Source organism: Sporosarcina sp. OR05 (genome assembly GCF_041414805.1).
Taxonomy (GTDB): Bacteria; Bacillota; Bacilli; order Bacillales_A; family Planococcaceae; genus Sporosarcina; species Sporosarcina saromensis.
This window is the reverse complement of sequence record NZ_JANKJL010000009.1, coordinates 1-57,671: the sequence shown is the minus strand read 5'-3', so window position 1 is coordinate 57,671 and position 57,671 is coordinate 1. Positions and strand designations below refer to the sequence as shown.

Below are 57,671 nucleotides of genomic sequence, written 5' to 3'. Positions count from 1 at the left end.
AAAGAAATTGAAAAGCTGGAATTCATTGCACCTGATACGCAATTAGTAACACTTGAAGAAGGTGCAAATGTAAAAGAGATTAGCAAGAAGTTAGCGGCAAGCCGGCGTGTTGAGCAAGTGGAAGTGAATGCAGAACGGAATCTTCTTGGGCCTGTCAATGACCGTTATTATGCTGAAGAATGGTGGTTAGAACGTGTGCATGCTCCAGCATTATGGAAACTTTCGGCTCATCAGCAACGGAAGCTCGTTGTGGCGGTTATTGATTCGGGAATTGACCGCAATCATGTGGAGTTATCAAATCGAATTGCCCCGGGTGGCTACAATTTCCTGGATGGAACGACAGACGTCACTGACCAACACGGTCATGGTACGAATGTTGCGGGTGTGATTGCCGCTGAAGCAAATAATGGCATAGGCATTGCCGGCATCACAGGCGATTATGACGTTGCAATCCTCCCACTAAAAACAGTTGGTAAAGATGGAAAAGGAACTGTGGCGATGAATGTTCAAGCAATAGACTATGCAATAAGTCGAAAAGTGGACGTCATTAATATTAGTCAAGGGGGTACAACTCCGTCTGTCTTTGAACAAGAAGCGATACAGCGTGCAATCGATGCTGGCATCATCATTGTCGCCTCGTCTGGTAATGAAGCTGAAAAAGGAAATCCGCTCACGTACCCTGCTGCCTATGATAGTGTACTTTCAGTCGGTTCAATTGCTCAGAACAATCATCGTTCCGCTTTTTCTAACTACAACCGTTTTGTCGATGTCGTTGCGCCTGGTGAGCAAATTTTGACGACAGCACCCGCAAATCGCTTAGTGTACGCAAGTGGAACGTCATTTTCCGCACCCATTGTTGCAGGAACAATTGCAATGATGAAAGCAAGTTTGCCAGATTTAACGGTTCAGGAACTAACTGAGCTTGTAAAAAAGACCGCGACAGATTTAGGTGCCCCAGGAGTAGATGATGAATATGGGGCGGGTTTATTAAATCACGAACGATTGGCGATTGAACTAAACAGCTTACGTACAAGTAGATCCGCTGAACTTGGACAAGTAACAGGCGTTGAATTGAAACGTCAGGCGGACAGTCTTTTAGTGACATGGGCAAGTGTTTCAAATGCACATTCCTATACTGTTGAGCTTGCAATAGGGAAAGGGCCATTTACTGTTGTACCGAGTTCAGGGTATTCAGCAGAAATTCGCCCAATCACTCCTGGTGAGACGTATCATGTACGTGTAAGAGCGCGCAGTGCAATTGGAGAAGAACGAGTATCCGATAGTCTTTCGTATACAGAACCTGTTGCTGGAGTGGAACAACCGTTGAGCCCTCCTACGTCAACCGTTCAACCGGTGGACCCAATGCACCAATCGATTGAAAACCAGTTGAATGATAAGACGTTGAAAGACATCCGCTTGGAAACGTCATCGCTTAGCTTGCCGAAATTGCTTATGGATAAGATTGTTGCAAGTAATAAAACGTTGACGCTTTCTGCAGAAAGGGCATCTTTGTCAATTGACGGGCAATTGATGGCAGAGTTGTTGAATAAAAATCCAGAGCAACTGAACATCGCGATTGAGCGGTTAAAGATGCCTGCAACAGTTCCGGCAATCTCCACGCGCCAGCGCGTATTGTCCGACTATTATTCGGTTACATTTACGATTCAGCGGAACGATCGTAAAGAAACAATTTCGACTGTTGAATCGCCTGTGAACTTGTCGTTTACGATTGGCGCAGTGATGAATGCGAAGAAAGTGGCGGCTTTTAAGTTAGAGGCGAATAGATGGCATTATGTAGGTGGTCATGTGAAAGAAAACCAATTTACAGTAAAAACCCGTCAACTTTCAAACCTTGCAGTACTAGAGAACGCAAAGACGTTTACCGATGTTTCCGGCTGGTCAAAGGAATACATTGAAGTGCTCGCATCAAAAAACATCATACAAGGAATATCCAACACAACATTTGGCCCAACTGAAGAAATTACGCGTGCGCAATTTGCCGCTCTGCTTTCTAGAGCTTTGAATCTACCAAAAAAGCCGTATACAGGACAGTTCAGTGATGTGCAAAAAGGAAACTGGGCAGCACTCGATATCGAAGCGGCAAATCGTGCCGGCATTGTATTTGGCAATAGCAATGGATTTTTTAACCCGACCGACAACATTAATCGTGAGCAGATGGCCGCAATGATTATCCGGGCAGTCGAATCAGCCAATCCAGAAGTGCTTGCCGGGTTGAATAAGGCAGTACCATTTAAGGATGAAGCAGCCATCAGCACATTTGCCAAGCCATACGTCGGTGCAGCAGCAAGTTTAGGCATCATCAACGGTAAACCGGTTAATGGAGGGTATGACTTTTCACCAAAAGAAAACGCCACCCGTGCCCACGCTGCGAAGATGTTGTACCAGTTTTTGGAGGTTTGTGAAGGACTGGAGTAGGTGTTGTTACTTTAAAGGAAGGGCTGTCTAGGAAGTCGATGAAAACTGATTTTTCTTTGACAGTCCTTATTTCATGAAACAAATGAGGGAAATGGTCTCTTTCCATCGTTCTTTTCCTTCTAGGCGGGCGCGTTCCGGAGGGCGGGCGGTAAACCATATCCCTTCGCTTCGCTGGTTGTTTCAACTGTCCCGCTGATCCTCCCGGAGACGCTGCTTTTCACTGCAATTCACTTTTTGCAGTTCGGCGTAAAAAAGTTGTTCAATTCTTCAATTCGCCTAAGTAGCGGATAATTCACTTCCACTTTCAAAGTCAGGGCTCTCCATATTACAGGCTGCTGAGGAACAAACAATTGTTCCGCTGCAGCCTGTTTCATTATAGGTACTATTTGAAAAACCTCTTCTCTAAAATAAGTTTATTTACTTAACCGAGCAATTAGTTCAGCTAATAAATTCGTTCGTTCTACTAAAGAAGGCACTTCTAAGTACTCCTCAACACTATGAGCGTTTCCACCAATCGGTCCCAACCCATCAATTGTTGGAACGCCTGCTGCAGATGTAAAGGAAGCGTCGGAGCCGCCGCCGGTAGCAATGTCTGTAATTTCTATACCAAGGTCATTGCCCACTTCTCGTATGATGTTTAATAGGGCGATTGTCTGTTCATTTTTAACCATTGGTGGCCGGTTAATGCCACCTTCTAAAGTGATCGTTGTACCTGCTATATCAGGAGTGGAACAAATTTCCTTAATACGCCTATCTAGCCATTCCGCCTGCTCCAATTTACTAATTCGTACATCTACGTGACCAACTGCAGAAGGTGCAATTGTATTGACGGATTCACCGCCTTCGATGAGTCCGACACTTACACTAATCCCTTCTTCATGATTCGTTAAGGCATGAAGTTTAATGATTTTATGCGCCAACTCTGCAATTGCAGAAATACCGTTTTGCGGTTCAATACCAGAGTGGGCTCCTTTGCCTTGTACGTATAATGAATACCTGCCACCCCCTCGACGTACAGTTACGAGGGAGCCATCTTTTCGAGCTGGTTCCATAATGAGTGCATAGTCTTTTCCAATCGCATGTTTTTCAATTAATGCCCGAGATGTTGGTGAGCCAATTTCCTCATCACTGTTTAATACAATTTGAACATTTTCATAGCCATTCCGCTGACTGTTTAGTAATGCTTTTAACGCGTAAATGAGGGCAACGTGGCTACCTTTCATATCGATGACTCCAGGGCCATAGGCAATGCCATTTTGTTGAGTGAACGGTCGTTCTTTTGCAGTTCCTAGTTTAAAGACGGTGTCCATATGTGCAACGACAATTATTTTAGGATCTATTGCCGTCTTATGTTTAATTATGAGATGATTCCCATGATCGGTCTCATGTATCGTTTCAATGAGAAACCCTAGTTCTTCATAGATCGCTTTTAACTCCTTACCAATTGCATCAATCCCTGCTTTATTTGTTGAGCCGGAGTCGATATTTACGAGTTTTTCTAAGAGTGTTAACATATTTTCTTCATTAGACTGTAGAAACGCCTTCACTATTTTTCATCCTCTCAGTATCCAAGTGATGTAGTTGTTGAGTAATAGGAAAATGACAAGACACATAGTGCCCATTCTCAAGTTCGGCTAACAGTGGTTCGTCAGTTTTACAAACTTCTTGTGCATACGGACAGCGAGTTCGAAATCTGCATCCGGAAGGGATATCGACGTTGCTTGGAATATCACCTTCTAAAATGACGCGTTCTCTTTTGTCGCGAATAAACGGATCTGGAAGTGGAACAGCGGAAACTAAACTAACTGTATACGGATGCATCGGTTGTGCAAATAATTGTTGCTTCGTCGTAATTTCAACAATTTTACCGAGATACATAACCGCTATTCGATCACTAATATATTTCACAGCTGGTAGACCGTGAGCAATGAAAATAAACGTCAATTGAAATTCTTTTTGAAGTCCCATTAATAAATTCAATATTTGAGCCTGAATGGATACATCTAAAGCGGATACGGGTTCATCACAAATTATTAGTTTCGGACGCAATGCAATGGCCCGGGCGATTCCAATTCTTTGTCGTTGACCTCCACTAAACTCGTGAGGAAACCTTTTACCGTAAGACCGATCTAAACCGACTGCATCCATTAATTTGAACACTTCTTCTCGGATTTCAGCTTTACTTTTGTTTGTATGTGTCAACAATGGTTCGCCAATAATGTCCACAACACGCATACGAGGATTTAACGATGAAAAAGGATCTTGAAAAATCATTTGAATATCTGCGCGAGCTCGTCGTATTTCTTCCTTTGAAAGAGCGTCCATATTTTGCCCGTTAAAAATAACGGTTCCTTCTGTTTTCTCTAACAGCTGTACGAGTAAATTACCTGTCGTTGACTTTCCACAACCTGATTCCCCAACAATTCCGAGCGTTTCACCTTCATAAACTGTAAAATCAATTCCATCAACTGCTTTCAGCAATTTTTTCTTACGGAATCCCTCGGAAATCTCAAAGTGTTTCTTTAAGCCTTTCACCTCCAATAAAACATGTTGTGTTGCAGAGGAAGTAGCTATGTTGTTTGTCATTTAGATAACATCCTCCTTCTCTTCATAAAGCCAACATCTCACTTTGTGTGCTTGTTCTACGTCCTGTAAAGTAGGTTCTTTCATTACGCATATATCCATTGCATGAGGACAACGCGGATGAAATTTACAGCCAGCTGGCATTGTTGAAGGTGTGGGGACGGTTCCTTTTATGGACTCCAACACTTCTTCGGATTCGTGGAATTTTGGTGTGCTTGCGAGTAAACCTTGCGTATATGGATGTAAAGGTTTGCTGAAAAGACTGTAGACGTCTGTATGTTCCACTACTTGTCCTGCATACATAACAACAACATTATCAGCCATTTCAGCAACGACACCTAAATCGTGTGTAATGAGAAGAATAGCAGTCTGATGCTCTTTCGCAAGCTTCTTCATCAACTCCAGAATTTGTGCCTGTATTGTTACATCTAGGGCGGTTGTTGGTTCGTCTGCAATGAGTAGTTTTGGGTTGCAGGATAGAGCCATTGCAATCATTACTCTCTGGCGCATCCCCCCGCTTAACACGTGGGGATATGAACTATACACTTTTTCTGGGCGTGGAATTCCTACGTGTGCAAGCATCTCTATACTTTTGACTTTCGCAGTAGGTTTATCCACTTGTTGGTGGAGTTTGATTGATTCTGATAATTGATTGCCAACCGTAAAGAGTGGGTTTAACGACGTAAGTGGTTCTTGAAAAATCATTGCAAGTTCGTTACCTCTTAATTTTCGATAAGCCTTTTTCCCAAGTGATGTTAGATCGTTACCTGCGAATAAGATATTCCCTTCTTCTACTTTTCCAGGTGAGTCAATTAGCCCCATTATCGAGAGAGATGTAACACTCTTACCAGAACCTGATTCACCAACAATCGCTAATGTTTCACCTTCCTTCACGTCAAAAGACACACCATTTACAGATGGAACTACACCGTGTTCAGTTCTGAAATACGTATGTAGATTATTCACATGTAAGATTGTTTCAGTTGTCATTTTTTCCCCTCCCTTAACTTCGACTTTGTGAGCGCGGATCGAGTACGTCACGTAACCAATCACCTAAAAAGATTATCCCTAGTACAGTTACAGTAATGGCTACGCCAGGAAAAGTCGCTAACCACCAACTTGTAGCAAGGTAATCACGCCCATCACTTAATATCCCTCCCCATGAGACTGTTGGAGGCTGGACGCCTAGCCCAAGAAAACTAAGTGACGCTTCTAAAATGATGGTTGTAGCAACACTTAATGTAGAAATTACGATGAAAGAAGAGATAACGTTAGGCAGTACGTGTCGACGGATAATTTTACTGTTTTTTACACCTAAAGAACGAGCCGCTCTGACAAATTCACGTTCTTTAATAGATAATGTCTCACCCCGCACGATTCGTGCATACCCAACCCAATTTGTAACGCCTAATACGATAATAAGGGTGGGAACGCTTGGTCCAAAAACGGCTAAGAAAACGAGTGCAAAAAGGATGTTCGGAATGGATAAAAATGAGTCGACAATACGCATTAAAATCGTATCTAACCAGCCACCGTAATAGCCTGCTGTCAAACCAACTATTACGCCAATGATTCCTGCTAAAATAACAGAAGCGATGCCAACTAACAACGAAACGCGGGAACCATATAAAATTCTACTTAGAATGTCTCTTCCAAGATTATCGGTTCCTAAAAAATATGCAGATTCTCCACCTTCCATCCAAGATGGCGGTTTAAGCATCATAGCAGGATTTATTTCCGCGGGGTCATGTGGAGCTAATACATTTGCAAATATAGCGATAAAAAAGACGAAAACAACGATTAGAAATCCAAGTGTACCTGTCTTGCTTTTCAGTAGCATCTTCGTCCATCGGTTAATAGCATTGGACTTCGATTGATTAATCGTATTAGCACTACCAGTAAGCGTAGGAGAATGAGAATTCGTAGACATGCAGTTGTTCCCTCCCTTTAGTTGTATTTAATTCGTGGATCTAGAATGCGATAAATGATATCGGCGAGTAAATTCATGGAAATGACGAGTATGGCAATTACGAATACACTTGCTTGAACGATCGCCATGTCACGTGTGTTAACTGCTTGTATTAGCAGCTGTCCTAAGCCAGGCCATGAAAATACAGTCTCGGTTATTAATGCACCTCCGACTAAAGTGGAAGTTTGAAGGGCTGTAATTGTTACAACCGGTATTAATGAATTTCGAAAAGCATGTTTATACACGACGAAAAAATCTCGTAAACCTTTACTTTTTGCTGTACGTACATAATCTTGACTTAAGATTTCAACCATATTTGATCGGATTAGCCGCGTCATTTCAGCTGCTATACCAGTTCCGAGCGTGAGAGCTGGTAATACCAGGTGGGCAAGGGTGCCTCTTCCTGAAACTGGGAACCATCCGAGTGTAACAGAGAATAACAAAATCAACATAATACCTAACCAAAAGTTAGGCATTGCTTTTCCAATAACAGCTCCGCCTGTTGCAAGTAAATCCATAGAAGTATTCTTTCGAGTAGCTGACCAAACACCAAGTGGAATAGCAATAATAATCGCGATAAACATTGAGGCTGCAGCTAGCTCTAAAGTTGCCGGTAATCTCTCTAAAACGAGTGGAAGTGCGTCAGTATTGTAGCGAAAGGAAGTTCCAAAATTACCTTGGACCAAATCGGCCATGTATTTTCCGTATTGAACAATGAAAGGTTTGTCCAACCCAAGCGCTATTGTTAGTTGTTCAATGTCCTCTTGACTCGCATCTTCTGGTAACATGAGAGCAACAGGATTTCCCGCAATAAAGACAAGCGAAAAAACAATAAATGAGATGATTATTAATACCGGAATGAATTCTAGTATTCTTTTAAGTAGGAACTTTGCCATAGAGACCTCCCTCGTTGAAGTAATCGAATTGTAAACGGTAGCATGAAAGGCCAGGGTTGACTCCCTGGCCCCTCACAGTTACATTATTTTCGTTTAATTTTTGGTACATAAATCATTTCGTCTTGAGATGGGTTAAAGTCAATTCGGTCACTTACACCTGTATTAATGGTTTCTTGGTAAAGTTGGACGTGTGGAACATCCTCAGCAGCAATCTCTTCTATTTTTTGAATTTGTTTTTCACGCTCATCGGGATTCATGTTAGAAGCTGATGCTTGTAATAAAGCTTCAATTTCATCGTTCTTATAATCTGTTTCACCAGTGAACCTTTCAGCTCTATACCAATCTACTGAATAAGCTCCGTCAAACATGGAGTTACCTAAGCCAAGCAAGTAAGCATCCTTGTTCTTTTTTGCTGTCCGCATTTCTACAAAGTTACTCCATTCCATAAATTCGATATTCACTTTAATGCCTACTTGTGAAAGCATCCCTGCAATCATCTCTGTAACTTCGGCATCTTGTAAGTAACGACCTTTAGGGGAGTGTAACGTCATCTCAAATCCATCAGGATAACCAGCTTCTGCAAGCAATTGCTTTGATTTTTCTAAATCGTAATTGTACGTGTCATAAAGGCTAGGATTATGACCGAAGTTACCAGGACCTACTCTTGTACGTGTAGGGATTCCGCCACCTTTAAGGGCATGTTCGGCGATAGAGCCATCATCAATTGCAAAGTCAATTGCTTGTCGCACTCTCACATCAGAAGTTGGGTATCCTTCTGTAGAACGTAAGATGAGCATGATCGTTCTATTGGATGTTTCTTTCTTCATGGAAGTCCCTTCATTCTTATCAACGCGATCCCAATCACTTGGAGGCACGTTTACTGCTATATCCACACCGCCAGTTAGAAGCTCTGATACACGAGTAGAATTTTCAGGTATTACACGGAATACCACTTCATCCCATTCATCTACTTTGCCTTCAAAGTACTCATCAAATGGAACGAGGACGATTCTGTCATCTCGGACCCACTCTTTAAATTGATAAGGTCCAGTACCTACAGGATTTGAAAGAAAATGTTCCCAACCGTTCTCTTCAATATAATTTTTCGGCAACATGCCAGATCCCAATCTTGATAATCTGTGAAATAGAGATGGTTCTGGAGCGTGCGTGATCACCTTAAATGTCTTTTCATCAACAATTTCTACCTCTTTAATTTGTTTATAGTTTGCGTATTCTTTTAATGTCTCGTCAGTTGCGACACGTTCAAGTGTAAACTTCACATCTTCTGAAGTTAAAGGATCTCCATTATGAAATTTCACGCCATCTTTAAGTGTCATTTGGACAGTTAGTTCATCTAATTGTTCAAACGTATCGACAAGTTCAGGTTGTATTTCATTGTTTGCATCTCGTTTAAAGAGATAGTTGAACATATTATCGTGAACTGCTTCTGTTGATGTATTGTTATGATTATGAATATCAAAGCTCACGATGTCCGATCCCATAGCGATTGTTAACGTGCGATTTTCTGCATCATCAGTGTTACCTGTTCCTTCAGATGATCCAGCCTTTTCCTCGTTACAAGCTGCCAATGCAAAAACAGCAAAAAGTGTAACTAGAAACAAACCAAATTTCTTCCTCATGCTTTTTCCCCCAATTCAACATGTAGTTTGGTGCATATTTATACCATTAATGTTAATTGAATTAACGGAAATACGCAATAACTTTTTGTTTTCACTCCTTTTAGACGGTTCTTACTCCTATTTGTGCATTATTTCCCTAAACTTAAAAGCCGCTCCTCTTAAAAAAGGACGCGGCTTTTTGATAACCTGTTGGGAAGTTAGATTAGTTGTGGAGAAGTGAGCAGGGGGTCTGTCCCTGTTCAATTAATTGATTTAGTAGAATTAGTGTGAGAAAGATTATCGAGATATGTTACGTGAGTGTGTTAATCTCGACGGCTTTGATGACTAACGGAGTACCTGCGGAAATGGTGCCAGTGACATTGTTGAAGGTAATCTCTGTTGCAGAGATCGTATAAGACGCCCCTTCTTGTAAGACACCATTGATATAGAAGTTGTAATAGCCATTTGTAACGACTGGGAATGCAGTAGCTGCCGTACCTGTGTCATCTTGGAAACTAGTTGCCGGGATGGTTGTCCCGTCTGCAACCGTTAAATCACTCGCTAACACGTTGAAGAATCGATCAGCAGAAGCTGCGACGTTGACGTGGATATTCATTAATGATAGTGCCATTTCGTTCACCTCCTTTCTTTTCTTTTACAGTACATGCAAGCGTGCTTGAACTTGTCAGGGCTGTCCAATCAATTGTAGGTTCATTTGATTAGCGATTACGTTGTTGTAAAGCCAACAGTTTCAATGATAATTGGCGTACCCTGGGCAATCGTTGTGTTATCAGGCATTATGGTCAAGGAGTTAGTATCTAATGTATACATATTTCCTTGCTGCATGACGCCATTCACGTACAAATTTACATAGCCGTTAGGGGAGAATAAAGTGAAAGAATTTACTTGGTTTCCTGCATCATCTGTAAAATTATTAGCGGACAATGTAGCGCCATTCGTCAAGTCGATCGTGGATTCGGCCACATAGAAATAGCGATTGACGATTGGTGTTACCGTAGAAGCGGGTGGACTTCCTCCGTTTTCTTCTTCGAGTGGAGGAAATGGTGGAAGTACATACGTATATCTTCTTTGTTGTCGATCGCAAGCTATGATGGTTTTGGATTGATCATCGCACCTGTACATCATGTATCACCTCCAATGTAGTAGCATATGCAATAAAAGTGCGAGTTCATTGGTCTTTCAGCTACGGTTTTATCCCCCCTAGAAAAAGGAAGTTACGATTTGTTAGAAACTTCTGTTGCACAATTCATTTACATGTAATAAAATACTTACATATGATACGTTTTGGTGATGGTGATCATTTATTACTTGTGCTAGAAGCATTGTCGAACCCGCATCGGCTGAAAATTATTGCCGTTTTGTCGGAGGGAAGGCAATATGTCAGTGAGCTGGCGAGGGCGTTGGAAATGAGTCGTCCGTTGTTGTACTTGCATCTTCAAAAGTTGGAGGAGGCGAACTTGGTTACAAGCAATTTGGAAATTCTGGAGAGTGGCAAGTCTGCAAAGTTTTACATGTTACATCCATTTCAGTTTGAAATGAGTGAGCGGCTCATTCGCGAGCTCGCACCGACATTGACGATGAAGAAAAAGAAGTAGAGGGGAAGTTGAAGATGCTAACAGAATTGTTTGTTTTTACAAGCTTATTTAGTTTTGTCTTACCGATACTCGCGATTATCATTGCGGTCGTTTTTATTGTGAAAACCGTGAAGAGATTTGAGAAGCGTGCGGATGAAAGACTTGCGATAGAACGCGAAAACAGCAATATGCTACAAGAGCGGTTGAAGGAGATGGATAACCGTTTGATTGATATTGAAAGATTGTTGAAGGAAGTAGAGTGAGGGAATGATAGAAAAAGACCCGATGCAACCAAGATGGATATTGGTTGCATCGGGTTGTTTACTCAATCGATTCAATTTCGGAAGTGACTTCAAATGGATTGTCTCCATCTTGAGCACTGTAGGATCGTTTAATTTCCCCAAAACCGATCGCGAAATAGCTCCTAGAGACGGCACCATCTTCAAACGTTTCTTCGAGTACGATGACTTGTTCAAACTGTTGCATCGGTGTTTCCACCGTTTCGTCAACTGAGACGACTGTCCATGAACCGATCTCATCTCCAACTTCCAAAGGGGAAATAAGATAGGGTCGAATGGATTTTAATTCTTTTATCTCCTCAATTGATACGGTTTCATTTTCAGTTTGTAACGGTTCTTCGCGCAATAAAACGATACGGTCATCATCAATCCGGTACGACTTAGCCAGCTCAACTCCTCCGTTATTTTCATACACATTGACATGTCGTTCATCGAGCCATTCCATGCGGGTTGTATAAGTGGCAAACTCATTCCCCTCACCATGAAAGTGTGCAGTTGCTCCATCTTCCAAGAAAAATGCCGCCATATCCGCTCCTTCAAGAATCGCTTCATGTGTAAATGAACCTTCTCTATCCACATCCTTAGTACCATCTTGCTCATCAGGAGGAGAATCGATCGGCGATTCCTCTTGTTTTTCATTACATCCAACAAGTACAATTAGCATGCTTAATAGGACAATCCATTTTTTCAATGCTTCCACCCACTTTCTTAGTCTTTTTATCAGTATGACCTATTGATGTATGCGTGATTGGTATAGAATATACTATTTTCTCAACGCACATGCAGCTCCATCTCATCATTTCCTAATTGGTGAAGTGCATGTAGCGCGACAGTGGCAAGAATGGCATTGAGCTTCCCGCGAATAGACTAAATCCGCATACATTATCAGAACGACGCATAATATCCTCGATCACGGCATATGTCATGAAAATGCAGCAAAAGTATTCATGAAGCGGCATATGAGCTGAAAATGCGGAAAAAGTAAATTACCTTTGGTAGAAAAATAGTTTCCACTTGTAATCCACTTGCCCATTGAAACTGTTTTGAAACTAATTTGGTATTACCATCGTAAATTAAGGGTAACTAGTTTTGTAGAACAGAATTGTATGAATTTTAATCGTATAAGTTTGCTATGTCAACGGAAGTTTCGTTTGCAGTCAAAAGAGGGAGTGGGTAGAATGGCTGGAGTTACAGGTTTAGGTGGGGTTTTTATTCAATTGAGCAGTGATGTGAAAAAACGTTTACAGTGGTATCATGATGTCCTCGGTGTGGACGTCAGTGCATACGGGGTTAATTTCCTGAAGCCAAATGAGTTCACGTTGTTAACATTTACAGATGCAGAGGAACAGTCTGTTATATTGAATTTTACGGTTGATCATTTGGAAGCGTTTGTTCATGATTTGAGGAAGAAAGACGTAAAGTTTTTAACGGAGATTGAAGAATTTGATTACGGAAAATTTGTTCGAATTGAAGATGTGGATGGGTATCCAGTGGAATTATGGGAACCGTATCATGAAAATTATGCGGAAATGGTGGAAACGGAAATACGAGCGTACGTCGCGGGACAACTACGGAAAAATGTTCGCGAAGATTGAATGGAATACTAGTTTAGTTTGTAAACGAATCAATTGTAAAAGGAATGCGCCGTTTTGGCTGGATATGCTGCGTTTGGAAGAGGAATGCTGCGTTTGGCCAAGATATGCTGTGTTTGGAAGAGGAATGCGGCGTTTTTGCTGGATATGCTGAGTTTGGCCGAGATATGCCGCGTTTGGAAAAGGAATGCTGCGTTTGGCCAAGATATGCTGTGTTTGGAAGAGGAATGCGGCATTTTTGCTGGAAATGCTGGGATTGGCCGAGATATGCCGTGTTTGGAAGAGAAATGCGGCATTCGGCCTGTGCTGTAGCTTATTTTTGTTGCAACAGAAATTGTTGACTGTTGCTAAAGAAGAGTCCGCGTGTGATTTCCATTTCGGGTTGTCCAGAAAGTACAGCTTCACTGTTCATCTTAAAAGTGACTGTAACAGTGGTCTTCATTCCCGGATTCAATCGCTCCTGATCAAAGTCGACGGTATCACTTGCATAGGTTTTATCTTGATTATGGATTTTGAATGAAGTGCTTGATACAGACAACGGTGTATTGCGTGTGTTCTCAATTGTAAAATGAAACGTTTGATCTTTTTCGGTATGCGATGAATCGAGCAATTGGATGGCCACATCATCAAATTGTAACACCTCAGATGTGAAGCCGTTTTGTTTATTGACGGGTAGTTTTGAAATGATGGACGAGCTTGGTTTCAGTGTTAAGAAAACGGCAATTGCAAGTGTAACAATTGCCCCAATGCCAAGTAATTTGATTCGCCAAGAAAGTTTTGTCATAAAGAGTACCTCCGAATGGTAGTTGCATGAACTCTAGTTCGTACAAGTCTGTAGGTGTGTAAGATGCCGACGTTCAATTACGAAAATTCATTTTTTATTTCGAGTGAGATTTGCGTGAGTCACCCATACGGCTTACCGCTCATGCTGGTGTCACTAGTCTAGCCAACTTGTCATTCGTACAACCTCATCATTCGTGATAAATCGTTAAGGAGGCGTCTATGAAGAAAATAGTAGGACTTATGGTAACCATTTTATTTCTTACAGGATGTGTTGACGAAGAAGCACAGGAGTTCATTGAGCAAGCTGAAACAATTGAAGCTGTCGAGGAATTAGTTGTTGGTGCGATGGAGCAGATAGGATTGAACGTTTCCATACAACAAATTGATTATGAACATCATGGGAAACAGATCGATACAAGTGTCATCGTTGTTGATTATCAAACGTTGCATGAACCGACGTATGTGGGAAGGGCGTTTGTAGACGTCGATATAGAAGCTAGCCCTCGTAAACTCGATGGGATCAACCGACTTGGGTTAGATGATCGTTACGGCAACTTTCCGATTGGCCGAGTCCTCATTGAACAATTAAAGCAAGCAGCTAACCAATCGCTCATTCCGAATGTAGAAAAAGTGAGCACATTGTATCCTGGGGTGACATGGGAAGAAGGGGAAGAAAAGATCGGTTTTAAGGGTGTTGATTATCAAAAAGACAAGCTCGATGAATTGTTAAAGTTGTACGGAGACGAGCAATTTGCCAATCCATCTGAAGAACAAGCGAAGCAATGGCTTGTGGAATTCGAACAACCGATGGATGATGAAGAGGAGCTAGTTACTTGGTTGTACTTGCAATACGATGGTGAAATGACAAACAGTAAATTTAAAGAAATCGTGCAGCACATTGCCAGCATTGACGCACTTCCGAAAGGGAATTATACGGTACGCATCATTGCTGATCGATACGATGAATCAGAAGAACCTCAATACAACGGACGTTCGGACGGCGAAGCTAGCAACGTCTTCATCGCATCTTTTTAAGGGGACAGGCACCGGAACAATTCTGAATTGTCCTGGTGCCTGTCCCCATTCAAAATTCTTTGTTCCAGAGGGGGGCGAACCATTTGACGCCTCGACGGTTCATTGGTAGGAGCTTCATGTCAGCGATAAGGTGGCTTGCATAGCCGGCAATTCCGGCAGCCAACATTCCGTCAATCGGCCACTGTTCATGCAAATGATGCAAAACGAATGCGAAAAACGCGAGACCAACGAGTGAGTGGGTATACGACCGATGTGGTAAAAACGAAGCGATGATCATGTAGCTACCTGCTAACATGATACCAATCGATTGGTGCAAGACGAATCCTACGAGCATAACGAGCAACCCGGTCATCGTTAACATCCACTTCTGCTTCAAAAATCTTGAAACAACGAAAAGTAGCATGGCGATACCGCCATACAACAAAATGTCAGGTGTCATCCCTGTTTGGAAAAAACGATAGGTAATTGCGATGAACAACAATGTCCCGATTGCGTGCATGAGCCATTTCGCCACTTGTTTAGAAAGGGTAATCCCGTTTCGTGCGAGCCCATTCGTATCTAAATCTGGGACGAGCGCAGAAATAGCGCCGATAGCTGAACAAAAGGAAACCGTCATGAAATCACTTTCTATTTGTAAGCCTGCGATTGCCCCGGCACCAACGCCGATTAACGCATGTGAACTTCCTTTCATGTGAAAACCTCTTTCGTCTGTGAAATCTAAGATGTTGTCCAATTATCGCTGATTCCAATGGATCATTGCAATGGGCTAATATTGTTACGAACAGAAGTAGGTAACATGTGCTAACATAATCTTCAAAGTAAAGATGTTCATTAGATGGAAATGTGTTACAATTAATGAATATTAATGATGATCATGGAGGAATGAAAATGAACAAACGGCTGAAGGCATTCGCAGCACTCGCACTTGCAAGTACAATCGTTGCAGCACCGATGTATACAGCTGACGCGGCACCTGTCAAATTCAAAAACTGTAAGGAACTGAACAAAACGTATGCAGGCGGGATCGCGAAAGACGCAAAAGTACGAAACAAAGGTGGCAAAACAAAATACACACCTACTGTTTCGTCGGAAATCTATAAAAATCATACAAAGCTTGACCGTGACAAAGACGGCATTGCGTGTGAACGCTAACAATCACCGAAACCGACAATGGAAAGCGGACTGCAATTTCATGTATCGATACAAAATCCGCGCGTGACGACTCTCGGGCTTAGTTGAATCGATTTCCCGTTCCAACCGATGCATGAACTCCCGGTCGCACGCACAACGCGATCTGCCCGAAAGATAACATTCGTCGTGCGCCTTACACGCAGCATCCACACGATTTACAGGCGCACCCGGTCCACTACACCCCGGCCCACACCAGTTATAACCGGGAAACACACAAAACCGCGGTCGCCGAAAACCTCTCCGTTGCATGGCAAAAACCTCCTGAAAAAAGTCTTTACTCTACCTTATGCAACGAGTGGCCATGCAGCTGTACAGATGCATACGCCAACAAAAAAAGAAGTCCAACCGAACGAACCGGCGGACTTCCTTTTCATTTTATTAAAACCCTTTTTTTTGAATCGCGCCCTAAAGTTTTCTTTATTGTACAACTTCTCGCAAAATCAGGAAGATCATAAAGCAAGTTGCAAGGTCATGCTTTCTAACAGCGAGTTCTCCTACAAAACTTTACTTAATCATTCATCAACTTCAACGCTTTCATTTCCTCAGTCACATCGAGAATCATACTCGCAACCATCCGATCCTCGATGCGAGGCATCACATGAATATGTGCATCCAATGCATGAGCAGTCTTGCTTAACACATCCGCATTCGCTGAGCGATCCATCAATAAAGTAAGTCTCGAAGAAACAACTTCCACATTCGATTCCGTAATGCCGTTTCGTACAATCCACCCATACAATTCATAGAGTGTACACGCAATTCTTCGTTGATGTTTTAACCAGGTTATGCCTTCTTCTGAATGGTTTTCTTGATTGTTCAGTTTCAAACGGTCTTCAATCATCGTTGTAATGAGCAACAAGTTTTTAATGCCGTGTTCATTGCCTTTCCGATGCACTTTGTCATGTACTTCTTTCAGCATTTCATGGATCGTATCTTCATACATCGATTGCAAATCACGATTGGCATCCTCCAGTTTGTATGGCAAGATGAATTTGTTAATAAGCAAAGCGAGAGCGACTCCTGAAATGACGAGTAAAATCCGGTTCAACGTCAAGATTTCTGTTGTCCCGGTGACGAGCGCTGCTGCACCAATTGCCGAGAATGTCACGAGAATCGTACTGTAGCGATACACTTTAATGTAATTCATCAAATAACCCGCAGTCATGATCAAGATCGAACGCATGACATCTCCTTGGAAGAGCATGAAGAATCCCGTAACAAGAATTGCACCGATAATGGTAGCAAATATCCGGTCACGCATTTTCTGGCGAGATTGCTCATAAAGCGGAATGATGACCGATAACACCGTAAACATCATCCAGCGACCTTCATGGATTTCAAAAAAGTCGACGATGAATCCACTAAGTGTAATCCCAACAGCCATTCGAACAGCATACGACAATTTAATGGAGTTCGTATGACTGGGTGCTGTAGAAATCGTCATCTTTTGGAACTTTTTCGGTATCTGTTCCAAGTTTTTTACGACGTTTGTCTGTTTTTTGCTTAGGTCTTGGATATCAGCAAGGCTACTTCTTAAAAAGTCGACATTGTTCAACATGCGCAAGACGATAAGCGAGTGATTATGCTCCTCTTTATACTTCGCTAACATACTTGAATAGTACGTATCGAATTTGTCGACTGCATTCTTATCTTGAACTGCTTCGCTCGCCAACTGCAAGCATTGATGCACGTCTTCCAAAATAACCGCTTGCGCTTCGTCTTTTGAGAGGGTGTCGAGTAACATATTCATCTTTTCTAAAGCGGCCGAAATGTTTAACTTTAAACGTCCTTCTTCCGTCAAATAGTAGTTCTCTTCGCGCTTGTCATAAATAATACTTCGTAAGCCCGCGATATCCTCTACAATTTTTTCATCAACTTTAACGTGATCTTCACCTTTTTTCAGTAAATCAATCTTGTCAATTAACGATGTACAAATTGCTTTGATTTTCTTATCTCCGCTTTTCGTTATTTTGTTTTTATTCGCAAGCATTTGAATGCCAATGATCGCCAACGCCCCAACTACGAGGGCAGCGATACGCGTCGGCATTAAATCCAACGGGACAGGGGACGCTAAAATAAACAAATATTGTAACGAAAAGGGTAAATAAAGAGGGTTCTTCAAGTTGAAAAGTAACGAATAACTCACGACAAACATGACGATAAAATGAATGGGAATGGCTAACCAAACGTTAAATCCCGCAAGAAACGCTCCAATCCCGATGAACAAATTCAGCACAATAAATTTCAACGTATTGCCAACTGGACGGCTCGTTAAATCGCGTTCCAGCAACATGAGCATTGCAGTAATCGTTGAGACACCGATAAGGATATTCTCATTCCCAAAAATCGCTCCAAAGCCCATAATGAATCCGACAATCAAAACAAATAAAACTGTATTTGTAATAATTGTTTTTTTGTTCACAGTAAACTCCTCACTTCGTGTTAATAAAAATGTCTTCATTCGTAAGAAAGTCGACGCATAATTATCGATTATCTTCTAAGTTGCGAAAAGAAGTTTAACATCAAATTAATTTCCGGTAAAACAATTTGAAGAGAAAAGTAGTGAAAAGTCTTGGAGAAGTGACAGCTTTGTTGCAAGAGGAAATCGAATCCTTCAGATGAAGCATTCCCTGCAAAACCTTGTTTAATCGATATGACGGTTGGGCGAAAGTAATAAAAAGGATGTAAATGCTTATCACTTTAAAAAGACGCGGCAACGGGCAGTGCTTCTGAAATGCCAATTTTAAAGCGAAAGAGAAAAGGCTTGATTTGTCAAAACCCATTCGGCGCGACAATGCGTGAGAATCGTAGGTAGCAAACCGCGAAATGAAGCAAACTTCTGCGAACGAGGCGTAGTTTCAGGGAACACCGCATACTTCTTCAGAACGCGGCATATCTCCTTGAAACGCGGCAAACTCCTGCAAAACGCGGCATAACTCCTCGGAAAGGCGCATACTTCTGCAGATATCGGCATATCACTCGGGAACGCCGCAAACTCAGAAGATAAAAGAAAAAAGCTTTAATATGTAAAAACACATTTAGCGCGACTATGCTTAGTCTCATATCCCAGTCACCCGCGATAGAATGTACCGTAAACGAATTGCTGCGAAAAAACCATAAAAAAAACGAGTGGCATTCAAGTTATTGGTACTTGGATGCCACTCGTTTGCGGATATATAAATTATTTTTGCGGAGCAATCAACGATAGATTAACAACACAGTGTCGCGATTCCACTAAGCTTGCAACGAAGTTTCTTTCTCTGATTTGTCGACGACGGCAGCACCGACGATGTCTCCGACGACGTTTGAGGCAGTTCCACCCATGCCGATGATGGCGTCAACGCCTGCAATGAGTGCAACAATTTCAAGCGGCAAGCCGAACATTGTCAACACCGCAGACAATGTGACGAGTCCGGCCGCTGGCACGCCGGCAGTCCCAATCGATAGTAATGTGCCGATGAGGACGATGACGAAAAGATCAGATGCAGAGAGTTGTAGGCTTGTAATGTTGGCCGCAAACACAATCGAAATTCCCATCCGCAATGCGCCGCCATCTGAATTGAAAATTGCACCAAGTGGCAATGCGAAATTCGCTGTCTTCTCTGAGATGCCTGCATTTTTGGCAGCTTTGATGGCAATCGGTAAGGATGCAATACTGCTTGATGTGAAAAATGCGGTTGTATACGCTTCTTTCGTCCGACGGAAAAAATGGATAACGGGTGTGCCTGAAAAACGGAGAAAGCCTGTGTAAACGAATACCCACAATAGAACGATCCCTAAATAAAATACACCTGTAAAAGTCAACAGTGATTTGAACGTTTCCCATCCTTGACTTCCGAAAGCAACTGCGCTGATGGCAAACACGCCGATTGGTGCGTATAAGAGAATGCCATTCAACAGTTTGTAGAACAAATCATTCAGAGCGACGACGACTTGGTCAAGCAGCTCTGCATTTCGTTGCATCCGTTGATCCGTCGAAAACTTCATGGAGGACATCGCCATCCCGATGATGACGGCTAAAAAGATGATGGCCATCAGGTCACCGCTTGCAAATGCTTGGAACAAGTTATCCGGAACCATTTGTAAAAGGATGTCTGAGAAATGAGGTGTTTCTTTCGGCTCTACCGTTACATCTGGCAAACGTAAAGATTGACCGGGTTTGAAGAAAAGAGCTAAGCCGACGCCGATTCCAACAGCTGCAGCAGTCGTTGCTGCGTAATATAAAATCAGTTTCCATCCCATACGGCCAAGCTGGGCAATGCTCATTTGGTCAACTGCCTTAACGACCGTGAGGAAGACGACTGGGATGGCTACGAGGCTAAGTAAGTTGATGAGTAAGGTACCAAATGGTTTTAGTACTTGCATCTGCTGTCCAAAAAGTAGCCCTGCTGCAATACCGATAAGGAAGCCGATGGTCATTTTTAACGCAAAGGGCGTCTTCCGATATCCATTCCAAATTTGCTTCAACATGAATTCTATTTCCACCTATTCTTTATCATTTTATAAAAGTGTATATCTAATAAAGTGTACTCTCTTACTGACGGTTCAGTCAATTCCCCTGCTTGTATTTTGGTGCCAGGCCCCGACAAGATTCTGAATTGTTCGGGTGCCTGTCCCTTGGTAAATTCTGAATAGTGCGCCACAAAAGAGCTGTTTATATTTTTTTGAAAAATATCGGAGGAGGTGTTGGAAAATATGCTACGATGAAAAGAGTTTTAGAGGAAAAAGGAGTATGCATCATGACTGTTCGTACATACATAAATAAGCATCGTTTTTGGGTGTTGGTGTTAATTGTTTCGATTTCAGGTTTTTCACAAGGGATGTTATTGCCGCTTATTTCGACAATTTTTGAGCGGGATGGTGTGTCGAGTGCGTTGAATGGACTAAATGCGACTGCACTGTATATTGGGACGTTGCTTGTTTCGCCTATTATGGAAGCACCATTACGGCGTTTTGGTTATAAACCGACGATTATTGCAGGTGGAATTTTTGTGATTGCAGCACTTTTGTCGTTCCCGCTTTGGAAGAGTATTGTATTCTGGTTTGTGCTGCGATTGATGATTGGAATTGGAGATCATGCGTTGCATTTTTCCACGCAAACTTGGGTGACGAGTACTTCATCAAAAGAACGATTAGGTCGTAATATTTCCATATACGGTTTGTCGGTAGGCGTCGGTTTCGCTGTAGGTCCATTGTTCGTTCCACTTGTTGATATATATGAAGGGTTGCCGTTCATCGTATCAGCTTGTTTAAGTTTTTTGGCATGGTCACTTGTCTTCTTTTTAGATAACGATCATCCTGAAGTGATGGCGGGGGATGTGGTGCAAGGACGTTTCATCTCGAGAGCGAAAGCAACGGTTGCGGTTGCTTGGATTGCCTTCCTTGGCCCGTTCGGCTATGGATTTCTTGAGTCTTCATTGAATTCCATGTTTCCGGTTTATGCATTGCGAATTGATATACCGTTGGCGATGGTGTCCTTGATCATTCCCGCATTTGCTGCAGGCGGAATTATTACGCAAATCCCTTTAGGTATTCTTTCGGATAAGATTGGAAGAAAACCCGTCATGTTGCTTGCGCTCGGCGGTTCGAGTCTGGCTTTTGGCGGCTCTGCGTTAATGGGAAGTAATGCTGTTGGTATTTTAATCATGTTCTTTATCGGGGGCATGTTTGCAGGTTCAATTTTCTCTTTAGGAATTTCATATATGTCTGATTTGACACCAAAGTCTTTGTTGCCAACGGGGAACTTGTTATGTGGCATTTTCTTCAGTATCGGTAGCTTGACGGGCCCTATTTTAGGAGGCTATTTTCTTGAAATGCAAAAAGGGATTAGCTATCTTTTTCTCTTTTCGCTATTTTTAGGTGTCTTGTTCATTGCAACGTGGCTAGGGAAGAATCCAAAACGTCTCGTGAAAAGCTGAATACAGCACGAAGTAGGGGTGTTCATTCAAACTCATCAATAGAGGCATGAAAAGCTTGTATTGGCGCATAGTAGCTGTAGGAGGTGAACATCTTTGGAGAATAAAAATAACAACCAAACGATGAACGAGCGTACGCACAATCCTTTTGATACGTATCAAAGTAAAGATAAGGATGATACGAACAGCAACAATAACAATCCTTTTGATAACCGAAATGAAGAGTTTTCAACCGAGTTCGACGCAAAGATGAAAAACAAAAACAATAAAACGAATCACGACAAATCGCAAACTTCAAACCGTAAGAAAAAATAACTGCAAATGCCCTCCTTGTTTGGGGGCTTTTTTGGTACTGGCTGCTGAATCAATTCAGAATTGTTTTGGTGCCTGTCCCCCGAACAATTCATAATTATTCGGGGGACAGGCACTGGTTGAATTCTAAATCATTAGGAAGTTTATGATTTTTTGTAAATGGGTAGATGTTGTTAATTGCTAGAAGATCTGATGAGAGTGAAGTGATTTGAATGCGTATGGGGAATTGCCCATTTTCGGTAACGGCTGTAGAGGCTGTAGATACGATTGAGCAGGTGGCGGATGTGCATGTTGGTTATCGGCGTGCGCATGCGAAAGGCGTTGCGTATGATGCGATGTTTCAACCAAGTGATGCGATTGCTAAGTATACGACTGCCCCTCACTTTCAGACGCAACCGGTACAAGCAATTGTTCGTTTTTCACATAGCTCACCTTCTCCTCATTCACCCGAATTGCTCAATCCGATAAAAGGGATGGCCGTACGCTTTATGTTAGAGAATGGCGGATTTACAAATCTGACGATGGCCAATATCCCTGTTTTTGTTACAAAAACCCCCGAAGCCTTTGTGCAGTTGTTACAAGTGTTTGCGAAGGATACATTGTCATTCAAAGAGAAGCTCAACGCTTTACGAGATTCACCGGAATTTCACACGATCCCAAAGCTGCTTTCCTCCCTAAAACCCGTTAGAAGTTTTGCGCTAGAATCGTACCATTCTTTGCATGCGTATTATTTGGTGAATACACATGACGAAAAAGTCGCTGTTCGATTCAAGTGGGAGCCTGTACAGAGCGAAACAGCACAATTGTCCAATTCAACTGATTTGGAAACGGAGTTGGAACAAAGAATGGAAAAGGAGCAAGTGAAGTTTCGCTTGATGGTGCAATTCGCGGAAGGAACAGACCTTATCAATGATCCAAGCACCCCTTGGCCCGAAGATCGAAAAAATGTCGCAGGTGGTGTTTTAACATTGAGTCGCAGACGGGAAGACGGTGCAGAAGACTACCAATTTGACCCGACTGTCTTACCAAAAGGGGTGGAATGTACGGATGATCCAGTTTTACATTTCCGATCACAAGCATACGAAGAATCTGCAAACCGTAGACAACGTGAACGTGACCTGGACAAAATGAATGGAAACTTAGAAATGTAAAAGACTTTCCGAGTGAATTGGAAGGTCTTTTATTTTTGGTTTTTTATACTGATAATTCAGAATTGAATTGGTGCCTGTCCCCGGAAAAATTCTGAATTGAGTGGGGGACTGGCACTAGAAAAACTGGCACTAGAAAAATAAATAGTAATTGTTACGCTTTAGTTCTCATTGTATGATTGATATATTCATATTTATGAGGGGAGATGCGTACAATTGGGTGTTCCGGTGTATGTGATTGGTGGGTTTTTAGGGAGTGGAAAGACGACGGTTTTACAGAATATGATTGCGATGTGCAAATCCAGGAATTTGCGCCCTGTCATTCTATTAAATGAAATTGGCCAAAAGAACGTTGAAAGAGAATTGTTTGGCGATGAGGAAGTCGTGGAGTTGTTGGATGGCTGTATTTGTTGCACCATTCAGGATGATTTGCGTGACACGTTGAATGGTTTAATGGAGAAGAAAGAGCTGTTCGATATTGTATTAATTGAGGGGACAGGTGTGGCAAATCCGATGGACATTCAAGAGGTGCTTGTTTCGTCCGCCATATGTCAACATTTCGACTTACTATCGGTGATTACCGTTGTGGATGCGAGTCGTTATTTGGACTATCAAAGTGTTTTTTCCAGTTCATCGGACGTAAGAAGACTGTTACAGGAACAAATCATGTGTGGCAGTTTGCTCGTTGTGAATAAGGTGGATGCTCTTTCAACAGCGGAGTTGAGGAAAGTACGGAAGAAGCTTGATAAAGTAGTCGCTTCGCATCAAGAACTAGTAGCATGCTCATTTGGGAATGTTGATGAACAGACATTGTATCAAAGACGAATTGACAGAGCGCTATTTGAAAACGGTGAGCAAGTTCGAACGCACAAACCACATCGTCACTCCTTCGTACAAGTCATTTGTTTGGAAGATTTTCCTGCATTGGATCAGCGTGCGTTTGAAAATTGGATGAAGCAGCTACCTGAAAGTGTTTTACGGAGCAAAGGCTATTGTCGATTCCAACATTCGGATCGTGTAGTCAGTTTCCAATACGCATCAAAAAAATTAACTTATCGGGAACTTGAAGAGAATCGAGCGTTATCCACAATCGTACTGATTGGAATTGAACTAAACATTGAACAAATCAAGGACCAATTTGAAGCGTTAGCGGGGGTGAATTGTTGATTGGTCATCGAATGAAGAATGGAATTGGATTGTCGGCATTCGGTATTCTTCTCATCGTTCTATTATTTGTCGGAATCCCTTACATCCAGTTTGAAATCCCGAAAAGCATATTGTTGCTCAATACAATGTTTCTAAGCATTATTTTAGAAGCATTCCCTTTTATTCTCATAGGGGTATTTGCTTCTGCCGTCATCCAGACATTCGTTTCGGAGGACATGGTTAGAAGGTTTATTCCAAAAAATCCGCTTCTCGCCATTGTTCCTGCAACAATTGTCAGTGTGCTGTTGCCCGTGTGCGAATGCGCAATTATTTTAGTCGTGCGCCGACTGTTGAGGAAAGGGCTCCCATTACATGTAGGCATCATTTTTCTAGTTGGAGCACCGATATTGAATCCAATTGTGTTCGCTTCAACGTATTACGCATTTCAGTCGGAGCCTTCGATGGCATATGCGCGAATGGGACTAGCCTTTTTGTTGGCGATTATTATCGGACTCGTCATGTATGTTCTTTTTAAAAATACCTCTCAATTGAAGCATTCGACGGAGGACTTGGTGACGGCAACTGAACAACAGACTGAGCTAACAGGAAAGCGGAAATGGAAAACCGTCTTTTATCATGCTAGTGACGAGTTTTTCGATGTCGGGAAGTATGTAATTTTTGGAACAATTGTTGCAAGTGCATTCCAAACGTATTTCAATCGCGATCTGTTAGTGACTGTGAGCGAGAATGACATCGTTGCACCACTTGTGATGATGGCATTCGGCTTTGTGTTATCCATTTGTTCGGAGGCCGATGCGTTTATTGCATCCTCGTTTTCCCATACGTTTTCAACAGGTTCGCTGCTGGCGTTTCTACTATACGGTCCGATGTTAGATTTAAAAAACGCCATTATCCTGTTTGCGTATTTTAAGTCGAAATTCGTAGTCGTTTTTATGGGCGTGATTACGGTGGCTGTATTTGCAATCGTTTTAGTATACCAAAGCGTCATTTTGTGAGGTGTGAATGAATGAAAGAACATCCGAGCGATGAAAGAGGGCATGTGTTATTTAGATCCATTATCTACTTTGGATTTTTCCTGTTATTGTTCCAGTTAATGATGTCAGGGACAATTCGTTATTACATTGCGCCGAAGATGATGCCGTTCATGTATTTTTTACTAGCAGCTTTACTCATTTTAGGTATTGTTCAGTTAGTAAGAAGTACGTCTGACAAGGAAGAAGATTTGTATTGTGACTGTGGATTTATTCATCAACAATCGAAATCCATTGTGCAGACAATCATCGTCTATGCGTTATTTGTCATTCCGATTTTGACGGGATTATGGTTCCCAACAGTTGTGCTCGACAGTTCGATCGTGGCTAAGCGGGGAGTGAATTACGGTGCAAGTCCTCCTATAACGACTGATGTAGCAGGTACCGATGTCGGTGAGGATGAGTCCAGCGTTGAGGGAGATGATTTACTTGTGCAAGACCGTCAAGCACTTTTGGCGGAGGAAATGGATAATAAACGACTCGGTACATTAAAGCAGGAGCTGCTGAATAGCGACAAAATCGTCATCGATGATGAACGCTACAATGATATTATGCTCATCATTCATGAAGACCTTGAACCTTTCATTGGGAAAGAAATCGAATTGGTAGGCTTTGTGTACAAAGACGATCAGACTACAGAAAACGAATTTCTCATCGCCCGTTTCGGCATCACCTGTTGTGTGGCAGATGCGTTTGTCTACGGCATCCGTTCTTCGTCAGACGCTGTCGCCAAACTCAATGAAGATGATTGGGTCCGTGCAACTGGAACGCTATCCACCTACCAATTAGATGACTGGACCTTACCCTTCATCCAAATCACTCAACTCGAACAAATTGACCAACCTGCCAATCCGTATATTTACAATGAGTAAAGATGATTTTTGTCTGAGTATTCATAATTCTGTTGGTGCCTGTCCCCCAAATAATTACGAATTGTTTGGGGGAACAGGCACCATTTTTTTAGTTCTTTTGAAGGAGTAAAGCCATCGACAAGGTGTTGTAGTAGGTACCGTTGATAAGGGTGTCTTTTTTTAGGATTCCTTCCGTTTCAAATCCGAGTTTTTTGTAAAGTTGGATGGCAGTTTCGTTATCTTCTCGTGTTAAGAGGGTGATTTTTTCAGTGACGCCGTTTGTGCGTGCCCATTCAATGAGTTCATTCATCATTTTTTTCCCTAAACCGAGGCCGGTGTGGGTTTCGCGGATGACAATCCCTAATGTTCCAACATGTTGCACACGTTTTTTCAAAGGGGAGTCGATTGTTGCGATGGAGATAATCTCATCGTTTGCGATTGCGAGGTACATGATGGAACCTTGCAACTGTTGTGTCTTTTGGATGGTCGTTTGAAAGGCTGCGACATCTGTCGTAAATTCATCTTTGCCAAATGAAAGAAAATCAGTTTCTCCGCCTACTAGGTTGTAAAAATCAATTATTTGCTGTGCATCGTTTGGCAAGGCTTCTCTTATAAAGACTTTCTCACCATTTTTTAATAGGAATGTTTCCATCATGATCACTTCTTTCGTTTAGATATCTGTTACTAATGCATTAAACTATACTGGCATTCTCGGTAGTTAAGCATACATGATGAAAGTAGATTTGTGTAGATGCTGAATGCTGATGTTGCATTGAGGAGGGCAATGATGTATTCTTTAAATAGTAATCATTACGATTTAAAGAAAGAGAGTGTGGAGAAAGACGATGAAAACTAAGAAAATACCGGTGACTGTGTTAAGTGGCTACCTTGGTGCAGGCAAGACGACTTTGTTGAATCATTTATTGGCCAATCGAGAAAACTTGCGAATTGCTGTCATTGTGAATGATATGAGTGAAATTAATATTGATGCGAAGTTGTTGGAGAACAACGGTTTTTCCCGTACTGAGGAAAAGCTTGTTGAGTTGTCAAATGGGTGTATTTGTTGCACGCTGCGTGAGGACTTGATCATAGAAGTAGAGAAGTTAGTGAGACAAGGTGAAATTGACTATATTGTTATTGAATCTACGGGCATTTCTGAACCGATTCCGGTTGCGCAGACGTTTACTTACATTGATGAAGAACTCGGCATTGATTTAACAGAGATTTGTACACTGGATACGATGGTGACTGTTGTTGATGCGTATCGTTTCTGGCAGGATTATGAAAGTGGTGAAACGCTTTTAGAGCGTCAGCAAACAGATGACCCGAACGATCAGCGTGACATCTCGGACTTACTAATGGACCAGTTGGAGTTCGCAAATATTGTGGTTGTCAATAAAATTGATCTCGTTGAAAAGGAATATGAAGAGGCATTTGTTGCATTTCTTCGCAAAGTCAATCCGGATGCTGAAATCATCCTCACTACGTTTGGAAAAGTAGCGCCATCTAAACTATTGAATCGACAATTATTTGATTTTGAAAAATCGAGCGAAGGCGCGGGATGGATAAAAGAATTGAACGAAGAGCATGTGCCGGAGACGGATGAGTATGGTGTTACGTCATTTGTCTACAGAAGAAGACGACCTTTTCATCCTGCTAGGTGGCATGCGTGGTTAACAGCATTTCCTCAAGAAGTCGTTCGAGCGAAAGGATTTTTCTGGCTTGCGTCACGGAATGATTGGTCAGGAATATTCTCACAAGCGGGTTCTTCACTCGTCTTTCAAGCTGCCGGCCAATGGGTCGCTGCATTGCCGAAAGAAGAACAGGAAGCAATTTTTCAAGAGGATCCTCATTTGTTGAAACGATGGGATGCTACATATGGCGATCGACTAAACGAGCTTGTCTTCATTGGGCTGGACATGGACCAATCAGAAATTGAAGACAGTTTGGATAAGTGTTTACTGACCGATGAGGAAATGACTTTGGATTGGTCTACTTTTAAAGACGACTTGCCGAAGTTTTAAGTGAAGTGAGACTACAAAAGTTAGCGGTGTCCCAGGTATTGTCGATCCGACGTGCATCGTGATAGGTGGCGGTGTGTTCAATAACCATCCAGCTTTAGTGGAAGCCGTTCGACTTGAATTACGACAGTACTTAAATCATCCGCTATTAGAAGGAAAAGAGAAGCGAATTGAAGCAAGCATTTATAAAGGTAACGCTGGTTTGCAAGGTGCTTTTGCAAGATGTCGATGAATAAATAAACAAGAAAACCCTCATTCCTACAGCGGATGAGGGTTTTCTTGTACTTTGTTCGATGAATAGATCCTATCTGAATCTCATTTCAGTCTCTTTATTAAAGAAATGTGCACGGTCCATATCAACCGCTAATGAGACTTGTTGTCCTTGTTGCAATGGCGTATCTGCTCCTAAACGTGCGACGAACGATTGAGATCCGATTGACGAATAGACCATAAGCTCTGCGCCAGTTAGTTCTGCCACGTCCACATGCACATCTATTTTTGCATCCACTAAGTCGTTGAGCATTTCAGGTTTGTCATATATATGTTCAGGTCTTACGCCAAGGATAACGGATGATCCGAGTGCGTTGTTTTCTTTTAAAATTGTGAGTTTGTTATCAGGAATTTTAAGTGCAGTTTGATCCATTACAAAGTATCCATCGATCACTTGTCCTTCGAAGAAATTCATTGCAGGGGATCCAATAAATCCTCCGACGAATACATTCTCGGGATTTTCATACACTTGTTTCGGTGTTCCGATTTGTTGAATAAAACCGTCCTTCATTACGACCAGCCTTGTAGCCATTGTCATCGCTTCTGTTTGGTCGTGTGTCACATAGACCGTTGTGGTCTTCAAACGTTGATGTAACTTTGTGATTTCTGCGCGCATTTGAACGCGTAATTTAGCGTCCAGATTTGATAGCGGTTCATCCATTAGAAAAAGACCTGCATCCCGGACAATCGCTCGACCAAGTGCGACCCGTTGTCGTTGTCCCCCAGACAACGCTTTCGGCTTCCTAGTTAAGTAGTCTTCCAACCCTAATATACTTGCTGCATTTTTAACACGTTGATCGATTTCTGCTTTAGAAAACTTCCGTAATTTCAAGCCAAATGCCATATTATCATAGACCGTCATATGCGGGTAAAGAGCATAGTTTTGAAATACCATGGCAATATCTCGGTCTTTAGGTGGAACATCATTCATTACTTTTCCATTAATGCGTAACTGACCATCTGAAATTTCTTCCAATCCAGCAATCATACGTAATGTTGTTGATTTTCCACAGCCTGAAGGTCCTACAAGAACGATGAATTCCTGATCTTCCACTTGTAAATTGAAATCGGAAACAGCTACCGCATCATCACTATACTTTTTGAATACATTCTCTAGTACTAATTCTCCCATCATCTTCACCCCTTGTATGTACTACTTATAAGGATACAGATGTTAGGGATAACAAGGTATGTACAAGTTGCACAAATCATCTTTGAAAAAATTGTGCAAGCGTTGCTTATTTGCTAAAACGTAAATGTGCGATGTAGGCTACGAGCGCGCCATTAAAACTACGAGCAGATATGCCTGTTAGCTCCTGAAATTTCGTTAACCGATAGTTTAATGTATTTCGGTGGATGTGTAACTTTTCTGCTGTAATCGAACCGTTGAATCCATTTTCAAAGAAACTACAAACTGTATGTAATAATTCTAAGTCATTTCGGATGGGAACAATAATTTCTTGATGCATTGCATGCTCCATGGTGGGCGTTATTGCACGTTCTAAAAACAATGGAAAGATTGATTCCATTGTAAAAATCCGTTTTGTTGGCATTTCAGAAATTCCCTCCCTAAACCAATTGCCTTCCTGTTGATAATAAGCAGGGTACGCTGAATCTGCACATTGAAACTTCCCTATGTATATCCTCGTCTTACAATAAAAGTCACTTTCTAATACAGCTGCAAATGAATTGAAATCGTCATCACAATACGAGTGTATAGTCTTACGCTCAATTAACAATACATGTCTTTCAGACGAAAAGATAATGATCATTTGTTCATCAAAAAATGCTTGCATTGCTTCTTTTAAATCGACTTCAAGGGAGTCATTTGCTTCTAGTGACAACTGGATGATACGAATTTGATCTTCGTTTGATAGGAGAGAAGGACCGTCCCCTTCTAAATAGTACAACCAATTTTCTTCTGTATGAGTAAGTGAGGTTGAAGAATAAGTTTCCTCGGTTAATAGTGTAGAGAGTAAAAGATAGTCACGCGCTGAAACGTCTTTCTTATGTATACTTATCCAAGTATCCGTATTGTCATTGAAGAATACATAGTCATCTGAGTTGCATAGTGGTTTTTGGGTCAATAACTTTAGAGAAGGGAATAGATTAGTGAGATTATATGACAATGGAGAGCGACCACCTTCCAAAGGAAATTGTAGAAAAACACTTCACTATTATTATACCGATTTTTTGCAATAAACAGAAGTGAAGTTTTATTCCGTGATGTACAAGTTCCAGTGTTCAACACATTCCGCACCAATCCTTTTTTCTTGTCGTTATTTCCTGGGGAATGAACGACCTTTCTCTTGTTCCGCTAGAAAATCCTGTCACAACATGTAGAATGTTCAACCACTTTGCAACTTCAGTCATATACGTTTGCATGAAAAAATGGGGTTTTGCGAATACTTGATTTGTAAGGCGTGAAGGGGATTTGATGCGCAACGTTATAATACGTAGATGAACGTAATCGTTTGATTACCCGCACAATCATTGTTATGCTGAAGGAGCGGCGAATTTTGCGACTAGTTGACGAATAACCAAGTAGATTGACAATTTATGTTGTCCTAGATAACTAGAAAGGGGTTGACGTGTATCCAGTCACCAGAAAAACTTCATAATAACTCTACGATTGCAGTGGAAACATCTGACGATTACTCGTTGGACCGTGTGCCACGGAACGAACGGACGAAAAGTTGGTTGAGTATAACGAATATAACTTTCGGGATTGCTACCGCCATTTTTTATTTCCAAATGGGAAGCGTGATGGCGCTTAAATTTGGAGCCGTGAATGCATTGATTTCTTCCGCTTATGCAATCATTGTCGCAGGATTGCTCGGAACGGTCATTGCCTATTTGTCTGCCAAGTCCGGTATGAACGTAAATTTACTTTCGCGCGGTGGAGGTTTCGGCTATATCGGTTCGTCCTTGACGTCACTGATTTACGCGTCGAACTTCATTATGTATTGCGCGTTTGAAGGACTCATCTTAGTATCCGCAGTTCATCACTTCTTTCCTTCACTTCCAAAATGGATTCTCATTGTTGTATTTGGATCCATCGTTATCCCTCTAAACTGGTTTGGAATCGAGCAATTAGATAAATTACAGAAGTGGTCCTTACCTCTATTTATCATCTTTTTATTAACTGCAGTTGTTGTTTCCTTCTATAAACCGCCTATTTATACCGGTTCTGTATTTACGTATATGCCTGACGGTGTCCAAATCGGTGGGGAAGCCCTCTTACTTTGTATCGGCATGCACCATGGCATTATGGGATTGACCGCGTTATTGGCATCTGATTATGCGAGGTTCCTGAAACCAACGGATGTTAAGGTAGGTTCCTTCATGATTGGGTTCATCCCACAGTTTTTCTGTTTTGGCGTGATGGGTGGCCTTGGCATTTGGTTTGGTGTTCGATTTTTAGAATCTGATCCAGGTGTGTATATCGTCCTCTTGCTCGGAATTGGTGGAGCGTTGTTCACGATGTTAACGCAATTACGTATTAACGTCACGAACATTTACAGTGGTTCCTTATCGCTCTCTAATTTTTTTGAGAACATGTTCCGTTTTACACCAGGTAGACGTTTTTGGGTCGTGGTAGCAGGTCTGACCGCTATCCTTCTCATGTTGCTCAACATTGTCGATCATGTCGATAAATTAATGACTTTCCAAGGGGTATTTTTACTTGCATGGGCCGCTGTCCTTGTGACAGATGCATTAGTCGTTAAAAAATGGTTGAAAATTGGTCCTACGTATTACGTCGCTCGTCAAAAGTACTTGTATAAGTGGAATCCCGTTGGTACGGTGTCGCTTATTGTAGCAAGTGTCCTTGGAACAATAGCAGCGCTTGGGTACATGGGATTGTTTTTAGAAACGACGGCAGCCTTCTTTGCAGCCTTACTTGCCTCCATATTGACGGTTATCATCGCTGTGATGACGAAAGGCAAGTATTATGTGACGGAAGAGCCAAAAGATATTGTGCAAGAAGACAAATTAGCCTAACACTTACACAAGCAGGAAATGAGTTAGACTACAACTGTACGATCCGGTCAATGAGCGATTGGATTGTACAGTTTTTTTATGTTCAGATTGTGTATTAATTGCTTAAAACAAGCTATCCAAAAATAAATACTAGATAACTACTAGGACACTCACAATGAATAGGTATTTAATTACAGAAAAAATGTTTAATTTTGAGCTAAACATTAAGACTTTCGACCCGATATAGATGTTGTTCATACTACATACTTGAGGTGAGAGAATCTAATGAAGAAAATGGGTGTATTTCAGAGGAATTTGATTGGTACGTTAGTGATTTCCATTTCACTTCTCGTCATTGCAATTGTTTCAATAAATTACATAACGAGTCAGGGAACGTTAGAGGATGAAAAAGCGCAAACAGAAAAACTGATTGAAGAGAATTTACTGAGTGTGATTGAAGGGTCTGATGTTGCGTACTCCATCATCGAACAGTCTTTGTCCGAAAAAATGGAGCTGTATACGAATGTGTTATTGGAAGAGTACAAGCAAAATCCTGATGTATCAACGTGGGATTTGAAACAGTTCAAAACGGAATTTGATGGCTTTGACATATTCTTTTTGAATGACAAATTCGTGATTGACTATGCAACAAGAGAAGCAGATTTAGGACTAGATTTAAAAGAGTTCGGTCTTGAAGGATTATTGCAGGAGCGTATGGATGCTGGAACGTATTTTGACGATCGTTTAGAAATTAGTGAAGCAACGAAAGAGACAAATAAGTTCAGTTATACAGCGACGCCCGATAAAAAATATATGATTCAAATTGCTGCAACGGCTGATCAGTTTTCGCATTTGATTCAGTCGATGGATTTGGAACTGTTGACGAAAAATCTGATGGATAAACATCCATATGTTGAAGATATCGGTATTTATACGATTAGCATCGATGGGATTCCAGCGTATTCAATGAATAAGAAAAACGATGAAGGTGAAGCTGCAGTATTGCCGGATTCGTTGCTGGACATTGGTGCAAAAGCAATTACCGAAGATAAAGTTTTGGAGAAAAAATCTTCGGATACGCTTTATAAGTTTATTCCTCAAATCGATTTGACGTCTGATGATGAGAACAAGTACCGCCAATCCCGTTTACTTGTTTTGACTTATGATGATCACTATTTTGCAGGTCAATTAAAGACGAATAGTGTAACAGCACTAATTATGGTCGTTGTCTCCGTCATTGTCGCGGTTGTGCTATCCATTGTGATCGGCCGACGCGTGTCCAAACCGATCCACCAATTCAGTGCAGTCATTGATCGAACAGCGCAATTGGATTTTACTGACAACGAGCATGTGGCAACGTTATTAAAGCGAAAAGACGATTTTGGCGTATTGGCCGAACAGTATGAGCAAATGCTTGTTTCTGTAAGAGGCGCATTTGACAAAGTAATCGACTCGACACATCATTTAATGGCCATGTCAGAACAATTCACGTCAAGTGCGGATGAAACGAAAACGGCTTCTGTCCAAATTTCAAGCTCCGTGCAGGAGATGGCCTATGAAACGGAAAACCAAACACAAACTGTACGCCAATCCATTACCGATATCGGAATGATTACCGAAGAAGTTGGTAAATTACTAGCAAACATTTCAAAAGTGAATGAACTCGTACAACAGACCGTACAGGCTTCAACAACTGGAAATGCAATTGTAACGGATACGGAAAAAAGCATGGAGCACATTAACACTTATACGAAGCAATCGAAAGAGACCGTCATTGAATTGCATGAGAAATCTTCCCAAATTGAAAACTTCTCTACGTTCATTACGTCCATCGCTGATCAGACGAACTTGCTTGCGCTGAACGCAGCAATTGAATCTGCACGAGCTGGGGAAGCAGGAAAAGGATTTGCGGTTGTTGCGAATGAAGTGCGGAAACTCGCAGAGGAATCGAGTAATGCAGCAAATCATATTCGTCAATTAATTACGGAGATTAAAGAAGATATTTCACAGACGGTCGACAGTATGACAGAAGGGTACGAAACTGTAAAAAATGGTACGTCACTTGTTCATGAAGCTGGAGAAGCGTTCAGAGATATTCTGACTGCGGTCCAATCAGTATCCAGTCAGACGACGGAAGCGACATCGATTTCAAAAGAAGTAGAACAGGTCATGCAAAACTTACTTCAATCGATTCAGGAAATTGCAAGTTTGTATGAGAAGTTAGGTAGCCATTCAGGTGAAATTGCAGCCTCTACTGAAGAACAAACAGCAACCGTCGAAGAAGTAGCGTATGCAGCGAAAAACCTTTCCGATATTGCGGAAGACTTACAAAGAGAAATTGAAAAGTTTACGGTATAAGTTGTTTCTCAAAGAATAGCCGACTCGCACAAAAACTCAGTTTGCTCGATAGGGAGCAACTGGGTTTTTCTTTTTCAACTCCAGTAGATTTTTTAGCTGTATGGCTTTCTAATGAAGGATAGGCATGAAAAACATGCATAGTTCTCTCTGTTGAAGAGGAAGCTAAGTTCGAGAAGTTTCTAAAAACATTTGCTGTATAATCGCATAATATGCTATTCTGAGATGTGGAATCGGTTACACAAAGAAGGTTTTTTACTGAGAAAAGGTCAGTTAACTATAGAGGATAGAACAGGTGATGAATGTGTCGAATAACATTGTTGTCGTCGGAAGTATGAATATGGATATTGTCATGTCGGCGGAACGGTTGCCGAAAATTGGAGAGACAATCTTAGGTGAGAAAGTCGTCTATTTGCCTGGTGGAAAAGGTGCGAATCAAGCGGTTTGCATGGCTCGTTTGCAAGGTGATGTGACAATGGTTGGTGCGGTTGGTAACGACGAGTTCGGCCGTAGCCTTAAGGACCAAATGGAAAGTAACGGTGTCAAGACGGATTTCATTCGCGTTGTAGATGGCGTACAAACGGGCATTGCGAACATTTTCCATGTGAACCGTGATAATTGCATAACTGTCATTCCGGGTGCAAATTATACCGTGACAAAAGAACGCATTACGAAAGAAGTCGTCCAAGCGATTGCTGCTGCGGATGTGTTGGTCGTTCAATTAGAAATCCCACTTGAGACCGTACAATATGTGTTAGGGATTGCTAAACAGCACGGTGTGAAAACGATTTTAAATCCAGCCCCTGCTCAATTTCTATCACCGGAATTGCTGTCGCTTGTTGATTATTTGACGCCAAATGAGACGGAGTTTGAGTTGTTAACAGGTGAGCATTCTACAACGGATGAGGAATTATCCGCTCTAATGTTGAAATGGGAATCAACGTATCATCATACATTAATCGTCACGTTAGGTGAGCGCGGCTGTGCCATTTTAGAAGATGATCAACTTGTCATAACGCCACCACCCAAAGTGGAAGTTGTGGATACGACAGGTGCGGGGGATTCATTCAATGGCGCATTGGCGGTTGGGATTTCAACGGGTAAATCGTTGAAGGAAACGGTCGACTTTGCAGTGAAAGTGTCTGCGTTGGCAGTGACAAAGTTTGGTGCACAAGAAGGCATGCCTTTTTACGAGGACATTCAACAATCCTAGAGGAAATGAGGGGAAGTACGATGGTAAAAGTTTCGATTGAGCAGATTGAAAGACAGTTAGGAAGTTATTTAAAGGAAACGTATAAACACTTGCATGAGCATCCTGAATTAAGTGCGGAAGAATACGAAACACAGGCGTTCATTACGAAAGAGTTGGATCGTATGGGTATCCCGTATCAAAAAATGGCGAAAACGGGTGTTTGCGCAGTGTTGGAAGGCGCGGAACCTGGGAAAACGATTTTGCTCCGTTGCGATATCGATGCATTGCCGATTGATGAACAGACCGGCTTGGCGTACGCTTCGACAAAACCAGGTGTCATGCATGCGTGCGGTCACGATGCACATACAACAATCGGTTTAGGTGTTTTATCGGTATTAAAAGAACGGTTAAGCGAGTGGAAAGGAACTGTGAAAATCATGTTCCAACCGTCCGAAGAAGTTCAGCCAGGTGGAGCGAAGCCGATGATTGACGAAGGGATTCTTGAAAATCCTACAGTCGATGCGGGACTTTGTTTGCATACGAATCCGTTTTTAGCTCCTGGTAAGTTTGAAATGAGAAAAGGCTATATGTTAGCGAACACGGACCGGGTTTACATATCCCTCATTGGAAAAGGTGGACATGCTGCTGCTCCTCAACAGGGGATTGACGCAATTGCCATGGCAGGGCAGTTCATTACCGGCATTCAAAACATCGTGTCTAGACAAACATCGCCCCTTGACAATGCGGTAATTACGTTCGGCACAATTAACGGCGGAACGACTTCGAATGTCATGTGCGACCGTGTCGATATTGCTGGGACAGTCCGCACAATTAGAACGGAAACGCAAGACAAAATTATTGCCCAAATTGAGCAATTGTTGAAGTCAGTGACGGACTTCTGGGGCGGGGATTATACGTACAACTACAGTAAAGGCTATCCTGCAAGCTGGAATGATCCGGAATTGACGGACGTCGTAGCAACAGCGATTCAGTCAGCTTTTGGTGAAGATAAAGTCGTAGAAAACGAGCATCCTTATATGAGTGGCGATGATTTCTCAGTCGTTGCACAAGCGGTTCCATCCGTCTTCATGTATTGGGGAACTGGCTCGGATGAAAAAGAGAATTTCCCTTGGCATAACGCGTATTACCATGTGAATCTAGAGGCTCTAAAATACGGTGTAGCAACAGCAGTTGAAAGCATTACAGCATTACTCCAATCAGAAAAGGTAGGGAAATAAAGATGAAAAAAATCATTATTGACGTAGATACAGGAATTGATGACGCGATTGGATTGTTGTTGGCGGCGAAAAGTGGCCAAGCGGATATTTTAGGATTTACAACGGTAAATGGTAATACATCCCTTGAACAAGCGACAATTAACACGGCAAAAATCGTTAAATTGCTTGGTCGTGATGATATTAAAGTTGTCCAAGGAGCGAGCCGTCCGTTAATGCGTGAACCGCATTTTGAAGTAAGTGTACACGGCAATGATGGAATTGGTGGGGCACTGAAAGAGATGGAAGTAGAAATTAAGGACGAAGGATTTGCACCGGATTTCATCATTGAGCAAGCGGAGCTACATAAAGGCGAATTGACGATTGTATTGCTTGCGCCATTGACAAATATGGCGCTTGCTATCCGCAAGGAACCTCGCTTAAAAGAATGGGTGAAAGAACTTGTCATTATGGGTGGAGCAGTTGACCATCCTGGGAACATTACGCCGACTGCGGAATACAACATGTACATCGATCCGGAAGCAGCGAAAATCGTACTTCACGCAGGTATTCCAATTACGCTTGTCGGATTGGATGTCACGAGCCAGACGTTGTTAACTGTTGCGGATATTGAAAAAATGCGTCCGAGTCAAATTAGGGATTTTGTAAAGGACTCGACGAATCACTACATGAATCGCTACATGGAGCTGACAGGAAAACGTGCTTGTTCCATGCATGATCCGCTAGCGGTAGGTGTGGCTTTAGATAAATCACTTGTTCGTACAGAAAAACTGTACGTTGACGTTGAAACGAATAGTGACTTATGTGACGGACAAACAGTTTGTGATTTTAAAAATTGGACGAAAAAAGAGCCAAATGTCGATGTGTGTCTTGAAGTGGATAGTGAACGTTTCATTTCGACACTTATTGATACGTTAAGTAAATAATCATGGTGGGAAGTCTGACGATTTCAGTCAGACTTTTCGCTTTTACTTGGATGGAAAGAAGGAAATGGAGATGGAGGAACGATTATCAAAACCTGCTTTGTCGTTAGCAGGTGTGCAATGGCTGTTTTTCATGTTTGCGAACACGATTGTTGTACCCCTTTCGGTTGGTGCTGCATTTTATTTGCCAGATGCGGAAGTTGCAACGATTATTCGAAGTTCGTTCATATTGACAGGTGCTGCAAGTATTTTGCAAGCATTGTTTGGACATCGCTATCCATTAATGGAAGGGCATGGCGGTGTTTGGTGGGGACTTGTGTTAAGTCTTTGTGCTTCTGCTCCGGCTGTCGGGATTAGTTATGCGCAGCTCGGTGGAAGTCTTGCATTAGGAATGGTAGCGGCTGGAATCGTAACGATTCTGTTAGGGGCAATTGGTTTTTCAGATGTCCTAAAGCAGATTTTCAATAAAGTAGTGTTAACAGTCTATTTGTTTTTATTATCCATACAGCTCATTATGATTTTCTTTAAAGGGATGCTCGGTATCGGTGTGGATGGCACGATAAATGAACCCGTTGCATTGTTGTCCATTTGCATTGTGCTGCTTGTGCTTGTCTTAACTGTAAAAGTAAGAGGGAAAATCAGTAACTTTGCTATTCTCATCGGTATGATTGGCGGTTGGATTGCCCATAGTCTTTTATTCCCGGCAACGGCACAAGTATCTGGAACGGGGACTGCCTTATTTACCTATTTGCCATGGGGCTCATTCCGATTTGATATTGGTATTTTGTTAACTGCTTTTTTTGCTGGGCTGATTAATATGGCGAATTCGTTAGTCGCGATTACGACTGTGGAGAAAGTATTTAAGACGACGACCGATAAAAAACGATTCAGTTGGTCCTTTATGTTAACAGGTGTGCATACGATTGTAGCCGGATTGTTCGGGTTAATCCCATACGGACCGTATACATCTTCCATCGGGTTTTTGGAAAGTACGAAAATCTATCAGCGTGCGCCGTTTATACTTGGAGGTTTGCTGTTCATGGTGCTTGGAGTTGTCCCTATACTTGGTTCGTTTTTCTCGACAATGCCGATGAGTGTAGGCGATGCGGTTTTGTTTGTCGCATACTTACAACTGTTTGGAACTGCAATTAAGAATTTGGGGAATTTACCAGTTGGTCGCATGTCGCTTTATCGTTTAACGATTCCTTTGCTCGTCGGAATTAGTGTAATGAATATCCCGGCGGTGACGTTCAGTGTGTTTCCGGTATTATTTCAACCGATTGTGAGCAATGGTTTATTAGTCGGTGTGTTGTTATCAGTTTGTATGGAATTGTTCTCAAGGAGAAGTTCGGTTACAGTTTCATAAAAACGGTTGAGTTCCGCATACTAGGAACCCAACCGTTTTTACTTGGATTGAATGGAAGTTGACTGTTTTACTTGTAATTCGACTTCAAATGTTTGCGTGTACGTTTCAATGGAATCGCCATTAATGAGTTTGACTAACGTATCAACGGCTGTTTTGCCAATTTCGTAAATGGGCTGGGCAACTGTTGAAATTTCAGGTGACATCATTTCCATTTGGATGCCGTCAAACCCGATGACTTTGACGTCAGTAGGGACAGAAAGGTTTGCTTTTTGCAGGGCTTTTATTGCGCCTGCTGCCATTAGGTCATTGCTTGCAAAAACACCGTCGAGATCGGGGTGTTTCTGGATAAGTTCCTGCATTGCCCGGTAGCCACCTTTGACGGTGAAATCACTATATGCAATAAGGCTCGGTGTGAATGAATCGAGTTGCTTCGCAATGACTTCGTATCCGTTCGTCCGTTCGCGGGAAGATGTAATATGAATCGGCCCGCAAATGTGCGCGATTTTCCGACAGCCTTGGTTTTGTAAATGTTCGGTTGCAAGTTTACCACCGTTAAAATTGTTGGACATGAGCGAGACGATTGAACTGCCCGATAAGTGATTGTCCATAAGGATGACTGGGATTTTGCGTTTTTGTAAGTGTTCAAGTTGTTCGGGTTTAATCGTGTAAGACGAAATGATGATGCCGTCGACTTGCTTGTGAATTAATGTTTCAATATATTTTTGTTCTTTTTCTGGATTGTTGTCTGTGTTGCATAAGATGAGTGTGTAATCATAAGCGTTTGCTGCATCCTCGGTCGCTCTTGCGACTTCGGGAAAAAATGGATTTAAAATGTCTGGTACCATAAGTGCGATTGTCGCGGTTTTCATGCCCGCTAAGCTTCTTGCAATGTTATTTGGTTTGTAATTCAGTTTGTCAATGACTTCTGCGATGGCATCAGCCGCTTGTTGACTGACGTAGCCATTTTTATTCAGATAGCGTGAAACAGTCGCAACAGAAACGCCTGCTAGCTTGCTGACATCTTTGATTGTAGGCAAAATGAACTCACTCTCCTATGTTATCGCTTACATAAACATAGCAATAAATTGGTAAAAAATCAATACAGTTTGAATATTTCAGTGTTAAAAATAGACATTGACACTGAATATGATTTTTGGTAAATTACATGTAACCGATTACACATATCGTGGAAAATGTCACTTGTATATAAAGGAGAAGAGGATGAATATACTCACTGGCCTATTAGGTTGCCTTGTAATATTGTTTATTGCTTTTTTGCTATCTGAGAACAAGAAGAAGATAAATTATCGTATTGTTGGAATTGGTGTCGCATTACAAATCCTTTTTGGCTATCTTGTACTGAAGTCGACGATTGGGCGTATGGTTTTGGAAAAGATTTCTGAAGGGGTTCGCAACGTCATTCATTATGGGAATGAAGGATTAGCATTCGTTTTCGGAAGTTTGGCAGATCCGTCACAACCGACTGGATTTATTTTTGGTATTCGAGTGGCGGCAATGGCGATTTTTGTTACAGCGCTTATTTCCGTGTTGTATCATTTTGGCATTATGCAGTTTTTTGTCCGTGTAGTTGGTGGGGGACTCGCAAAACTGTTAGGGACAAGCAAGCCGGAGTCTTTGACAGCAGCTTCAAATATTTTCTTAGGTATTCAAGAAGCGCCTGTCCTTATTAAACCTTATATAAAAACGTTAACAAGATCAGAACTATTTGCCGTAATGGTCGGTGGTCTAGCCTCGGTCGCGGGTGGAACCTTAATGGCCTATGCCGCGTTAGGTATACCGATAAACTTCCTGTTGTCAGCGAGTTTCATGGCAGCTCCTGCGGGATTGGTTTTTGCGAAAATCCTGATTCCTGAAACGGAAACACCTGTTTTGAATGCGTCTTCCATTTCTGTTGATCCTAGTGAAGTAGCAGATGAAGAAGAGAAGTCAGGTCTGATTGATGCCATTACACGTGGTGCGATGGAAGGGATGAAAATGGCTGGGCTAATTATCGCGATGTTGATTGCTTTCATTGCTGTATTAGCGTTAGCAAATGGTATTTTAGGCGGAATTGGTGGTTGGTTTGGCTTCCCTGACCTTTCACTCGAACAAATTTTTGGATATTTGTTTGCACCATTGGCATTCATCATGGGGGTTCCGTGGTCTGAAGCGATGACTGCAGGTAACTTGTTAGGGCAAAAGGTGATTTTGAATGAGATGGTTGCCTTTACGTCATTCCAGCCGATGATTGATATGCTATCGGATAAAACTGTTGCGATTATGACCTTCGCATTGTGTGGTTTTGCAAACATCGGTTCACTTGGAATTCTAATCGGAAGTATGACAGCTTTTGCGGAAAACCAACGTACAACTGTCACGAAATTAGGGATGAAAGCTGTACTTGCAGGAACCCTTGCGAACTTGATGAGCGGAACAATCGCTGGTATGTTTATGTAATCACTAATTACGAATAATCAAAAAGAGGTGACAACACGCGAAGTAGTGCGTGAACTCACCTCTTTTTTTATCTTATATAGATAGTTGAATTGTGGTAATATAGGGAATTATGCGCGTGCCTGTCCCCCGGACAATTTGCAATTGTTTGGGGGACAGGCACCAAAACGATTCTGAATTGTGTCGGGGACTGGCACCTTAAAGGGGGAAGGAAGATGGAAAAGAGGCTGACGGTTTGGATGGCGTTGTTGCCGGTAATTGTGTTGATTGCTGCGGGTGCTGGTTCCATTTTTGTCTGGAAAGTGGGCATGCATGTACCGTTGCTTGCAGGCATGGTGATGGCTGCTGTCGTGGCTTTGATGGCAGGTTGGAAATGGAATGCTATTCAACAGATGATGGTGAATGGTGTAACAAGGGCGTTGCCGGCAGTGTTTATTTTGCTTGTGATTGGGATTATCATTGGCACGTGGATTGCGGGTGGTGTCATTCCGACGATGATTTATTACGGATTGAAATTCATTCATCCGGATTTCTTTGTGCCGGCTGTAGCCATTGTAACTGGGCTCGTGTCCATAACGTTAGGTAGTTCATTCACATCAATTGCAACTGTTGGATTGGCGTTTATGGTAATTGGTGAAGGTCTTGGGTTTCCACCAGGACTCGTTGCAGGTGCGATTATTTCTGGCGCGTTTTTTGGTGATAAACTATCACCGCTGTCGGATACGACGAACATCGCACCGGCAGTAGCGGAGACCGATTTATTCAGTCACGTGAAACATATGCTGTGGGATACGTTACCGGCATTTTTTATTGCACTTGTTTTGTATGCGGTAATCGGACACACTTCAGTTATTCAAGGGGCAGATCAGTCGTCGATTATCGCGTTAATGGATGGACTCCAATCGATCTTCATCATCCATCCGCTGTTGTTGCTCATGCCGGTGCTGACGATTGTGCTAATTATTAAGCGAACACCCGCGTTACCTGCACTGTTAGGCGTCGCTATCATAGGTGCCGTGTTAGCGATAGTTGTCCAAGGTGAAACGGTGACGTCAGTCATGCAGTTCATGACAAGTGGATACCAAGTTGAATCAGGTGTCGAGGCAGTTGATAAGCTGTTAAATAAAGGCGGTATGGTGTCGATGTATGGCACAATTGTTTTATTAGTATTGGCTACCGGATTAGGTGGCATTATGGAAGAAACAGGCGCGTTTCAAGTACTCACGCGAAGAATGCTTGAACGCGTGAAATCGACCGGTTCCTTGATCATGTTGACGATTGTTTCGACATTTGCTGTCGCATTTTCTACAGGGGCGCAGTTTTTGGCGATCATTTTACCAGCCCGCACGTTTGTACATAAATATAAAGAGCTTCAAATTGATACGAAAAATTTATCCCGCTGCGTTGAAGCGGCTGGTACAGTAGGCATTAATCTTGTACCATGGGGTGTCCCGGCAGTCTTTGCGGCAAGTGTTCTGGAAGTCGATCCGATGGCATTCATTCCTTACACATTCCTCGCATTCCTCGTCCCGCTCATGAATGTGTTATATGGGTATACGGGTTGGACAATTGTGAAGAAAAGCGATAGGAGGCTCGTAAAATGAAACAAGCAATGTTAACAATACTAGGGACAGCTCAAGATGCAGGGATCCCCCAACCGAATTGTACGTGTGCACAGTGTAAAGAGGCTTTAACGAATCCTGCTAAAAGAAGATATGCCGCATCTCTTGCCGTCGTCATGCCTGAAGAGAAAACGTGGCACTTAATAGACGCTTCGCTGGATTTTAAAGAACAGTTCGCTGCTGTTCAAATGCAATACGGGCTGGAAGGCGTGTTAATGGACAGTATCTTTTTGACACACGCTCACATCGGCCATTATCCGGGATTGTTGTTTTTAGGCCGTGAAGCAATTGGCGCGCAAGGCGTTTCTACATATGTAGGTCCGAAGTTGAAACAGATGCTTGAAACGGAAGCACCGTGGCGGCAACTTGTGGACCTGGGGAATATTAACGTGAAGGCTTTACAAGCAGGCAAAGCGGTACAAATCAGTGAAGACGTTGCCATAAGACCTGTCGAAGTGCCTCACCGCAATGAATTTTCAGAGACTTACGGATTCTGGATTGAAGGACGTAATCGAAAAATCTTATACATTCCAGACATCGATGCATGGACAGCGTGGGACGTCAATATATACGATGCTGCAAAGGAAGCAGACGTCTGCATCTTGGACGCTACGTTCCATTCCATTGCAGAAATTGAGAACATGGGCAGGGATTATAGAGAAATCCCTCATCCCGTCATGACCGAAACAATGGACCGCTTGCAAGACTTGGTGGATGAAACCGACATCTACTTCACCCATTTCAACCATACGAATCCTGCAATCGACCCATGCCATCCCTTTACGCAACAAGTAAAGGAACGTGGCTTCCGCATCGCCGAAGAAGGCATGCAAATAGACCTATAAAACCGGTGCCTATCCCCAAAACAATTCAGAATTGTTTTGGGGACAGGCACCTTCTTTATGCGTCGAAATATGTGTTTTCTCCACTTTTTTTGAGAGTTATTGTAGAAAATAATTCTAAGTACTTATTCTGGTGTATACTAGAATAAATTTTTACGAAAGTATAGGTAGTTGGATTGATGGTGGAGAGCATCTAGCAAATGGGGGGAGCTTTGTATGTTGAAATGGATCGGAAAATTGATGTGCAAGTTATCGGGCTACCATCGAATGGACTATTATTCTAATAGATGTAAGCGTTGTGGGTATGTGAGAGAAGGAAGGAAAAGTACTTCGAAATAAAGAAGTTGTCTGGAAGTTGGTACAGCATAATATAAGAAAAGCTGTCGAGGAGTTGTGGGGAGTGAATTTCTCAACAGCTTTTTTACGTTTAGGATGCTAAATGGTTCGTTACGTATGCTTGCATTTGAGACACACACGCAAGGCTTTTTTCGTACAAGAATCGCTGCTAACCACACATAGCTAAACGAGTCAAAGATTGTCTCGAGCAATTCCGATTGATGTCCCCCGATCCATTTCGTCTTCAGGTGCCTCTCTACAAAAGCCAAGATAGTCTTCCATCGTCGTTAAATGCATATAAGGCAACGCGAGTTGAATGATTTCGTTATCGAAGAATGGAAAATCAGAAGACGTAGCGGTCGCATACTGTGTGAAAGAGCTGTATGGATAGTTCTCCATCTGATCGACTAACGGAAACTTCGTATCAATTGGATTTCGATGAATGTAACGACTAATCCGTAATAGACTCCTTGCATTCGTAATTTTCTCTGCATAATAACGCCCCTCGTATAAAAAGCCAGTGTAGTCATATTTACTTCGGTAGTAATCGCCATATTTTTTGTTGAGCCGTCCCATCACTTTTCCAAGATGGACAACTGGCGAACGAATAAGTAGATGGTAATGGTTATTCATAATACAATACGCAGCAAGAGAAAACGGATGTCGTTCGTATGTATAATGAAGCGACTGCAACAACATCCGATAGTCAGACGGATGATGAAAAATCTCTTGCCGGTTGTTGCCTCGCATGACGACGTGGTAATACAAATGTGGTGACCAAACACGGCGTTGTCTAGCCATACGAAGCAACCACCTGTCCATCCATCCTTTGCTGAAACTCTCTCATCCAACGATTCATAACGCCAATCACCCCTATTGTTTTCACTTACCATAGTCAACAATAAAAGTTTCGTCAATTGTCACAAATCTGCGATAATGAGAATTTGAACAGTACCACTTTATTCGGTTGGAATTCGTCAGGATCACCTAAAAAGCCCATCAACTCAATCTTCTTCCTACTATTTTCTCCAATCAAAAACCTTTTCCCCCATCTCTACGGGCTATCTACAATCAAAAAATGACACAAAAAACCACTCAAAATAATATTTTGCAACATTTGTGATGGGGACAGTCCCCAACACAATTCGCAATTTTTCGGGGGACAGGCACCGAAACAATTCTCAACATTCACTTATCGAATACGATGAAGTCGTAGGGGGAGATGCGTTTGTTTTTTTTGTTTGTGTAGTCGAACATGTCGGCCAGGCCTTGGACGGGTAGTGTACTTACCTTTTTGCCCGTTTGTACGTCATACGTGTCGATGGTGTGTTCACTAGTTGCTTTGTCATAACGGAAGAAATGCAATTTATCATCTTGAAAATACGTTTGTTCACTCATTTTTAAGCTCCCTGTACTCGCCCCTTCCAACGAAAATGCCAAGCCCGTTTCACCGGTTTCTACGTGGATGCTATGCACTTCACCTACACCGTCTACATAGTAGAACGTATCGCCTATGACAGCCGCAGCATTTCGTAGATTATAAGGGACTCGGATTCGATAATCTTCCGCATCTTTGTATGTAAGAAACGGAAACATCTCCACAGTTTTCGCCTGCCCGTCAATTCGATACAATTCGCTCGTTAACTTTTGCGTATCGCTAATCAACAAGAAATACGCACCATCGGCTTTAACAATTGGCGAAAGTCCTAAGCGGTCACCCACTTTTCCAAGTGGCACGACTTCCTCTATTTGTACGCTATCTTGAAGCGGCATCGTAAACAATGAAATGTACTCTTCTTCTCCAGCGACCATCATCAGCTCATCCTCCGTTATGCCAGACATGTGTAAATAATACGGTATCTCGATTGTTTTAAATCCATCTTTATTCCCGACACGGATATTGGACGAATAGCCCCCCTCCTCATTAAACCCTGAATTATACACGCTGTAATACATGCCATTACGAAATCCAGTCACTTCACCGGTATGCTCTTCACCTTCTATAGCAAACGTTTTTGTCCCTTTCTGATCCACAACGTGAACATGGCTACGGTCCTCCAGAAAAAACGATTCATCATTTCCGTGGATGGTACCTAATTCCAAGCCATCCATTTCAAACACGTCCGTTTGTCCCTCTTTGTTAATAAAAACCGCAAAACTTAACCCGTCTCGGTTCATATCTTGATCAGCAGTTGTAGAAAAGTATAGTGCCGCAACAGAATTCGTAATGACGGATGGAAGTTGTTCCGTCGTGAGTAAGTTCTCGTTTTTAGTACTAAAAACGTAAACAGAGGATACGGTTAATAGAACAAGTACAAGTATTCCTGCAATAAACCATCTCTTTTTCATCCCCAACACGCTCCTTATGAACAAAACTAAGCAAACGAGTTTACTGTTTGCTTAGTTCCATTCTTATGAATTAAGACAATCCCTAATCTGTTGCTCTCACTAATATGCCTAACGACGGATATGCAAAATTAGGGTTACAACCACTACCGTTAGATCTTCCGTTTGAATACTGTCTGCTTGGCATCACGGACATCCCGTGGATAGACGCCAAATCCTTTATCCACATCCAAGTCCAGATTCCCTTTTAATAAATACGCAGACCAGATCAATTTAGAACAGTTTTTAGCACCATAATGGCCTGTATTTCGGTTGTTCGCGAAATTCAATGAATACTTCTCACCGATTTCTCCGTATGCCCAATTCGCTGCATTTCTTTTTACAGTACTCGTTGCAGAAACGGATTTTACAACAGCACCTTTGTCAACTTTTCGGACATTCGCTGAAATGCTGCGCACGCCTGAAGGATAGATGGATTCAACGATTGTATTGCTCGTGTAGTAAAGCCCTACATGTCCATGGTTGACATAAGCGGTTGCGGAAGGTGTGTAGTAAAAATCCCCTTGTGCACTCGGTCCGACGATATATAACGCTGACCCGCCACCGCCTTGGATGGCCGCTTCATCTGTAGCGTCATACTCCTCTGCCAATTGCTTTGCCTCTTCTTCCGCCAACTGGTTTTGATACTCCATTTCAGCGAGCATTTTTTCATAAATTTCATCTTCATTCATGCCGGTCGTCATCGAAAGGTCTGCAACTTCTTTTTGCAACTCTTCCATAGATACGCCTGGTTGCAACGTCAAGATTTGATCGACATGCTTTGAGACAGATGATGCTTGGACGGGGAACTGTAAATTCAGTAAGAGAATACCAGCTGCTACTGTTGCGACTACTTTTTTCACGTCACTCGCTCCTAGGGAAGACAACTGGCCAGTTTGTCTTCAAATTGTATGTTGTCCAACATAATGCAACTATACCATTTATAAACTAATAATTGAAATTTTGAGAAAATGTAAAAGGGGGCAGATTACAGAGGGAAAAGGTACATCATTTATAAAAAAGTTTTGAAACAACACAATACTTTCACTTGAAATGATTGAATTAGACACATCGCGACATACACAAAACTACTAAAAATAATACAATTTTAGAGGATGATACGATTCCATCTTTCTCTATCAATTCATTTGTTAACACTCAATAATTGGTCGCAATAGTAGGAATTCGAATGTTGTTCTTCAGAAACGGTGCAAAGGTCGAGGGAAAACAAGCAGGAACAAACACTACGCGGAGCAACAAAACACCCTCCACGATTACAAAAAAAGGAACTAAGATACTAATAAGGTGAAAAATAGCACAGGACTCCCTTATTATCTTAGTTCCGTCATTATATCTGTATTACTCGCCGTATAATTCAACTTCATGCACGAATTTTATCGCCAACTCACATCTATAAGCACCATCGTACAACTATTCATCTGTTTTTTTGTTGCATGCGTCTGCATCATGTAAACCTTTCTGGGCGTCATGTCTTCTGCCATGCAAACGCCACGTTGCATAAATGAGCATCGCCGACCAAATAAGTGTTGAACAGTCTCGTTCACTGTCCACCCCTTGGAAGTGCTTGTCGGCTACAACCGAATTCGTGTCGTTAGATGCTGCGTTTGCAATTTGGTTTGTTTGATCTTGTTCTAATTGTATCTCAGAGTGAACGACTGCATACGGGGAGACAATCTTTTCAACTGCACCTACAATCTGACTAAGTGCTTCCAATTCATCAACAATTGACGTGAAGATTGCGACATCGCCCATGCTTGTCAATAGCATAAATTCTACTAGACTTTTCGGCAATTGCTCCATACATACTAACGGCTGAAAGCTTGATTGATGATTAAGTTGATCTGATACGGAAGCGTGGACAGGGAACCGGAAACCAATCACGAGAATGCCGACTACAATCGTTGTGACAATTCTTCTCACGGTACTCGCTCCTTAGGAAAGCAACTGGCCAGTTTGCCTTCGTAATGTATGTTGTCCAACATACATTCATTGTAGCATGTATATTTTTAAAATTAAAATTTTGGTAATATACCTCATATTTTTTTAGAACACTAATGTTGTAATGGATTGCATACTACTTTTCATTGTTCAACTTCAAAACTTACGTGCTGAATAGGTAAATAGTTCGGCGAAAATGATTAAAAAAGAAAGAATATTAATGATAAAGTAGAGGATTGGACATACGTGGACGGGCTGGAAGAATCATTTGTTTCATGGCAAAACAGGGTAGTAAGAATGAAAATTCGGAATTTAAAAATATTGTGTTGTGTTTCCGAAATGTATTTCATACAATTAGAGTAAAGAAGTGGACAGGGGGTGTCAATGTGCATCTTGGTACGCGTCTTAAGAAGTTGAGAGAAGCGAAAGGATTATCGCAAAAAGAGATTAGTCACGGCATCGTTTCAACTTCGCATTATAGCAATATTGAAAGTGGACGTTTTGATCCTTCAAACGAAGTTCTTCAATTGCTAGCGAATAAACTAGAAGTACCTACTTCTTATTTTCACAAAATCTATGAAGATCATCCTGACTTACAAGTGTTGCTAATTCAATATGAAAAGTTGCTGAATACAAATGAAAAGGAAGTCCAACAATTTTTAACGAAACATGTAAACAAATTCACCTACATTTCATCTATTAAACAAGAAATTCTATTCAATCTGTTAAAGTACTTGGAACTTGTGCGCTTTGCAGAAATCACACTTGCTCAAACCCATTATACTTCCGAAATAAAAATCATTCCTCCAGACTATATCGATCAAGCAAGTAATTCCATTCTGGAAAAATACACATTTGTAACAGGAATCTATCAGTATTTTAATCGTGAGTACCAGAAGAGCATCCGTTATTTTCTGGATTCCTTGCATTTGACAAAAGACGAAGTCCTGTCTGCCAAGTTAAATTACAATATTTCCTTGGCCTTTTATCACAGTTACGATTACGGAACAGCATTGGTCTATGCTAAACAAGCTCTCACTTTGTATATGCATTTCCATGACTGGGAAAAATGCGGTCATTGTTACAATTTAATTGCTGCACTTTATATGGAACAGCATAAAATGGAGGACGCAAAACACTATATTGAGAAAGGCAGCAGCATTATTACGGATAAAAAGTCCAAACTGTATGCGGACGTCTGTCACAATCAAGCGTACTTCTTTTATCTAGAAAAAGAATATATGCAAGCCTTAAAAGAAATTAACAAGTCATTAGAAATTTTACAACAATATCAAAGTAAAAATGCCTTTAACGCCATGAAGCTGAAAGTGGAAATTGTACTGCAACTGAAGGATTTTAAAACGTTACACACCTTCTTACCTAAATTGAAAGAGACGGTATCGTCTGAAATTGAGCAAGACCAACTTACGTACTTAGAAGCAACCATCTATTATTTCATGGGAGAATATGAAGAATACGAACAAAAGATGCGCTCTTGCACGGCTGGTTTTCGTATGAACAAAGATTGGAAAAGCCTAAAAACCGCTGCTCACCATTTTTCCAACTATTTCGCAGAACAGAAGAAATATAAAAATGCATACACCTACCAAGAACTTTGTATCCTTTCCTACAGTAACATGACGTTCGAATTGAAAGGAGGTGAAGAAAAATGAAGAAAAAACTAACGATGTTTATCCTATCCCTCAGCATCCTAGCATGCACACCTCTAGTGACTTCCGCACATGGCTATACAGTTACAGGCATCTCTGGTCCAGAAGTCGGTCATCCAATCGTAGTCGACTAACCTCCTAGGAAGACTTTCACGCACTTACTTTGAAATTTTCTTATACCGTCTAGCCGTATATGCTCATAAAGGCTATGACGAGATGTAAGAGAAAGACGATGCTAGTGAGCACTTACAAAGCAGAAAAGACATCCGAGCGTAGTCAAAAATAAAAAGGATGCTATCAAAAAATGGCATCCTTTTTATGTATTCAAATCTAATTCCAGGAATTATCGCCAGATAGAAGTCAAGTTTTGCTTAGACATCCTATTTACGACGGGCGAGTTGAATGCTGCTCGTTTTTCAGAACTAGATCTTTAATGCCTAAAAACAACCTATGCATAGAGTTGACCGTTTTATAAGTCTTTCATTATACCTGTAGAGATTACCCAAATACGGTTTCTTCAAATTCTTTTGCCTGTAGTGTTCCACTTTCAATTTCTTCGACAAAATGACAAGCTGCTTCGTGACCATCTGCCATGGCAGCATATGTACCAAGAACAGGAGTTTCCTTTTTGCAAATGTCTTGTGCGAACGGGCAACGTGTGTGGAAACGACAGCCTGCTGGTGGATCAATTGGAGAAGGAACATCGCCTGTTAACACGATGTGCTTTTTCTCACGTGTTGGATCAGGTACAGGTATTGCAGATAGCAATGCCTTCGTATACGGATGTTTTGCATTTTCAAATATCGAATGCTTATCTCCGATTTCTACAATTTTTCCAAGATACATAACGATAACCCGATCTGAAATATGTCGGACTACACCCAAATCGTGCGAGATAAATAAATACGTTAACTGATATTGTTCCTGCAGTTCTTCTAATAGATTTAATACTTGTGCTTGTATGGAAACGTCTAGTGCGGAAACGGCTTCATCACAAATGATTAATTTTGGATTAACGGATAAAGCGCGCGCAATACCGATCCGTTGTCGTTGACCGCCAGAAAATTCGTGTGGGTATCGATCCGCTTGATATTCATTTAATCCGACTGTTTCTAGCAACTCGATGATTCGTTTCCGTCGTTGCTTAGCAGGTAAGATTTTTTGAATCGTCATCGCTTCATCTAATACATCTGCCACTGTTTGCCGCGGGTTAATGGACGCATAAGGATCTTGAAAGATAATTTGTAAGTCTTTCCGATGCTTTCGCATTTCCCGTTTGGAGAGAGTGGTTAATTCCTCACCGTTAAAAACAACCGATCCATCTGTCGGTTCTTCAAGGCGCAGAATTGAACGACCTGTCGTTGACTTTCCGCATCCGGATTCACCTACAATGCTGACCGTTTCGCCTTCGTAAATCGTAAAGCTAATATCGTCAACCGCTTTTACGTGATTAATCGTGCGACCCATTAACCCACCTTTAATGGGAAAGTATTGTTTGAGTCCTTCCACTTTCAGCATTTCTTTTTTCGCCATAAATCGTCACCTCCGATTCGCCATCCCACTGATCCGTGTAAATCCAACAACGGATATCATTCCCCTTTTCATCTGGTAGAAGGTCTGGCATTTTCGTTCTGCATAAATCCGTTGATGCCGGACATCTCGGAGCAAATCTGCATCCAACGGGCATCTCTTTTGGATTCGGCACATTCCCTAAAATAGGTTCCAGTTTTTCAAGTTCTTTATCGTGCCTTGGAAGAGAATTCATCAGCCCGATTGTGTACGGGTGTTTAGGATATTGGAATAAAGATAGAATGTCTGCGTATTCCACTACTTGTCCTGCATACATGACGGCAACATAATCACAAGTTTCTGCGACGACACCGAGATCATGTGTAATCATAATGACAGACATGCCAAACTTTTTTTGTAGTCCGCGAATAAGACCAAGAATTTGTGCTTGTATCGTTACGTCTAGAGCGGTTGTCGGTTCGTCTGCAATTAATATTTCTGGATTACAAGCAAGTGCAATCGCAATCATGACACGTTGCCGCATACCACCCGATAATTCATGTGGATATTGCTTTACACGCTTATCAGGAGACGGAATACCAACGAGCTTCAACAATTCGATAGATCGGCTCATTGCTTCCTTTTTGCCTAATTGTTGGTGCTTCACAAGCGATTCGCTAATTTGTTGTCCGACTGTAAAAACAGGGTTCAATGAAGTCATGGGTTCTTGGAAAATCATTGAGATTGCATTGCCCCGTATCGATCGCATTTCTTTATCACTATAGGAGAGAAGGTTTTCTCCTTTGAAATTCACTTCTCCGCCAACGATTTTTCCATTCGCTGCGAGTAATTTTAAAATTGAAAGCGCTGTTATACTTTTGCCTGAGCCAGATTCACCTACGATTCCAAGTGTTTTTCCCTTAGGTAAACCGAAGCTGACACCGTCAACCGCCTTCACTTCACCGTCATCGGTATAAAAGGAAGTACGCAGGTTCTCCACTTTCAATAAATCCGTTTCCATTGTGCCACACCTCTTTTCAGCCATTTATCAGTTTACATCCATCCGTTTATTCAATAAGCGGTAGGAAATATCTACGAGCAAATTGACGAAAACGAACAAGAAGGAGATGATCAAAACCGTTCCTTGTACGATCGGAAAGTCACGTGTTCGGATTGCGTCGATTGTCAACCGTCCCATACCGTTAATCGCAAAAATGGTTTCTGTCAGAACCGCACCACCTAGGAATCCTCCGAACTCAAGACCAACGACAGTCACGACAGGAATTAATGCATTTTTTAACGCGTGACGATAGACAACTACCCGTTCACCCAGTCCTTTAGCTCGGGCTGTACGTATATAATCTTGTCCGATGACTTCAAGCATGGAAGAACGTGTCATACGAGCAATAATTGCTGCTCCACCTGTTCCTAATGTAACAACAGGTAAAATGACTTGTTTCCAGCTATCGCCCCAACCCGATGCTCTCATTTTTAAGAATTCTGGTAACCAATCTGGGCCGATTGCAAACCACTGGATGAGCATAAGCCCTAACCAAAAGTTTGGCATTGAAAGTCCAAAAAGAGCAACGATCATAATCGTCACATCTGACCATGAATAATGTTTGACGGCAGATATGATACCGGCGATAAGCCCTAAGAAGACTGCTAAAAGCGTTGAATAAAAGGACAGTTCAACCGTTATCCAAAACCTCGCTTTAATCTCATCCATAACTGGACGTCCACTTCGTATCGAGTTCCCTAAGTCTCCTTGGACAATATTTTTCACATATTTAAAATATTGCACTGGCGCAGGGTCATTTAAGCCTAACTTTTCTCGAATCTGTTCAACAGTTTGAGGGGAAGCGGCTTCACCAGCAATAATTTGTGCAGGATCCCCTGGAATTAAATACATTAATGAAAACACAAGAATTGATACGCCTATAAGGACAGGAATTGTCTGGAGCAGGCGTCTAACGATAAACTTTGTCATAATTTTGCCTCCTCCATCATTTCTTCATTTTCGGGTCTAACGCATCCCGTAAACCATCTCCGAAGACATTAAATGCCAATACGAACAGAACAATCATAATTCCTGGAAACAATACAAGATGTGGTGCTTGGTGCATGTAGGCCCGGCCTTCACTGAGCATAGCACCCCATTCAGGTGTAGGGGGTTGTGCACCTAGTCCAAGGAATGACAGTCCACTAGCCGTCAAGACGGCAGTTGCAATACGTAATGTTGCTTGGACAATAATCGGTGATAAAACGTTCGGTAAGATGTGTTTAAAAATGATACGTGCGTCGGATGCTCCAAGCGCTTTTACAGCATCTATGTACTCCAACTTTCTAACAGATAGCGTAGAACCTCGTACAATCCTAGCGAAAGCTGGTACTGAAAAAATACCGACTGCAATAATAACGTTTTGAATACTTCCACCTAGGACAGAAACTATGGCAAGTGCAAGAAGGATTCCTGGAAATGCGAGGATGACGTCCATTACACGCATAATGAATGTATCCATCTTCCCACCGTAATATCCTGAAATAATTCCAAGAAATACGCCGATGACTCCACCAAGTGCTACGGAGAAAAATCCGACTTTCATCGTGATAGACATTCCATGAATAATTCTTGTGAAAATGTCACGACCGTAATTGTCTGTACCGAACCAATGCTCAGCGGAGGGGGGAGCTAATTTATTTGTAATTTGGGTAGCGTTCGGATCCAACCAAGTAAAATATGGCCCAACTATCCCTGTAAGGATAAATACAATAATGAGCAAACCGCCAACGACTGCCGCTTTATTTTTTATAAGCCGTTTAAGTAGCCCTTTGTACGCTTCCACCTTCGGATTTGTTGCCCTTTTCCCAACGTCCGCAATTGGATTTTGTACGACCATAGTAAACACCTTCCTCTAATTAGTTAGTAGTTTTGTAAAAAAGACAATATTTCCGTAGTTTAGTGGATTTACAGTAGCATAACATGAATGAGACAATTTAGGAACTTTATTTTTTATCAATTTAGATTTAAAGTGTTATTCCGTGTTTTTTGTTAAATCACTTCCTATATTATTATGTTGAGAAACGAGGTGATTTTTATTTGCTAATTCTAATTTGTCAGTAATGAATTATTCAGAAATGTATTGTTTCTTTTAAACTTGTATGCTATATTTCATTTGACTATTGCGGCTTTACAATCACGGCATGCAACTAGTGAAAAAAATGACGTCGGGGGGATAAACAATGAAAAGAAATGGTAATTTGAAATGGCTGTTCATGCTTGTACTTGCCTTTTCGATGCTACTTGCTGCTTGTGCTGGTGGCGGGGGAGATTCTTCAGGAAATGACACAAATAGTGATCTCGACAGTGACAAAGGTGAGGGCGTTGAAGGTGGCGACTTAGTACTAGCTGTATTATCGGATGCGTCATCTTTAGATCCTGCTGGTTCAAACGATGTTCCGTCTTCGGTTGTTCAAGCAAATATTTATGAAACATTGGTAAAGCGAGACGATGAAAACAAAGTCATTCCCGGTCTTGCAGAAAGCTGGGAACCAATTGACGATACGACTTATGAATTTAAATTACGGGAAGGTGTAAAATTCCATGATGGTGAGCCATTTAACGCTGAAGCTGTTAAAGCCAACTTGGATCGTATCCGTGATGCGAAAGTAGGTTCACCACGATTCTTCCTATATGAAATGATTACAGATGTTGTTGTGCAAGATGAGTATACTGTGCAAATCAAGACAGAATATCCGTTTGCACCTTTGTTAGCGCACCTTTCTCATAACGGTGGTGGAATGGTCAGTCCGAAGTCCATTGCAGCTGATTATGATGCGATGAACAGTGGGAAAGATGCTGGCTCAGTCATTTCAACAGCACCAGTGGGGACAGGTTATTTCAAGTTTGATAGTTGGCAACCTGGCGATAACATTAAGCTCGTTAAAAACGATGACTACTGGGGAGACAAAGTACATGTAGACTCCGTAACGTTCAAAGTCATTCCTGAGAGTCCTGTACGAAACGCTGACTTGGAAACAGGACATGTTCATATTGCAGATCCTATTCAGCCAAATGAAGTAGTGGGCATTAATAACAGTGACTTTGCAAAGGTAAACCAAAAAGCTTCTTCCAGTCTTGCTTACCTCGGATTTAATACGGAAAAAGAACCATTTAATGATCCGAAAGTACGTCAAGCAATATCAATGCTTGTCAATAAAGAAGACATTAGTGAAGGGGTATATGACGGTTTTGGTGTATTAGCTAAAGGACCTTTAGCTCCTGGAATCTTTGGTTATAACGAAGATGCAAAGCCGGTTGACTACAATGTGGAAGAAGCGAAAAAACTTCTTGAGGAAGCGGGCTATGCGGATGGATTCAAATCATCCATCTGGACGAATGATAATCCACAGCGTCAACAAATCGCAGTTCTTATTCAAGAAGAGTTGAAAAAGGTAAATATCGAAGTGGATATAAATGTTATGGAATTTGGCGCATACCTTGAAAAGACGGCAAATGGTGAACATGATATGTTCATTCTCGGATGGTCGAACCCTACTGGAGATGCGGATTATGGAATGTATGCATTGTTCCACTCCGCTCAAAAGGGTAGCCCAGGTAACCGTTCTTTCTATGAAAACAAAGAAGTTGATAAACTTCTAGATGAAGGTCGCCGTGAATCCAATCCGGAAAAACGAATTGAAATTTACAATAAAGTACAAGAACACTTAATTGAAGATGCTCCAATGGTATACTTAATTCACACGGAATACTTGACGGGTGTCAGCAACAAAATTAAAGGATTCTCTATCGATACATCTGGTATTTATCAGTTACAAGATGTACAGTTTGTAGAATAAAAATAGAGAGGCTGGGACAAAACATAAAAAATGCATGAAGGCAAATTCGCCGGCATGCATTTTTTCTGCTTTTACAATGTTTCTTTTTTATCTTTATAAGTGAATCGGAGCGGAAAAAGGCCGACTCCTGCGGGATTTAGCGCGAATGTTGAGACCCCACAGGGAGCAAAGCGAAGCGACGCGGACGAGGAGGCTCAAGCGCGCCCCGCGGAAAGCGTGCCTTTTGGAGCGCAGAGGAACGGTCTATTTAGAGTTTTGTCCCAGCCTCT

At 41.8% G+C, this 57,671-nt stretch carries 53 protein-coding genes (1 of these 53 running past the window's edge); 26 read left to right on the top strand and 27 right to left on the bottom strand.

The window, feature by feature from the left end; genetic code table 11:
- Window positions 1-2,436 carry the 3' portion of a S8 family peptidase gene (locus NRI27_RS13125; protein WP_371391100.1) on the top strand. It extends 186 nt beyond the left edge of the window, so the window shows 2,436 of its 2,622 coding nt (coding positions 187-2,622); its start codon lies beyond the left edge, outside the window; it ends in the stop codon at window positions 2,434-2,436.
- 413 nt (window positions 2,437-2,849) lie between these two features.
- Here the strand turns inward: NRI27_RS13125 and NRI27_RS13120 are convergent, their stop codons facing one another.
- The 8 genes from NRI27_RS13120 to NRI27_RS13085 all read right to left on the bottom strand — a co-directional run bounded on the left by NRI27_RS13120 (window position 2,850) and on the right by NRI27_RS13085 (window position 10,646).
- The gene (locus tag NRI27_RS13120; RefSeq protein WP_371391098.1) at window positions 2,850-3,983 is read right to left on the bottom strand and encodes a M20 family metallopeptidase; all 1,134 of its coding nucleotides are present in this window, start codon (window positions 3,981-3,983) and stop codon (window positions 2,850-2,852) included.
- Window positions 3,961-5,022, bottom strand: coding sequence for an ABC transporter ATP-binding protein (locus tag NRI27_RS13115; RefSeq protein ID WP_371391097.1), 1,062 nt, complete (start codon window positions 5,020-5,022; stop codon window positions 3,961-3,963). The genes NRI27_RS13120 and NRI27_RS13115 overlap by 23 nt, the downstream gene beginning before the upstream one ends.
- Window positions 5,023-6,009 carry an ABC transporter ATP-binding protein gene (locus NRI27_RS13110; RefSeq protein WP_371391096.1) on the bottom strand — a complete coding sequence of 329 codons (987 nt, stop codon included), beginning with the start codon at window positions 6,007-6,009 and terminating at the stop codon, window positions 5,023-5,025.
- A gap of 13 nt (window positions 6,010-6,022) precedes the next feature.
- Window positions 6,023-6,949, bottom strand: coding sequence for an ABC transporter permease (locus NRI27_RS13105; protein ID WP_371391095.1), 927 nt, complete (start codon window positions 6,947-6,949; stop codon window positions 6,023-6,025).
- 17 nt (window positions 6,950-6,966) lie between these two features.
- Window positions 6,967-7,884 carry an ABC transporter permease gene (locus NRI27_RS13100; protein ID WP_371391094.1) on the bottom strand — a complete coding sequence of 306 codons (918 nt, stop codon included), beginning with the start codon at window positions 7,882-7,884 and terminating at the stop codon, window positions 6,967-6,969.
- Between the two features lie 83 nt (window positions 7,885-7,967).
- Entirely contained in the window at window positions 7,968-9,524 is a 1,557-nt protein-coding gene (locus tag NRI27_RS13095; RefSeq protein ID WP_371391093.1) for an ABC transporter substrate-binding protein, read from the bottom strand.
- A 289-nt stretch (window positions 9,525-9,813) separates the two neighbouring features.
- Entirely contained in the window at window positions 9,814-10,134 is a 321-nt protein-coding gene (locus NRI27_RS13090; protein ID WP_371391092.1) for a DUF4183 domain-containing protein, read from the bottom strand.
- A gap of 95 nt (window positions 10,135-10,229) precedes the next feature.
- The gene (locus NRI27_RS13085) at window positions 10,230-10,646 is read right to left on the bottom strand and encodes a DUF4183 domain-containing protein (protein WP_371391091.1); all 417 of its coding nucleotides are present in this window, start codon (window positions 10,644-10,646) and stop codon (window positions 10,230-10,232) included.
- 152 nt (window positions 10,647-10,798) lie between these two features.
- On the opposite strand from NRI27_RS13085, the gene NRI27_RS13080 reads away from it, so the two are divergent.
- Together NRI27_RS13080 and NRI27_RS13075 are read left to right on the top strand one after the other, a co-directional pair.
- Complete coding sequence (locus NRI27_RS13080) at window positions 10,799-11,119, top strand: ArsR/SmtB family transcription factor (protein WP_317943046.1); 321 nt, start codon at window positions 10,799-10,801, stop codon at window positions 11,117-11,119.
- Between the two features lie 14 nt (window positions 11,120-11,133).
- Window positions 11,134-11,361, top strand: coding sequence for a hypothetical protein (locus NRI27_RS13075; RefSeq protein WP_317943044.1), 228 nt, complete (start codon window positions 11,134-11,136; stop codon window positions 11,359-11,361).
- 58 nt (window positions 11,362-11,419) lie between these two features.
- On the opposite strand, the gene NRI27_RS13070 is transcribed toward NRI27_RS13075, so the two are convergent.
- The gene (locus NRI27_RS13070; protein ID WP_371391090.1) at window positions 11,420-12,088 is read right to left on the bottom strand and encodes a hypothetical protein; all 669 of its coding nucleotides are present in this window, start codon (window positions 12,086-12,088) and stop codon (window positions 11,420-11,422) included.
- Between the two features lie 487 nt (window positions 12,089-12,575).
- Here NRI27_RS13070 and NRI27_RS13065 point away from each other — a divergent pair, with 487 nt between their 5' ends.
- Window positions 12,576-12,992, top strand: coding sequence for a VOC family protein (locus NRI27_RS13065; protein ID WP_317943040.1), 417 nt, complete (start codon window positions 12,576-12,578; stop codon window positions 12,990-12,992).
- A 310-nt stretch (window positions 12,993-13,302) separates the two neighbouring features.
- On the opposite strand, the gene NRI27_RS13060 is transcribed toward NRI27_RS13065, so the two are convergent.
- Entirely contained in the window at window positions 13,303-13,773 is a 471-nt protein-coding gene (locus NRI27_RS13060) for a DUF4352 domain-containing protein (RefSeq protein WP_371391088.1), read from the bottom strand.
- A 218-nt stretch (window positions 13,774-13,991) separates the two neighbouring features.
- On the opposite strand from NRI27_RS13060, the gene NRI27_RS13055 reads away from it, so the two are divergent.
- Window positions 13,992-14,807 carry a hypothetical protein gene (locus tag NRI27_RS13055; protein ID WP_371391087.1) on the top strand — a complete coding sequence of 272 codons (816 nt, stop codon included), beginning with the start codon at window positions 13,992-13,994 and terminating at the stop codon, window positions 14,805-14,807.
- A gap of 49 nt (window positions 14,808-14,856) precedes the next feature.
- On the opposite strand, the gene NRI27_RS13050 is transcribed toward NRI27_RS13055, so the two are convergent.
- Window positions 14,857-15,498, bottom strand: coding sequence for a metal-dependent hydrolase (locus NRI27_RS13050; RefSeq protein WP_371391086.1), 642 nt, complete (start codon window positions 15,496-15,498; stop codon window positions 14,857-14,859).
- 197 nt (window positions 15,499-15,695) lie between these two features.
- Between NRI27_RS13050 and NRI27_RS13045 the strand changes: the two genes are divergently transcribed.
- Window positions 15,696-15,959, top strand: a complete 264-nt coding sequence (locus NRI27_RS13045; RefSeq protein WP_371391085.1) for an excalibur calcium-binding domain-containing protein — start codon at window positions 15,696-15,698, stop codon at window positions 15,957-15,959.
- Window positions 15,960-15,962: 3 nt separating this feature from the next.
- Here NRI27_RS13045 and NRI27_RS13040 read toward each other — a convergent pair whose 3' ends face one another.
- The 3 genes from NRI27_RS13040 to NRI27_RS13030 form a co-directional block, all read right to left on the bottom strand.
- Window positions 15,963-16,247: a phospholipase gene (locus NRI27_RS13040; protein ID WP_371391084.1), complete on the bottom strand. Its 285-nt coding sequence runs from the start codon at window positions 16,245-16,247 to the stop codon at window positions 15,963-15,965.
- Between the two features lie 259 nt (window positions 16,248-16,506).
- Window positions 16,507-18,420 (bottom strand): FUSC family protein, encoded by a 1,914-nt coding sequence (locus NRI27_RS13035; RefSeq protein WP_371391083.1) that lies wholly within the window; start codon window positions 18,418-18,420, stop codon window positions 16,507-16,509.
- 812 nt (window positions 18,421-19,232) lie between these two features.
- Entirely contained in the window at window positions 19,233-20,468 is a 1,236-nt protein-coding gene (locus NRI27_RS13030) for a dicarboxylate/amino acid:cation symporter (RefSeq protein ID WP_317943030.1), read from the bottom strand.
- 269 nt (window positions 20,469-20,737) lie between these two features.
- Here NRI27_RS13030 and NRI27_RS13025 point away from each other — a divergent pair, with 269 nt between their 5' ends.
- From NRI27_RS13025 to NRI27_RS13000, 6 genes are all read left to right on the top strand, one after another.
- Window positions 20,738-21,916, top strand: a complete 1,179-nt coding sequence (locus NRI27_RS13025) for an MFS transporter (RefSeq protein WP_371391082.1) — start codon at window positions 20,738-20,740, stop codon at window positions 21,914-21,916.
- A gap of 93 nt (window positions 21,917-22,009) precedes the next feature.
- Window positions 22,010-22,228, top strand: a complete 219-nt coding sequence (locus NRI27_RS13020) for a hypothetical protein (protein ID WP_371391081.1) — start codon at window positions 22,010-22,012, stop codon at window positions 22,226-22,228.
- 209 nt (window positions 22,229-22,437) lie between these two features.
- Window positions 22,438-23,376 carry a catalase gene (locus NRI27_RS13015; RefSeq protein WP_371391080.1) on the top strand — a complete coding sequence of 313 codons (939 nt, stop codon included), beginning with the start codon at window positions 22,438-22,440 and terminating at the stop codon, window positions 23,374-23,376.
- 213 nt (window positions 23,377-23,589) lie between these two features.
- Entirely contained in the window at window positions 23,590-24,540 is a 951-nt protein-coding gene (locus tag NRI27_RS13010) for a CobW family GTP-binding protein (protein ID WP_371391079.1), read from the top strand.
- An 11-nt stretch (window positions 24,541-24,551) separates the two neighbouring features.
- Complete coding sequence (locus tag NRI27_RS13005; protein ID WP_371391166.1) at window positions 24,552-25,535, top strand: permease; 984 nt, start codon at window positions 24,552-24,554, stop codon at window positions 25,533-25,535.
- Window positions 25,536-25,546: 11 nt separating this feature from the next.
- On the top strand, window positions 25,547-26,443 hold the full coding sequence (locus tag NRI27_RS13000; RefSeq protein ID WP_371391078.1) for a TIGR03943 family putative permease subunit: 897 nt from the start codon (window positions 25,547-25,549) through the stop codon (window positions 26,441-26,443).
- Between the two features lie 88 nt (window positions 26,444-26,531).
- On the opposite strand, the gene NRI27_RS12995 is transcribed toward NRI27_RS13000, so the two are convergent.
- Window positions 26,532-27,074 (bottom strand): GNAT family N-acetyltransferase, encoded by a 543-nt coding sequence (locus tag NRI27_RS12995; protein ID WP_371391076.1) that lies wholly within the window; start codon window positions 27,072-27,074, stop codon window positions 26,532-26,534.
- 193 nt (window positions 27,075-27,267) lie between these two features.
- On the opposite strand from NRI27_RS12995, the gene NRI27_RS12990 reads away from it, so the two are divergent.
- Window positions 27,268-28,446, top strand: a complete 1,179-nt coding sequence (locus NRI27_RS12990; RefSeq protein WP_371391075.1) for a GTP-binding protein — start codon at window positions 27,268-27,270, stop codon at window positions 28,444-28,446.
- Between the two features lie 37 nt (window positions 28,447-28,483).
- Window positions 28,484-28,675 (top strand): ROK family protein, encoded by a 192-nt coding sequence (locus tag NRI27_RS12985; RefSeq protein ID WP_371391165.1) that lies wholly within the window; start codon window positions 28,484-28,486, stop codon window positions 28,673-28,675.
- A gap of 72 nt (window positions 28,676-28,747) precedes the next feature.
- Here the strand turns inward: NRI27_RS12985 and NRI27_RS12980 are convergent, their stop codons facing one another.
- Both NRI27_RS12980 and NRI27_RS12975 read right to left on the bottom strand, forming a co-directional pair.
- Complete coding sequence (locus NRI27_RS12980) at window positions 28,748-29,845, bottom strand: ABC transporter ATP-binding protein (RefSeq protein WP_371391074.1); 1,098 nt, start codon at window positions 29,843-29,845, stop codon at window positions 28,748-28,750.
- A gap of 106 nt (window positions 29,846-29,951) precedes the next feature.
- Entirely contained in the window at window positions 29,952-30,623 is a 672-nt protein-coding gene (locus NRI27_RS12975) for a PucR family transcriptional regulator (RefSeq protein ID WP_371391073.1), read from the bottom strand.
- Between the two features lie 685 nt (window positions 30,624-31,308).
- Here NRI27_RS12975 and NRI27_RS12970 point away from each other — a divergent pair.
- From NRI27_RS12970 to NRI27_RS12945, 6 genes are all read left to right on the top strand, one after another.
- The gene (locus tag NRI27_RS12970; RefSeq protein ID WP_317946789.1) at window positions 31,309-32,715 is read left to right on the top strand and encodes a purine-cytosine permease family protein; all 1,407 of its coding nucleotides are present in this window, start codon (window positions 31,309-31,311) and stop codon (window positions 32,713-32,715) included.
- 264 nt (window positions 32,716-32,979) lie between these two features.
- Entirely contained in the window at window positions 32,980-35,052 is a 2,073-nt protein-coding gene (locus NRI27_RS12965) for a methyl-accepting chemotaxis protein (RefSeq protein ID WP_371391072.1), read from the top strand.
- 295 nt (window positions 35,053-35,347) lie between these two features.
- The gene (rbsK, locus tag NRI27_RS12960; RefSeq protein WP_371391071.1) at window positions 35,348-36,262 is read left to right on the top strand and encodes a ribokinase; all 915 of its coding nucleotides are present in this window, start codon (window positions 35,348-35,350) and stop codon (window positions 36,260-36,262) included.
- Window positions 36,263-36,282: 20 nt separating this feature from the next.
- Window positions 36,283-37,479: a M20 metallopeptidase family protein gene (locus NRI27_RS12955; protein ID WP_371391070.1), complete on the top strand. Its 1,197-nt coding sequence runs from the start codon at window positions 36,283-36,285 to the stop codon at window positions 37,477-37,479.
- 2 nt (window positions 37,480-37,481) lie between these two features.
- Window positions 37,482-38,402: a nucleoside hydrolase gene (locus tag NRI27_RS12950; protein WP_371391068.1), complete on the top strand. Its 921-nt coding sequence runs from the start codon at window positions 37,482-37,484 to the stop codon at window positions 38,400-38,402.
- Between the two features lie 70 nt (window positions 38,403-38,472).
- Window positions 38,473-39,765 (top strand): uracil/xanthine transporter, encoded by a 1,293-nt coding sequence (locus tag NRI27_RS12945; protein WP_371391067.1) that lies wholly within the window; start codon window positions 38,473-38,475, stop codon window positions 39,763-39,765.
- A 38-nt stretch (window positions 39,766-39,803) separates the two neighbouring features.
- On the opposite strand, the gene NRI27_RS12940 is transcribed toward NRI27_RS12945, so the two are convergent.
- On the bottom strand, window positions 39,804-40,802 hold the full coding sequence (locus NRI27_RS12940) for a LacI family DNA-binding transcriptional regulator (protein ID WP_371391066.1): 999 nt from the start codon (window positions 40,800-40,802) through the stop codon (window positions 39,804-39,806).
- Window positions 40,803-40,986: 184 nt separating this feature from the next.
- On the opposite strand from NRI27_RS12940, the gene NRI27_RS12935 reads away from it, so the two are divergent.
- The 3 genes from NRI27_RS12935 (at window position 40,987) to NRI27_RS12925 (ending at window position 44,686) form a co-directional block, all read left to right on the top strand.
- The gene (locus tag NRI27_RS12935) at window positions 40,987-42,222 is read left to right on the top strand and encodes a NupC/NupG family nucleoside CNT transporter (RefSeq protein WP_371391065.1); all 1,236 of its coding nucleotides are present in this window, start codon (window positions 40,987-40,989) and stop codon (window positions 42,220-42,222) included.
- A 212-nt stretch (window positions 42,223-42,434) separates the two neighbouring features.
- Window positions 42,435-43,823, top strand: a complete 1,389-nt coding sequence (nhaC, locus tag NRI27_RS12930) for a Na+/H+ antiporter NhaC (RefSeq protein WP_371391063.1) — start codon at window positions 42,435-42,437, stop codon at window positions 43,821-43,823.
- Window positions 43,820-44,686, top strand: coding sequence for an MBL fold metallo-hydrolase (locus tag NRI27_RS12925; protein WP_371391062.1), 867 nt, complete (start codon window positions 43,820-43,822; stop codon window positions 44,684-44,686). The genes nhaC and NRI27_RS12925 overlap by 4 nt, the downstream gene beginning before the upstream one ends.
- 525 nt (window positions 44,687-45,211) lie before the next feature.
- Here NRI27_RS12925 and NRI27_RS12920 read toward each other — a convergent pair.
- The 5 genes from NRI27_RS12920 to NRI27_RS12900 all read right to left on the bottom strand — a co-directional run bounded on the left by NRI27_RS12920 (window position 45,212) and on the right by NRI27_RS12900 (window position 49,345).
- Window positions 45,212-45,820, bottom strand: coding sequence for a transposase (locus NRI27_RS12920; RefSeq protein WP_371391061.1), 609 nt, complete (start codon window positions 45,818-45,820; stop codon window positions 45,212-45,214).
- A gap of 112 nt (window positions 45,821-45,932) precedes the next feature.
- Complete coding sequence (locus tag NRI27_RS12915; RefSeq protein ID WP_371391060.1) at window positions 45,933-46,055, bottom strand: hypothetical protein; 123 nt, start codon at window positions 46,053-46,055, stop codon at window positions 45,933-45,935.
- Between the two features lie 152 nt (window positions 46,056-46,207).
- A complete protein-coding gene (locus NRI27_RS12910; protein WP_371391059.1) occupies window positions 46,208-47,368 on the bottom strand; it encodes a hypothetical protein in 1,161 nt (386 codons plus the stop codon).
- Window positions 47,369-47,517: 149 nt separating this feature from the next.
- Window positions 47,518-48,267, bottom strand: coding sequence for a hypothetical protein (locus tag NRI27_RS12905; RefSeq protein WP_317942343.1), 750 nt, complete (start codon window positions 48,265-48,267; stop codon window positions 47,518-47,520).
- Between the two features lie 568 nt (window positions 48,268-48,835).
- Window positions 48,836-49,345: a hypothetical protein gene (locus tag NRI27_RS12900; protein WP_317942344.1), complete on the bottom strand. Its 510-nt coding sequence runs from the start codon at window positions 49,343-49,345 to the stop codon at window positions 48,836-48,838.
- Window positions 49,346-49,749: 404 nt separating this feature from the next.
- Between NRI27_RS12900 and NRI27_RS12895 the strand changes: the two genes are divergently transcribed.
- The gene (locus tag NRI27_RS12895) at window positions 49,750-51,036 is read left to right on the top strand and encodes a helix-turn-helix domain-containing protein (protein ID WP_371391058.1); all 1,287 of its coding nucleotides are present in this window, start codon (window positions 49,750-49,752) and stop codon (window positions 51,034-51,036) included.
- A complete protein-coding gene (locus NRI27_RS12890) occupies window positions 51,033-51,167 on the top strand; it encodes a hypothetical protein (RefSeq protein WP_317942346.1) in 135 nt (44 codons plus the stop codon). The genes NRI27_RS12895 and NRI27_RS12890 overlap by 4 nt, the downstream gene beginning before the upstream one ends.
- Before the next feature lie 364 nt (window positions 51,168-51,531).
- Here the strand turns inward: NRI27_RS12890 and NRI27_RS12885 are convergent, their stop codons facing one another.
- Genes NRI27_RS12885 through nikC form a run of 4 tightly spaced genes read right to left on the bottom strand, consistent with a single transcriptional unit; the run spans window position 51,532 to window position 55,442 of the window.
- Window positions 51,532-52,566 carry an ABC transporter ATP-binding protein gene (locus NRI27_RS12885; RefSeq protein ID WP_317942347.1) on the bottom strand — a complete coding sequence of 345 codons (1,035 nt, stop codon included), beginning with the start codon at window positions 52,564-52,566 and terminating at the stop codon, window positions 51,532-51,534.
- Complete coding sequence (locus NRI27_RS12880; RefSeq protein WP_371391056.1) at window positions 52,511-53,563, bottom strand: ABC transporter ATP-binding protein; 1,053 nt, start codon at window positions 53,561-53,563, stop codon at window positions 52,511-52,513. The genes NRI27_RS12885 and NRI27_RS12880 overlap by 56 nt, the downstream gene beginning before the upstream one ends.
- A gap of 27 nt (window positions 53,564-53,590) precedes the next feature.
- The gene (locus tag NRI27_RS12875) at window positions 53,591-54,532 is read right to left on the bottom strand and encodes an ABC transporter permease (protein ID WP_317942349.1); all 942 of its coding nucleotides are present in this window, start codon (window positions 54,530-54,532) and stop codon (window positions 53,591-53,593) included.
- 16 nt (window positions 54,533-54,548) lie between these two features.
- Window positions 54,549-55,442: a nickel transporter permease gene (gene nikC / locus NRI27_RS12870; protein WP_317942350.1), complete on the bottom strand. Its 894-nt coding sequence runs from the start codon at window positions 55,440-55,442 to the stop codon at window positions 54,549-54,551.
- A gap of 343 nt (window positions 55,443-55,785) precedes the next feature.
- Between nikC and NRI27_RS12865 the strand changes: the two genes are divergently transcribed.
- Window positions 55,786-57,402: a glutathione ABC transporter substrate-binding protein gene (locus tag NRI27_RS12865; RefSeq protein ID WP_371391054.1), complete on the top strand. Its 1,617-nt coding sequence runs from the start codon at window positions 55,786-55,788 to the stop codon at window positions 57,400-57,402.
- Window positions 57,403-57,671 lie beyond the last annotated feature (269 nt).

Coding starts and splice junctions, on each gene's coding strand:
- NRI27_RS13045 (WP_371391085.1), top strand. CDS start 15,696: ATGAACAAACGGCTGAAGGCATTCGCAGCACTCGCACTTGCAAGTACA.
- NRI27_RS12875 (WP_317942349.1), bottom strand. CDS start 54,532: ATGACAAAGTTTATCGTTAGACGCCTGCTCCAGACAATTCCTGTCCTT.
- NRI27_RS13060 (WP_371391088.1), bottom strand. CDS start 13,773: ATGACAAAACTTTCTTGGCGAATCAAATTACTTGGCATTGGGGCAATT.
- rbsK (WP_371391071.1), top strand. CDS start 35,348: ATGAATGTGTCGAATAACATTGTTGTCGTCGGAAGTATGAATATGGAT.
- NRI27_RS13040 (WP_371391084.1), bottom strand. CDS start 16,247: ATGCAACGGAGAGGTTTTCGGCGACCGCGGTTTTGTGTGTTTCCCGGT.
- NRI27_RS12865 (WP_371391054.1), top strand. CDS start 55,786: ATGAAAAGAAATGGTAATTTGAAATGGCTGTTCATGCTTGTACTTGCC.
- NRI27_RS13055 (WP_371391087.1), top strand. CDS start 13,992: ATGAAGAAAATAGTAGGACTTATGGTAACCATTTTATTTCTTACAGGA.
- NRI27_RS12950 (WP_371391068.1), top strand. CDS start 37,482: ATGAAAAAAATCATTATTGACGTAGATACAGGAATTGATGACGCGATT.
- NRI27_RS12995 (WP_371391076.1), bottom strand. CDS start 27,074: ATGGAAACATTCCTATTAAAAAATGGTGAGAAAGTCTTTATAAGAGAA.
- nikC (WP_317942350.1), bottom strand. CDS start 55,442: ATGGTCGTACAAAATCCAATTGCGGACGTTGGGAAAAGGGCAACAAAT.
- NRI27_RS12925 (WP_371391062.1), top strand. CDS start 43,820: ATGAAACAAGCAATGTTAACAATACTAGGGACAGCTCAAGATGCAGGG.
- NRI27_RS13110 (WP_371391096.1), bottom strand. CDS start 6,009: ATGACAACTGAAACAATCTTACATGTGAATAATCTACATACGTATTTC.
- NRI27_RS13085 (WP_371391091.1), bottom strand. CDS start 10,646: ATGTACAGGTGCGATGATCAATCCAAAACCATCATAGCTTGCGATCGA.
- nhaC (WP_371391063.1), top strand. CDS start 42,435: ATGGAAAAGAGGCTGACGGTTTGGATGGCGTTGTTGCCGGTAATTGTG.
- NRI27_RS13075 (WP_317943044.1), top strand. CDS start 11,134: ATGCTAACAGAATTGTTTGTTTTTACAAGCTTATTTAGTTTTGTCTTA.
- NRI27_RS12935 (WP_371391065.1), top strand. CDS start 40,987: ATGAATATACTCACTGGCCTATTAGGTTGCCTTGTAATATTGTTTATT.
- NRI27_RS12965 (WP_371391072.1), top strand. CDS start 32,980: ATGAAGAAAATGGGTGTATTTCAGAGGAATTTGATTGGTACGTTAGTG.
- NRI27_RS12980 (WP_371391074.1), bottom strand. CDS start 29,845: ATGGGAGAATTAGTACTAGAGAATGTATTCAAAAAGTATAGTGATGAT.
- NRI27_RS12910 (WP_371391059.1), bottom strand. CDS start 47,368: ATGAAAAAGAGATGGTTTATTGCAGGAATACTTGTACTTGTTCTATTA.
- NRI27_RS12920 (WP_371391061.1), bottom strand. CDS start 45,820: ATGGCTAGACAACGCCGTGTTTGGTCACCACATTTGTATTACCACGTC.
- NRI27_RS13090 (WP_371391092.1), bottom strand. CDS start 10,134: ATGGCACTATCATTAATGAATATCCACGTCAACGTCGCAGCTTCTGCT.
- NRI27_RS13015 (WP_371391080.1), top strand. CDS start 22,438: ATGCGTATGGGGAATTGCCCATTTTCGGTAACGGCTGTAGAGGCTGTA.
- NRI27_RS13065 (WP_317943040.1), top strand. CDS start 12,576: ATGGCTGGAGTTACAGGTTTAGGTGGGGTTTTTATTCAATTGAGCAGT.
- NRI27_RS12990 (WP_371391075.1), top strand. CDS start 27,268: ATGAAAACTAAGAAAATACCGGTGACTGTGTTAAGTGGCTACCTTGGT.
- NRI27_RS13095 (WP_371391093.1), bottom strand. CDS start 9,524: ATGAGGAAGAAATTTGGTTTGTTTCTAGTTACACTTTTTGCTGTTTTT.
- NRI27_RS13005 (WP_371391166.1), top strand. CDS start 24,552: ATGAAGAATGGAATTGGATTGTCGGCATTCGGTATTCTTCTCATCGTT.
- NRI27_RS12890 (WP_317942346.1), top strand. CDS start 51,033: ATGAAGAAAAAACTAACGATGTTTATCCTATCCCTCAGCATCCTAGCA.
- NRI27_RS13115 (WP_371391097.1), bottom strand. CDS start 5,022: ATGACAAACAACATAGCTACTTCCTCTGCAACACAACATGTTTTATTG.
- NRI27_RS12945 (WP_371391067.1), top strand. CDS start 38,473: ATGGAGGAACGATTATCAAAACCTGCTTTGTCGTTAGCAGGTGTGCAA.
- NRI27_RS13000 (WP_371391078.1), top strand. CDS start 25,547: ATGAAAGAACATCCGAGCGATGAAAGAGGGCATGTGTTATTTAGATCC.
- NRI27_RS13050 (WP_371391086.1), bottom strand. CDS start 15,498: ATGAAAGGAAGTTCACATGCGTTAATCGGCGTTGGTGCCGGGGCAATC.
- NRI27_RS13025 (WP_371391082.1), top strand. CDS start 20,738: ATGACTGTTCGTACATACATAAATAAGCATCGTTTTTGGGTGTTGGTG.
- NRI27_RS13030 (WP_317943030.1), bottom strand. CDS start 20,468: ATGTTGAAGCAAATTTGGAATGGATATCGGAAGACGCCCTTTGCGTTA.
- NRI27_RS12955 (WP_371391070.1), top strand. CDS start 36,283: ATGGTAAAAGTTTCGATTGAGCAGATTGAAAGACAGTTAGGAAGTTAT.
- NRI27_RS13080 (WP_317943046.1), top strand. CDS start 10,799: ATGATACGTTTTGGTGATGGTGATCATTTATTACTTGTGCTAGAAGCA.
- NRI27_RS12885 (WP_317942347.1), bottom strand. CDS start 52,566: ATGGCGAAAAAAGAAATGCTGAAAGTGGAAGGACTCAAACAATACTTT.
- NRI27_RS13100 (WP_371391094.1), bottom strand. CDS start 7,884: ATGGCAAAGTTCCTACTTAAAAGAATACTAGAATTCATTCCGGTATTA.
- NRI27_RS13105 (WP_371391095.1), bottom strand. CDS start 6,949: ATGTCTACGAATTCTCATTCTCCTACGCTTACTGGTAGTGCTAATACG.
- NRI27_RS12880 (WP_371391056.1), bottom strand. CDS start 53,563: ATGGAAACGGATTTATTGAAAGTGGAGAACCTGCGTACTTCCTTTTAT.